Genomic DNA, 56,476 nt, shown 5'->3' on the forward strand with positions numbered 1-56,476 from the left:
GAGTCTGAGTTCGGCTGGATATTTCAGGTCGATGTATTTCGACCAAGCAACTCGGTCAGTCCCCTCTCCCACTGGGCGGTCCGACGTTTCGGGAGGGCTAGGGTGAGGGTGCTTTTGCTTTTAGGCGGCCTGAGAATAGAAGTCGAGCACGCTGACCCCCGTCAGCAAATCGGTCTCGGGCAAATCCGCATGCTGGTGCCCGCCCAGCGCGCAATACACCAGCCAATGGCGATCCTGAACATTGAAGGCGAGGCTGCCGACGAGGCTTTGCTGTTCGTCGTAAGGGGCGATGAGGTACAGGCGATCCTGGTTTTCAGCGTGAAGCATGTCGCGTTCCGTGTCGGTTTCGAGGCGCGCATGGTGGTGCATCTACATGACGAAGCCGTGACACAGGACAGCCATCGGTCGATTGTTGGGTTATTTGTCGTAAAGGGCAGGCGTCGGGGGCAGGTTTCGGTAGAATCCCGCCGCGGTCGTCGGTCTGGCGTCCGCCACACCGATTACGTTTGAGGTCTGTGATGTCGCTGCATTTGATGACGCTGTTTACCGCCCATCCCGCCAAATTGATCAACCTGCTCGCGCTGTTACTGGCGTTCCCGGGCAGTTGGCTGCTGCACGCGACCCGCCGCCGTGAACAGCGCGCGATGGCCAGCATTGCTGCTCAGCGTCAGGCGCAACCGAACGCCGAGCCGATCCTCGATTGGGCAACGCTGCGCATGAACCGGTTTTTCTACCGTTTCGGGTTTGCCTGCCTCGGCCTGGCCCTGATCATCTCGTGGATCAGCACCCGCTTCTGAAGCGAATGCAAAACCTTGTGGTGAGGGGATTTATCCCCGATGGCCTGCGCAGCAGGCCCATGATTTCTCAGGCAGAAACCTGAGGCCGCTTCTCGCCCCATCGGGGATAAATCCCCTCGCCACAGGTGCGCAGCGCTGTTGATTACAGCGGCAACCCAGCCTTGACCCGGTACTGATTACGCACCGGCGTCGCATATTGCAGCACCAGATACGGTCGATGCTCCTCAGGGCAGGCATCCAGTCGGCTCAGCCATTCTTCCTGCGCCTTGGCCAGTTCATCCGCCGGGAACACCTCGGCAGCCTTGGGCACATTCAGTGCCGGATCAGCTTCCGCCCACTGCGCATACGCCAGGTAATGCACCGGGAACAGGCGATAGCCGCCGAGAATCTGCTTGTCCATTTCGACTGCCAATTGCTTGGTGTCTTCGAACAGTTCTTTGATCGGCGCTGCGAAGTTCACGTGCACGCGGCCCTTGTAGCCGGTGATGCCCTTGGCGATGCTCACGTCGTCCTCGCCCGGTGCCTTCGCGTAAGTGCCAGTGGTGGCGCGGATGTACAGCTCGCGGGCCTTGGCCTGGTCGCACGGGTCGTATTCGTAACTGATCGACACCGGGGTGACGTTCAGCGACTGGATCACTTCGCCGAACGGCTCGTCCTTGCGGCTCATGTGGAACATCTTGAGGATCGCCGACTCGGTACGGTCGTCGCCATCCTTCGCCCGGCCTTCAGCCTGAGCAATCCAGATCGACGCGCAATCGTTGCGGATCGAGTGGTTGATGTAGGCCGAGAGCAATTGATAGGCGGCCATTTTCTCGCGGCGCCCGGTGATCGAGCGGTGCACGATAAAACTTTTGTTCAAGCGCATCAGGTCGCTGACAAACGGCTTTTGCAGCAGGTTGTCGCCAATCGCGATGCGCGGCGTCGGCAGGCCGGCGTGGTACACGGCGTAGTTGACGAAGGCTGGGTCCATCACGATGTCGCGGTGGTTGGCGATGAACAGATAAGCGCTGCCGGACTTGAATTGCTCGACACCGGTGTAGGTCACGCCGTCGGTGGCGCGCTCGATGGTGTGGTCGACGTAAGACTCGACCTTGTCCTGCAAACTCGCCACCGAGGTGACGTCGGCAAACTCACGACGCAGCCGATGGGCTATAAGTGGTTTGAGCATCCAGCCGAAGGCACCGGCAAAACGCGGGAAGCGGAAGTGGGTGAGGATATCTAGAAACGCCTTGTCGCCGAGCAGCCTTGCCAGTACCACAGGTACTTCGCTGTCGTCGTAAGGTCGGATGGCATCGAATTCGCCCATCATGCTCTCTTGTTGGAAACGGCTAGGGTAAGTAAAGGTGTTGATCAAACACCACGGGGCACGGTCTGAAAAAGTAGCCAGACAAAAATAGCCCTGCAAATAGACCGGCGATTATACGCACAAGTCACTTGGGAGACCGCGATGCTGGAAACCGCACTGTATGAATGTCCGTATTGTGGTGAAGAGGTCGAGACGACGGTGGACCTGTCCGCTGGCGATCAGACCTACATCGAGGACTGTCAGGTGTGTTGTCGGCCGATCACGTTCGTATTGCAGGTACATGAAGAGGATTGGTTTCTGGAAGTCTTCAGCGAAAACGAGTGAGGGGCGCCCATGCAGCGAATCTACGAGCCGGAAAACCTCATGGAAGGCGAAATGCTCAAGGGCATGCTCGCCAGCGAAGGCATCGAGGCGCACCTGGTGGGGCGCGATCTGCTCGGCGGTACGGGTGAACTGCCAATTTTTGGCCTGTTGGGACTGTCGGTCGACAACGATCAGGCCGAGTACGCCCGCGAGCTGATCACCGCGTACAATGCCGCGCTGCCGCTGCCCGGCGATGAACCGGAGAGCTTCCCCGGTACGCTGGTCTGTTAGGCTGACGTTCGTTTTACTTCTGAGTCGTGTTGCCCCATGTGTGGACGTTATGCCCTGTTTCGCTGGAACCGTGATTTCGCGGCCCTGCCAGGTTTTCCTGCCGATCAACTGGCGCAGTGGAACATTTCCCCCTGTGACTCGGTGTTGATGCTGCGTGCCGCTGAAGACGGCCAGCGCACATTGGCCCGTGCGCGCTGGGGGCTGACGCCACCGTGGCTGACCGATCTGTCGCGCACGCCAGCGCATGCCCGGGCGGAAACCGTGGCCGAGCAACCGATGTTTCGTGAAGCCTTGCGTCTGCGTCGTTGCCTGCTGCCGGCCAACGGTTTTTACGAATGGCGTGGCACCCAGCGCAAACGCCCGTACTGGCTGACGCCGGGGGAGGGCTCCTCGCTGTTTTTTGCGGCGATCTGGGAAGCGTATCCGGTGCAGGAACAGGTGTGGCTGAGCACGGCGGTGATCACGCAAGCGGCGGCCAGTCAGCGCCGGCCGTTGATTCTCGATGAGGCCGGGCAGGCGGCGTGGCTCGATCCCGAGACGCCGTTGCATGTCTTGCAGGGTCTGCTCGCCAGTGAACCTGCCGCGCTGCGTGAGCGGGTGTTGGCGAATATGGTCAATGATCCGAAGCTCAATGGGCCGGAGTGTCTGACGCCGGGTTAAAGCCTGTAGATCAAAAGCCCCTCACCCTAACCCTCTCCCGGAGGGAGAGGGGACTGATTGGGGGATATTGACGAAATACACCGACTTGAAAGGTCTGTACTGAATCCATAATCGACTCAGTTTCTCAGGTCGATGTGTCGTGCAAGACACCTCGGTCGGCCCCCTCTCCCTCCGGGAGAGGGCTGGGGTGAGGGGCTTTTGGCTTTTCAGACCTTGAACTGATTGATCAACCGCCGCTGCTGCTCCGCCAGTTTGGTCAAATCAGCACTCGCCGAACTCGACTCATCCGCGCCGCCCGCCACTTCATTGGCTACCTGACCGATATTGATCACGTTGCGATTGATGTCATCGGCCACCGCGCTCTGCTCCTCGGCCGCACTGGCAATCTGCGTGTTCATGTCGTTGATCACCGACACCGCCCGGGTAATCGTCTCCAGCGCCTCAGCCGCTTTCGCCGCGTGCTGCACGCTTTCGTCGGTGCGGTTCTGGCTGTCTTCCATGACCCGCACCACATCGCGCGTGCCCTGTTGCAGTTGCTGGATCATGGACTGGATTTCTTCGGTGGCTTTCTGGGTTTTCTGCGCCAGATTGCGCACTTCATCCGCCACCACCGCAAACCCGCGACCCTGTTCACCGGCTCGCGCAGCCTCAATCGCCGCGTTCAGCGCCAGCAGATTGGTCTGCTCGGCGATCCCGCGAATCGCGGTCAGAATCGCATTGATGTTTTCGCTGTCCTTGGCCAGCGTCTGCACCACTTCCACAGCCTTGCCGATTTCCACGGCCAGCACGCCAATCGAGTTCGACGTGTCGCGAACAATCTGCATGCCTTGACCGGCGGCCTGGTCGGCGTGGCTGGCGGCTTGCGCGGCCTGGGTGGCGTTGCGCGCCACGTCCTGCGCGGTGGCGGTCATTTCCTGCACCGCCGTCGCAACCTGATCAATCTCGGCCATCTGTTTCTGGATGCCGATGTTGGTGCGAATCGCAATGTCGGCCGTGTGTTCCGACGAATCGCTGACGCTCTGCACCGACGTCACCACTTGGGTGATCATCGCCTGCAACTTGCTCAGGAAAGTGTTGAAGCCCTTGGCGATCGAGCCCAGTTCATCGCTGCGGTCACTGCTCAAGCGCCGGGTCAGATCGCCCTCGCCCTGAGCGATGTCATCGAGCATGGCGACCATTTGCTTCAGTGGTCGGGCGATGCCGTGGCCGACCAGCCAGATCACCAACAGGCCGACGCCGGCGATGATCAGACCGACCATGGCCATGCCGAAGGTGTCGGATTTGCGTTGGGCGTCGAGGTCGGCCTGAAGTTTCTGCAAGTCAGCCATCACCGCGTTCAACGGCAATTGCAGCATCAGTGTCCAGCGTGCGTCGGTCTGGCTGATGCCGAACGGCAGGTACAACTCGATGCGGCCCTTGTCCTTGTTGACTGAATAAGTGACTTCGCCGCGCTTGAGATTGGCCATGTTGGCAATCTGCTCGGCGTCGAGAATGTCGCTGACCTTCTCGCCGAATTTGCTCGTGTCCTTGGTGTAGGCAACGATCCGCCCGTTGCCGCCGACCAGCGCCATCTGCCCGGCGCCGCTATAAAGTTTCTGGTTGGCGCCCAGAAGCATTTCCTGGATGAAGTTCACCGACAGGTCGGCGCCGACGATGCCTTGGAACGCGCCATTGAGCATGATCGGCTCAATGAATGAAGCGAGCATGACGATTTTGTCGCCGACCTTGTACGGCGCCGGATCGATCACGCAGGATTTCTTGCTCTCTTTCGAGCACAGGTAGTACTCGCTGGCGCGCACGCCGGTGGAGAGGACTTTCTGATCGTCGACGTCCACCAGTTTATCGAGGCCGAGCGTGCCGTCGTCATTACGGAACCACCACGGCAGGAAGCGCCCGTTGGCCGCATCGATACCCACCACGCTGGTGCCGATGTAGGCCGCGTCGTTGTGATCGAGGGCGTTTTTTTCCCAGCCGATGTAGGTGCCGAGAATCTTCGGGTTCTTCTCGACGTTCTCTTTGATCAGGCTGATCAGTTGCTCACGGCTGACGTTCAAGCGCGGCTGGCCATCGGCGCCCGGCGTGCCGAGCAGGGCGTTGACCCGTACGAGTCCGCCGGCAATCAGCAGCGGCGCTTCGAGTTCGCGCTGGATCTGGCTGACCTGGGTTTGTGCCAGCGAGGTCAGGCGCTGTTCGATGACTTGCTCGAACTGGGCCTGGGTGCGCTGTTGCACCATGTCCTGAGTGCGGGCGCCGGAAAACAGCGCATACAGCACCAGCGCGGCGACCACGCTGAGAACGATGGCGCCGGCCAGGGCGGCGACGGAAAACTGGATCGACTTGAACTTCATGGGAGCTCCGCACGCAAGAGGACGTCTGCGCTGTTGTATCGGCAGCAGGCATTGCGCCATGAGTCGCGGCGAAGGGATTTGCCCAGGGATGTCGCAAATGGATCAGTGGGCGACGCCGTGGCAGAGGCTTGTCGGGCGCTGTGAATTTTTTACGACAGGGGTGCGGGAAATTTCTGAAAGTCGCTGCAATACGTCCGTTGTATCTGGCGTCGATACAATTACCCGCCTAGGATACGCGCAGGTTTTCAGGGAGCTTTTGAATGAACAAGACATTGGTTGTAAGTGCACTGAGCGCAGCGCTGTTGCTGGCCGGTTGTCAGTCGGTCAACACCACCAGCGGCGGCGCCGTGGGTGTGGAGCGCAAGCAGTACATGTTCAGCATGCTGTCCTCGCAAGAGGTCGACCAGATGTATGCCCAGTCGTATCAGAAGACCGTCGGCGAAGCATCGAGCAAAGGCGTGCTGGACAAGACCAGCCCAGAGGCCAAGCGGGTTCAGGCGATTGCCAACCGTTTGATCGCCCAGGCGCCGAACTTCCGTCCGGATGCGGCGCAGTGGCAGTGGGAAGTCAATCTGATCAAGAGCGATGAACTCAACGCCAACTGTGGTCCTGGCGGCAAGATCATTTTCTATACCGGGTTGATCGACAGCCTGAAACTCACCGACGATGAAATCGCTGCGGTGATGGGCCATGAAATCGCCCACGCCTTGCGCGAGCACGGTCGTGAAGCGATGTCGAAAGCCTATGGCGTTGAAATGGCCAAGCAGGGCGCGGGCGCGTTGCTCGGTCTGGGTCAGGACAGTCTGGCGCTGGCCGACACCGTGGCCAACTACGGCATGACCTTGCCCAACAGCCGTGCCAACGAAAACGAAGCCGACCTGATTGGTCTGGAGCTGGCCGCACGCGCGGGGTACAACCCGAACGCGGCGATCACGCTGTGGAACAAGATGAGCAAGGCGTCGGAAGGTTCGCCGCCGGAGTTCATGAGCACTCACCCGGCATCGACCAGCCGGATTGCCTCGTTGCAAGCGGCGATCCCTAAGGTTATGCCGCTGTACGAACAGGCCCCGAAATCCTGAGTCGGTGATCGTTCCCACGCTCTGCGTGGGAATGTCTCAAGGGACGCTCCGCGTTCCAAAAGGGATGCAGAGCGTCCCCGGCTGCATTCCCACGCAGAGCGTGGGAACGATCCTTCTCTCAGGGTTAAACCCAGCCACTGCTCTGCATCGCCTTGTACACCGCGACGATCGCCAGAATCAGGAATGCCGAAGCCGCCAGGCGACGGATCAAGGTCAACGGCAATTTATCCGCCGCAAAATTACCCGCCAATACCACCGGCACGTTGGCAATCAACATGCCCGCCGTGGTGCCGATAATCACCAGCCAGAGTTCCGGGTATTGCGCGGCGAGCATCACTGTCGCGACCTGTGTCTTGTCACCCATTTCGGCCAGGAAGAACGCAATCAGCGTGGTCAGGAAAGGCCCGAACTTGCGTGCGGTGCTGGTTTCATCGTCGTCCATTTTGTCTGGCACCAGCGTCCACAACGCAGTGGCGGCGAAGCTTGCGGCGAGAATCCAGTGCAGAACAGAGTCTGAGAAAAAGCTGCCGAACCAGGCGCCGACCGCACCGGCTGCTGCGTGGTTGGCCAGGGTCGCGGCAACAATACCGGCAATGATTGGCCAGGGTTTGCGGAAGCGAGCGGCGAGAATCAGCGCGAGCAGTTGCGTCTTGTCGCCGATTTCGGCCAAGGCAACGATTGCGGTGGGAACGAGTAATGAGTCCAGCATCAGGATTTTCCTAAGGGGCGGGTCGACACGGCTATGACACGTACAGCCTTCCCGCCCCGGGTAAGGTGTGCGTGTCATAGGTCTTGTCAAACCCTGCGATCCGTCTGGTGCGGACGCTTGGGTCGCATACGCCATGATCTGAGGATCAAGTATGTTGACGTATGCCGGACGAGCTTGGCGCTCGTGGGAGACTACTCCCCTAGGACGGAGCGGATTCTGCCTAGGCAAATCCGATTGAGCAAGCCTCTTTTTGAAAAGAAATTTCAGCCGCGTTTGGCGCGGTAAATCCGGAAACCATTGCCCTCGGCCTTGATCGCACAGATCCCAAGATGCTCTTCGATCAACGGTTGATACTTCAGGAAGCTGTTCGCCACCAAGCGCAGTTCGCCGCCGTTTTTCAGATGTTTGGCCGCTTTTCGCAGCAAGTTCTCGGTGGCGAAATAATCGGTGTGCACGCCGACATGGAACGGCGGGTTGCTCAGGATGGCGCTCAAGCCCATCGGCGCGGCGTCGATTCCGTCACCGGTCAGCACCTCGGCTTCCAGACCGTTGGCGGCCAATGTCAGACGGCTGCTGGCGGCGGCAAACGCATCAACATCAAGCAACGTGACTTGATTGTGCGGGTAGCGACGTTTGACCGCAGCGCCCAACACGCCCGCGCCACAACCGAAGTCGAGCAGATGACCGCTCGGCAGTTTGTCCAGATGCTCCAGCAGCAGCGCGCTGCCGCGATCCAGCCGGCCATGGCTGAACACGCCCGGCAGGCTGATGACTTTCAGCGGGCCTTCGGCCAGTGGCAGCTCATAAGTCTGCGCCAGACTGTCCAGCGATTTCGCTTCAGGCGCATTGGCGACCGTGACTTGCCACAGTTGGCAGTGACGCGCGCTATCGAGCTTGCGTGGCTTACCGAACGGGTTGAGCTGCTTGGACGCGCCTTCGATACCGCTGCGTTTTTCGCCGACCAGAAACACTTCGCGCCCAGCCAGACGCGCTGCCACCGCGTTGAGGATGTAATCGGTCAGGTCCTTGGACTTGGGCAAAAACACCACGGCGCTGTCGAACTCGCGCTCTGGAATGTTCACGCCAAAATGACTGCGACCTTCGAAACGCGCCTCGAGGGCGGCTTGATCGCCGGCATGCCAGCACCAGCCAAACGCATTGGGCAGGCGCCCGAGCAAATCGTCGGCAGGCAAACCGGCCAGCAACAGCGAACCCTGGAATAACTCGGCCTGACGAAGCAGTACTTCACTGCGCGGATCCATAACTGCTCCTCAAAAAAAAGTGCCGCAGTTTATCAACTGACGACCCGCAGCGCCTTACCGCTGAAGAACGCCTCTGCGTTTTCAGTCAATTGACCGACGATGCGCTGCCGGGCTTCGCGGCTGCCCCAGGCGTTATGCGGGGTGACAATCAGGCGCGGAATGTCGGCGGCCAGCAGCGGATTACCCTGGGTGGGTGGTTCGACGCTGAGCACATCAGTGGCAGCGCCGCCGAGATGGCCGGCGCGCAAGGCATCGGCCAGCGCCTGTTCGTCGATCAGTCCACCGCGGGCGGTGTTGACCACGAACGCCCCGGGTTTCATCAACGCCAATTGGTGGGCGCCGATGAAGTGACGAGTGTGTTCGTTGAGCGGGCAGTGCAGGGTCAGGGCGTCGATCTGCGGCAGCAATTCATCCAGTGGCAGGCGATCCGGCCGGGCCGGACGCCCCGGAATCTGCCCGAGCAATACGCGCATGCCGAAAGCCTCAGCCAGACGCGCGACGGCGCCGCCGAGTTCGCCATGGCCGAGCAGGCCAAGGGTTTTGCCTTCTAGTTCGACAATCGGGTAGTCGAGCAGGCAGAACTGTTTGGCCTGCTGCCAGCGACCTTCGCTGACGGCTTTCTGATAATCGGCCAGGCGGGTGGCGAGGTTGAGCAGCAACATGATCGTGTGTTGCGCCACCGATGGCGTGCCGTAACCCTGGCAGTTGCACACGGTGATGCCCTGAGCGCGGGCGGCGGCGAGGTCGACGTTGTTGGTGCCGGTGGCGGTAATCAGGATCAGCTTTAGATCCGGGTTGGCGGCCATGGCGGCGGCGTCGATCAGGATCTTGTTGGAGATCGCTACTGTTGCACCTTGCAGGCGTTCGGTGACTTGTTCCGGCAAGGTCTGGGCAAACAGTTGCAGGTCGCTGAAGCAGGCGCGCAACGGGCTGAGGTCGAGATCGCCCAGGTCCAGCGAAGGGTGATCGAGGAATACGGCGCGGCGCGGGTTCGTCATCAACTGTACCTTTTGTGCTTTGAACGGAAGGCGTAATCTGCCGAGCCTACCAGATGAAACAAATCGTTACGTGCTGGTCGAACTCCACCGATATGTTGCAGGTGAGTGCAGACTCTGTGGCGAGGGAGCTTGCTCCCGCTGGAGGGCGAAGCCGTCCCAATCAGGACGCTCAAGTTTTTTCAGAAGTACCGCAACATCCGGTTTTACGACTGCTGCGCAGCCGAGCGGGACGTTGCGACGATTCGACAAGCTCCCTCGCCACAAATGGGGGGTGGACGCAGATTCAATGTTTATCCCTAAATTGTAGGAGCCCCCATGTACTGGACCGAGTTCTTGACCGTTGCACTGATCCATCTGCTGGCCGTCGCCAGCCCCGGCCCGGACTTTGCCGTGGTGGTGCGCGAGAGCGTGACCCACGGTCGGCGCGCCGGCACCTGGACGGCGTTGGGTGTCGGCACGGCGATTTTCCTACACGTGGGGTATTCGCTGCTGGGCATCGGCCTGATCGTGTCGCAGTCGATCGTGCTGTTCAACGCCTTGAAATGGGCCGCCGCGGCTTACCTGCTGTACATCGGTTTCAAGGCCTTGCGCGCTCAGCCGGCAAAAACCGTCACCGATGACCTGCACAAGGAAGCGGGTGTGCGCACTGCCCGTGGCGCTTTCACCTCGGGTTTCGTCACCAACGGTCTGAACCCGAAAGCCACGCTGTTCTTCCTGTCGCTGTTCACTGTGGTCATCAACCCACACACGCCGCTGGCGATTCAGGCGGGTTACGGGGTTTATCTGGCGGTCGCGACCGCGTTCTGGTTCTGCCTGGTGGCGATGCTGTTCAGCCAGCAACGGGTCCGCGCCGGTTTTGCCCGCATGGGCCACTGGTTTGATCGCACTATGGGCGCGGTGCTGATCGCGCTCGGCGTGAAAATCGCGTTTACCGAGATGCATTGAGAAAACACCGCAAACAACCTGTGGGAGCGAGCCGGCTCGCTCCCACAAGGTATTGGGGTGATTCCTAAAGGAGTTCGCTGAGCTTGCTGAGGGTATTGAGATACTCGCGGGGATTCTCCCCGAGCAGGCGTCGAAACATCGCGCTGAACGCCCGCGCGCTGCCGTAACCCAAGTCCCGCGCCACGCTTTGTATGCTGTCTCCGGCGAGCAGGCGCGGCATGGCTTCCATCAGGCGCAGTTGCTGGCGCCAGGCATTGAAATTCATCTGCAGTTGTTGCTGAAACAGCCGCGTCAGTGTGCGCGAACTGGCGCCGACCTGCTGCGCCCAGTCTTCCAGCGTGTTGGGATGATCCGGGGTTTGCAGCAGCGCCAGACAAATGTTTTGCAGACGCCGGTCGCTGGGCATCGGGATGTGCAGCGGCAGGTTTTCCAGGCTGGCGAGTTCTTCCAGCATCAGTTGCTGAATCAGCGGATTGTCGGCATGCGGCGGACCTTGCACGGCACGCAGGATCAGCTCGCGCAACAACGGCGTGATCGCCAATACGCAACACTGATGCAAGCTGGCCGGCGACAGCTCAGGGGCGATGAACAGCGAGCGCATCTGCACATCGCCGGACATGAAAATCTCGTGCGCCACTTCCGGTGGAATCCACACCGCGCGGCTGGGCGGAATCACCCACGCGCCCGATTCCGTGACCACGCGCATGACGCCGCAGACGGCATACAGCAACTGTGCCTCGCGATGCAGGTGCAGCGGCTGGTGCGCGCCGTCCAGATAATCCCGGGGATAGGCGCTCACCGGGCCGTGTTCGAAGTGGCTGATCAACATGGCGGTTTTGATGACTTGTTTGGCAGGAATGCGCTTTTTCGCCAACTTAGCATAGGCGCATCACAACAACGAAAAGCGTGCCGCAATGAATCAATCCAGCCAAGTCATCCGCTACATCAACGCTGCCCATGTGATCGATCACATGTTCATGCTGATATTTCCCGCTGCCGTGCTCGGCATGACCCAGGCCTTCGGCCTTGATTACGCCGCGCTGATCGGCCTGTCGCTCGGCGGCTTCATCGCTTTCGGCGCCTGTTCGCTACCCGCCGGTTGGCTGGGCGATCACTGGAGTCGGCGGCAGATGATGCTGGTATTTTTCTTCGGCATCGGCACTTCCGCGATCTTCACCGGCCTGAGTAACAGCCCGGCCATGCTGGTGATCGGCCTGACCCTGATCGGCATTTTTGCCGCGATCTATCACCCGGTGGGCACGGCAATGTTGGTCGCGTACGCGCAGAACCGAGGCCGGGAAATCGGCATCAACGGTATGTGGGGCAACCTCGGCGTGGCGTTTTCGGCGCTGATCACCGGTTTGCTGGTGGCGCAATTCGGCTGGCGCTCGGCGTTTCTGTTACCGGGGGCGGTGGCGATTGTGTTGGGTATCGGCTTTGCCTTGCAGGTACGTGAGGAGCCGATTCCGCAACGCCCGCACACCGCCCTCAAAGGCGCCGGCGGCCAGCGCATTTCGATGGTTATGGTGTTCGGCGTGCTGGCGCTGGCCACGGCCACCGGTGGCGTGGTGTTCAACGCCACCACCATGACCTATCCGAAATTGTTTCAGGAGCGCTTGCATGAGTTGTTCGCCTCGCCGCAAACCCTTGGCGTGGTGGTCAGTCTGGCCTACGCGTTTGGTGCGGTCGCGCAGTTGAGCATTGGTCGGGTGTTGCACCGGATCAGTCTGAAATGGCCGTTCATTGTGTTGACGATGTGCCAGGCACCGCTGCTGTTTGCGCTGGCCTATGCCGACGGCTGGGTGGTGATCGCTCTCGGTGCAGCGTTCATGTTTGTAGTGTTCGGTCAGGTCACGGTGAACGATGCCATGGTCGCCAACTTCGTCGCACCGCAGTGGCAATCCCGGGTCTTTGCCCTGCGTTACTGTTTATCGTTCGGTGCCAGTGCGACGGCGATTCCGCTGATTTCCTATGTCGAACCGCGCCAGGGTTTTGTGGGGCTTTATCTGATTCTGGCGGGTTTCGGTGCTTTGACCTTTCTGGCCGCAGTGGTTTTCCCACGCACACCTTCCGAAGAGGCGGCAGGACAAACCGCCTGAGCGGTGGCGAATTCCGGCAAATGCTGGCGCAAAGCTAGCATTTGTACGGCTGTGCAAATCATTCCTTCGGCTGATTTGGCTGGCGTATAAGGGTTCTAGAGTACAAATCTCTACGCCAACACCGTGCAGTCAGAAAAGGGATTCTTATGTTGCAGACTCGCGTCATTCCCCCGGCCGATGGGGCCTACCAGTATCCATTGCTGATTAAACGGCTGCTGATGTCCGGCGCCCGCTACGAGAAAACCCGCGAGATCATCTACCGTGACCAGTTGCGCTACAGCTATCCGACCCTGATCGAGCGCGTCGCGAGGCTGGCCAACGTGCTCACGGCGGCCGGTGTGAAGGCCGGTGATACCGTGGCGGTGATGGACTGGGACAGCCATCGTTACCTGGAATGCATGTTTGCCATTCCGATGATCGGCGCGGTGATCCACACCATCAACGTGCGCCTTTCGCCGGAGCAGATCCTCTACACCATGAACCATGCCGAGGACCGCTTCGTGCTGGTCAACAGCGAGTTCGTCGGCCTGTATCAAGCGATCGCGCCGCACCTGACCACAGTGAAGAAAACCCTGCTGCTGACCGATCTGCCGGAAAAAAACGCCGAGCTGCCGAACCTGGTTGGCGAGTATGAGCAACTGCTGGCAGCCGCCAGCCCGCAATACGACTTCCAGGATTTCGACGAAAATTCGGTCGCCACCACGTTCTACACCACAGGCACCACCGGCAACCCGAAAGGCGTGTATTTCACCCATCGACAACTGGTGCTGCACACCATGGGCGTGTCGACCATCATGGGCTCGATCGACAGCGTGCGTCTGCTCGGCACCAACGACGTGTACATGCCGATCACCCCGATGTTTCACGTTCACGCCTGGGGCCTGCCTTACGTGGCGACCATGCTTGGACTCAAACAGGTTTATCCGGGGCGTTACGATCCGGAGTTTCTGGTCGAGCTGTGGCGCAAGGAGAAGGTCACGTTCTCCCACTGCGTGCCGACCATCCTGCAAATGTTGCTGAATGCCAAAGGCGCGCAGGGCACCGATTTCGGCGGCTGGAAAATCGTCATTGGCGGCAGCGCACTCAATCGCACCTTGTATGAAACCGCCAAGGCTCGTGGCATTCAGCTCACCGCTGCGTACGGCATGTCCGAGACCGGTCCGCTGGTTTCCTGTGCGCATCTCAATGATGAGCTGATGGCCGGCACTGAAGACGAGCGCACCACCTACCGGATCAAGGCCGGTGTGCCGGGGCCGTTGGTGGAGGCAGCAATCGTCGACGCCGAGGGCAACTTCCTCCCGGCCGATGGCGAAACCCAGGGCGAACTGGTGCTGCGCGCACCATGGCTGACCGAAGGCTATTTCAACGAACCGCAGAAGGGCGCCGAACTCTGGGCCGGTGGCTGGCTGCATACCGGTGATGTGGCGACGCTCGACAGCATGGGCGTGATCGACATCCGCGACCGCATCAAGGACGTGATCAAGACCGGCGGCGAGTGGATCTCTTCGCTGGACCTCGAAGACCTGATCAGTCGTCATGTCGCGGTACGCGAAGTAGCAGTGGTGGGCATCGCCGATCCACAGTGGGGCGAGCGTCCGTTTGCCCTGCTGGTGATTCGTGAAGGTCATGAAATCGGGGCGCGCGAGCTCAAGGAACACCTCAAGCCGTTCGTGGAGTTAGGGCACTTGAGCAAGTGGGCGATTCCAAGTCAGATCGCCCTTGTTACCGAAATTCCCAAGACCAGCGTCGGCAAGCTCGACAAGAAGCGCATCCGCCTCGACATCACGGAATGGCAGACCAACAACAGCACCTTCCTTTCGACACTTTGAGTGTCTGCTGGCGCCCCAAACCCGCCCCCCCAGACCCACCAAGCAAGCGCTTGCCTTGTGAAATCGAAAAATTCAGCCATCCTTGCCGTGCCGACATGCGTCGGACTGGCGAAAGGACTGTTCCAGAGTGGTTGGCGACTGCAAATCACACTTTAGAGGGATCAAGCAGTACCACCTGCTGGCTATAGTCCGCTCAAGGATTTTTAAGAACGGGGCACACGCACACATCGGGGCGATGCATCTTTGGAGTGATTTCGGGTCGCCGCTGGCACCCGGTCATCCACAACGTTTTTAAAAGTACTCACTGCCATAACAATAATGCACATGGAGTAGCGTCGATGACCTCAGTAAACCAGTTCTGGCGCCGGGCGAAACTGCCTCTGGCGGTCAGTCTTGCTTCTTCGCTCGCCGGGCCCGCATTCGGCGTCAGTTTCAACGTCGGTGAAATCGAAGGTCAGTTCGATTCATCCCTGTCGATCGGCGCCAGTTGGTCTACCCAGAGCCCGAACAAGAACCTCATCGGCGTCAACAATGGTGGTCACGGTCTGTCGCAGACTTCCGACGACGGCCACGCCAACTTCAAGAGCGGCGAAACCTTTTCGAAGATCTTCAAGGGCATCCATGACCTTGAATTGAAATACGGCGACACCGGCGTGTTCGTCCGTGGCAAATACTGGTACGACTTCGAACTCAAGGACGAAAGCCGCGAGTTCAAGGACATCAGCGATTCGGGCCGCAAAGAGGGCGCCAAGTCGTCCGGCGGGCAGATCCTCGACGCCTTCGTCTACCACAACTACTCGATCGCCGATCAGCCGGGCTCCGTGCGTCTGGGCAAGCAGGTGGTGAGCTGGGGTGAAAGTACCTTCATCGGTGGCGGCATCAACTCGATCAACCCGATCGATGTGTCGGCGTTCCGCCGTCCAGGTGCCGAGATCAAGGAAGGCCTGATTCCGGTCAACATGTTCTACGTGTCCCAGAGCCTGACCGAAAACCTTTCGGCCGAAGCGTTCTATCAGCTGGAATGGGACCAGACCGTTGTCGATAACTGCGGCACGTTCTTCTCGCAGCCGGACATCGTTGCCGACGGTTGCAACGACAACCTGCGCGTGCTGAACAAGCGTTCGCAAATCCCGGCCATTGCCTTGGGGCCGTTGGGCGCCAACGGCGTCAACGTCAACGAGGAAGGCGTGCTGGTACGTCGTGGCCCGGATCGCGATGCCCGTGACAGCGGGCAGTGGGGCGCCTCCTTCAAGTACATGTATGAACCGCTGGACACCGAGTTCGGCGCCTACTTCATGAACTACCACAGCCGTGCGCCGATCTTCAGCGCCACCGGTGCGCCACAATCGGTCTACAACACGGCGCGCGCGCTGCCGGGGCCTTTTGCGGCACTCGCACCACTGCTGGTCGCGGGCAACTCGAATTACTTCATTGAATATCCTGAAGACATTCGTCTCTACGGCCTGAGCTTCTCCACCACCCTGCCTACCGGTACGGCGTGGAGCGGCGAGATCAGCTACCGTCCGAACGCACCGGTGCAACTGAACTCCACCGATATCCTGTTCGCCGGTGTGCGTCCGATCGGCGGCGCACTGACCAACGCTTCGATACTCAATGGCGTGCCGGGTCAGGATCTGCACGGTTACGAGCGCAAGGAAATCACCCAGCTGCAGACAACGTTCACGCACTTCTTCGATCAGGTCATGGGCGCCAGCCGTCTGACCCTTGTTGGTGAAGTCGGCGCGACCTACGTCGGCGGCCTGGAAAGCCGTTCCGACAAACGTTATGGCCGCGATCCGGTATATGGCCCGGGTGAGTTGCCGGCCACTGGCGGCGTCAATACCTGCGCCAATATTCTCAACGCCAGCACCATCAATGGCGCCGGGCCTGGCTCGCCGCAGAACAACCGCAGCCGCAATTGCGACAACGACGGTTTCACCACGTCGATGTCCTGGGGCTACCGCGGTCGGGCGATCTGGGAATACAACGACGTGTTTGCGGGTGTGAACCTCAAGCCGAACGTGGCCTGGTCCCACGACGTCAGCGGTTACTCGCCAGGCCCTGGCGGCAACTTCGAGGAAGGGCGCAAGGCTGTCAGCCTCGGCGTTGATGCCGAGTACCAGAACACCTACACCGCGAGCCTGGCCTACACCAACTTCTTCGACGGCAAGTACACCACCGTGGATGATCGCGACTTCGTTGCGCTCAGCTTCGGCGTGAACTTCTAAGCACTGCATTTCAGGACGAACGAATTTATGAAAATAACAAAGAGTCTGTTCCACGCCGGTGTTCTGGGCCTGTCGCTGCTGGCGACCGGTGTCATGGCCGCAGTGCCTGCTGCCGAAGCCGACAAACTGGGCAAGAGCCTGACCCCGATGGGCGCCGAAATGGCCGGCAATGCCGACGGTTCGATCCCGGCCTGGAAGCCGCTGCCGAAGAATGCGGGCAGCGTCGACAGCAAAGGTTTCCTGTCCAACCCGTACGCCAGTGAGCAACCGCTGTTCACCATCACTGCGAAGGACGCCGACAAATACAAGGACAAGCTTGCGCCGGGCCAGTACGCGATGTTCAAGCGTTACCCGGACACCTTCAAGATGCCAGTGTATCCGTCGCATCGCGGCGCCACCGTGCCGGATGAAGTGTTCGCCTCGATCAAGAAAAACGCCACCACCACCAATCTGGTGTCCGGTGGCAACGGTCTGGAAAACTTTGAAACCGCTGTACCGTTCCCGATTCCGAAAAGCGGTGTGGAAGTCATCTGGAACCACATCACCCGCTATCGCGGCGGCAGCGTGACCCGTCTGGTGACCCAGGCGACGCCACAGCCGAACGGCTCGTTCAGTCTGGTGTACTTCCAGGACCAGTTCGTGTTCCGCGACAAGATGAAGGACTACGACCCGAAAAACCCGGGCAACATCCTGTTCTACTTCAAGCAGAAAGTGACGGCGCCGGCACGTCTGGCCGGTGGTGTGTTGCTGGTGCACGAAACCCTCGACCAAGTGAAGGAGCCACGTTCGGCGTGGGTCTACAACGCCGGTCAGCGTCGTGTGCGCCGGGCGCCACAAGTGTCCTATGACGGTCCGGGTACTGCGGCGGACGGTCTGCGTACCTCCGACAACCTCGATATGTACAACGGTGCGCCGGATCGCTACGACTGGAAGCTCGAAGGCAAGAAAGAGATGTACATCGCCTCCGACAGCTACAAGCTCGACGATCCGAAGCTCAAGTACACCGACATCATCAAGGCCGGCCACATCAATCAGGATCTGGCGCGTTACGAGCTGCGCCGCGTCTGGCACGTGGTTGCAACCCTGAAAGAAGGTCAGCGCCACATCTACGCCAAACGTGACTTCTACATCGACGAAGACACCTGGCAAGCTGCGGTGATCGACCACTACGACGGTCGTGGTCAACTGTGGCGTGTGGCCGAGGCGCATGCCGAGAACTACTACGACAAGCAAGTGCCGTGGTATGCCCTGGAAACCCTCTACGACCTGCAGTCCGGCCGCTACCTGGCACTGGGCATGAAGAACGAAGAGAAGCAGGCGTATGACTTCGGCTTCACCGCCACCACCAGCGACTTCACCCCGGCGGCACTGCGTCAGGATGGTGTTCGCTAAACCGCTGTAAACGCGAGGCCGCATCCTCGTGAAAACGCCCCGACTGGTTCGGGGCGTTTTTTTGCGTGTAGTCTTTTTGTAGCCATTTGTAGCAGCAACCTTCATAACCGGTTCGTTTAAGGCTAGTCTGCGGACATCTGCAACGCCGCCAACAGCAATTCGAACAAGAGCCGGCCATGACTGATCTGTCCCCACTCCCGGGTCCCGCAAGCGTTGCCGTCGTGGCATTGGACGGGCGTTTTTTTCGCCCGCCGCTGCCCGATGGCTACGTCTTGCGACCACGCCTTTGCGAGCGCCTGCAAGCCGGGCTCGGTGGGCGCCTGTTGCTGGTCAGCGCCCCCGCCGGGTTTGGCAAGAGCTCGCTGGCGGTGGAATTCTGCCAAAGTCTGCCGGCGCACTGGCAGAGCCTCTGGCTGGGGTTGAGCCCGCGCGACAGCGACCCCGGGCGGTTTCTCGAACGTCTGCTCGAAGGCTTGCAAGACTACTTTCCGCAACTGGGCAGCCGCGCACTGGGCCTGCTGAAAATGCGGCAGCGCCACCAGCCGTTTGCCTTCGAAGAATGGCTCGACGGTTTGCTCGATGAGCTGACGCTGCACCTCGATCCGGCCAAGCCGCTGTTGCTGGTTCTCGACGATTACCATCTCGCCCAAGGGCCAGTGCTCGACCGTTGCCTGCAATTTTTCCTCAATCATTTGCCCGATGGCTTGCTGGTCATGGTCACCAGTCGGCAGCGTCCGGACTGGCATCTGGCGCGCCTGCGGCTGTCGCGGCAGTTGCTGGAGTTGCACGAGGCGGATCTGCGCCTGACCCACGACGAAGCCCTGACCCTGCTTGATCGCCACAGCACATCACTGCGTGGCGAAGCCCTGGAAAACCTCATCCAGCGCAGCGAAGGCTGGGTCGCCGGGCTGCGCTTCTGGTTGCTTGCGGTGTCCGAGGCCGGCAGCGATGCTGCGTTACCGCAAGCGCTGAACGGCGGGGAAGGGCTGATCCGCGACTATCTGCTGGAAGAAGTCATCGATTGCCTGCCCGCCGAAGTCCAGGCGTTTCTCTACGACACTGCCCCGCAGGAGCGCTTTTGCAGCGAGTTGTGCGACGCCGTTCGCGAGGCCCACGACAGCGCCGAGATCCTGCGTTTCCTGCTTGCGCATCAGGTCTTTCTGGTGCCGCTGGATGAACATGGGCACTGGTATCGTTATCACCATCTGTTTTCTGATTTGTTGCGCAGTCGGCCGATTGCTCAAGCCATGGTGCCCACCGCGACCCTGCATTTGCGCGCCTGTCGCTGGTTCAACGCTCAAGGTTTGCTCGACGAAGCGGTGGAGCAGGCCTTGCGTGCCGGCCACCTCGACGTGGCAGCGAATCTGGTACAGAACCTCTCCGAGGAGCAACTGCTCGCCGAGCAGAACGTCGGCATGCTGCTGCGCTGGAAAATGGACTTGCCGGACAGCCTGCTGATCAGTACGCCGCGGCTGATCGTCCTCTACAGCTGGGCGCTGGGGCTGGCCTGTCAGCTCGATGCGGCCGAAGAACTCTCCAGCCACTTGAGCCGTTTCCTTCCGGCGCCGTCCGCCACGGCACAAAGGTCGATGCTGGCGCAATGGCTGGCGCTGAGCGGGATCATCGCTCGTGGTCGCGGCCATCGTGAATTGACCCTCAGGTATTGCAGCGAAGCCCTGGAGAGCCTTCCGGCCAAACGCTACGGTCAACGGCTGATGTGTTTGTCGACGCTGTCCAATCTGGCGATTGCCGACGGTGATCTCTGGCGCGCTCGTGGTCTGAACCGCGAATCCCTTGAGCTGGCGCAACGCGTTGGTAACCCGTTGTTCGAAGCGCTGGCGCATTACGACCGTGCCCGCGTCTTGCAGGCACGCGGCGAAATCCTCCGCGCGCTGGATGAAGTCCATCAAGGACTGGAACGCCTGCGCGGATTGTCCCCACAACGGTTATACGCGGTGCGCGCACGGCTGACGTTGTATGAAGGTTTTCTGCTGGCGATGCGCTTGCAGCCGCAAGCCGCCCGCGTGCGTCTGCTGGCCGGGATCGGCGAAGCGCGGGCCTGCCGCGATATCAGCGTGTTGATCGGACACTGCGTGATTGCTCGCCTGGACGGCGCCACCGGCGAATTCGCCAAAGCCTTCGCCGAACTCGCCGAAGCCGAACGGCTGATGCACATCTGGGACGTGCCGCCGATCTACTATCTGGCGATGATCACCCTGGTCAAATGCGAGCTGTGGCTGGCGCAGGGCCGCACCGATCTGGCCGAGGCCTGGCTGGCGCGTCTGGGCCAGACTTACACCGGCGAACGCGCCGCCGCACCACCTGAATTTCATCCACAGCTGCCGCTGCACGTTGAGTTGCAACAGGCATTGCTCGATATGATCCAGGGGCAACCGATGCTCGCCGAAGGGCGGCTGAACGTGCTGCATGAGAACGGTCAGCAAACCGGGCGACAGTTGCTCAGTGTGATGGCGTTGACCCAAAAGGTTGCGTTGCTGCTGGCAGGTGGGCGCGAGCCGGAAGCGCGCAAGGCGTTGGGCCAGGCGCTGGAAGCCGCGGCTGGGGGTGTGCTGCAACCGTTCGATGCTTTGGTGAAAAGACATGCCGACTGGTTACGCGGACATTTACAGGCTTCACCAGCGCTGGCGGGGCAGCAGTTGCTCGAATATTTTCCACCTGCCACACCCCGTCCAGCCGCCGAGTCAGCGACCACCGAACAACTCAGCAGTCGGGAGCTGGCAGTGTTACGTCTGATCGCGCAGGGTTGTTCGAATCAGGAAATCAGCGAGCAGTTGTTCATTTCGCTGCATACCGTGAAAACCCACGCTAGCCATATCAACAGTAAATTGGGGGTTGAGCGGCGGACGCAAGCAGTGGCGCGGGCCAAAGAATTGGGGTTAATGGTCTAGCGGCGGTAAAATCCGGAATCTTCCGTTTTCGACGTTGTTGAACAATGCTCAGGATTCCCCATGACCGTTCCAGGCCCAGCACTTATCCGCGAAACCTTCCCCGTCGGCCCGCTACAGTGCAACTGCACCATCATCGGTGACCCGATCACCAAAAAGGCCATCGTCGTTGACCCGGGCGGCAATCCGGACCTGATTATGGCGCGCCTCGACGCGCTGGGTCTGAAAGTGGTCAGCATCATCCACACCCACGCGCATCTCGATCATTTTCTCGCCTCTGGCCAGATGAAAGAGAAAACCGGCGCGACCCTGCATTTGCACAAGGATGACCAGTTTTTGTGGGACAACCTTGAGATGCAGTGCCAGATGTTCGGTGTGCCCTATACCCCGGTGCCGTCGCCGGATCGCTGGCTCAGCGATGACGAAGAACTGGCCTGTGGTTGCGGCGTGGCGCTGCATACGCCGGGTCATACGCCAGGTTCCATGAGCTTTTGGTTTTCCGAGGCTAAGCTGTTGATTGCCGGCGACACGCTGTTTCGTCGCGGCGTAGGGCGCACGGATTTGTGGGGCGGCGATCAGGCGACCATCGTGCGTTCGATCAAGCAGCGGCTGTACACCCTGGACGAAGACGCAATCGTCGTTGCCGGGCATGGTCCGGACACGCGTCTGGGCGATGAGATGCGCGAAAACCCGTTTGTGCGGGCCTAAATATTTTGTCACGAGTGTGCGGCGGAATTTTTGTGCATTGTCATGATCCAACGCCCGCAGAGGTCCATTGCCAGACGGCCGCTGCATCACAGAATGCAAAAGTAGGAGCTCTCAATGTTCACCAAGCGTCGTTTGATTATTGTCGCTACTGCCGTGGCCTTGCTGTCCGGCTGCGCCTCGCCCAACCCGTATGACAATCAGGGCCAGGCCGACGGTGGCTCCCAAGGCATGAGCAAAACCGCCAAGTACGGTGGCCTGGGTGCGCTGGCTGGTGCCCTGGCGGGTGCTGCCATCGACCATAACAACCGTGGCAAGGGCGCCTTGATCGGTGCGGCCGTGGTGGGTGCTTCGGCAGCCGGTTACGGTTACTACGCTGACAAGCAGGAAGCCAAGCTGCGTGCGAGCATGGCCAACACCGGGGTTGAAGTGCAGCGTCAGGGCGATCAGATCAAGCTGATCATGCCGGGCAACATCACGTTCGCTACCGATTCGGCGAACATCGCTTCGAGCTTCTATCAGCCGCTGAACAATCTGGCCAACTCGCTGAAAGAGTTCAACCAGAACCAGATCGAAATCGTCGGCTACACCGACAGCACCGGCAGCCGCCAGCACAACATGGATTTGTCCCAGCGTCGTGCGCAGAGCGTGGCAACCTACCTGACCTCGCAAGGCGTCAGCGGTGCCAATCTGTCGGCCCGTGGTGCCGGTCCGGATAATCCGATTGCCAGCAACGGCGACGTCAATGGCCGTGCGCAGAACCGTCGGGTTGAAGTCAACCTGAAAGCGATTCCTGGCCAGCAGTATGGTGGCCAGCAGCAACAGCCGGGCACCGTTCAGCAGTATCCGTAAGCGATTGCCTGAATGAAGAAATGCCCGGTCCTGTGATCGGGCATTTTTTTGTCTGGCCTGTTATAGCCTCATCGCGGGCAAGCCCGCTCCCACAGGTATTGGTGGTGTACACAAAACCTGTGTTCCACACATCACCCTGTGGGAGCGGGCTTGCCCGCGATGAGGCCATCACTGGCGACACAAATCGGCGGATACAAAAAAGCCCCCGGACAACAACATTGTCCGGGGGCTTTTTCTTTGGTGCGAAGACTGATTACTTCTTCAAACCATAATGCTCATCGAGCATGCCCGGCGAGTTCGGGGCTTTCGGTGCGTAATCACGCGGTGGTTCCTGATCGCGCGGTGGCGTCAGGCGTTCGCGTGGTGCCTGCGCCGCGTCGGCGTGCAAGGCAGCGATCAGGCGTTGGCGGGTTTGCTCGTCCAGGGCCAGACGATTGGCGCCCTCGGCGAGGTGATCCTGCACTTCCTGATAGCTCTGGGTCAGTTTCTTGACCAGCATCGCGGTGCTGTTGAAGTGGGTGACCACCTCGTTTTGATAACTGTCGAAACGCTCCTGGATATCATCCAGTTGACGCTGCGTACGGCTCGGCGCGGCGTTTGGTGCAACGCGCGCGATCAGGAATCCAATGGCGACACCCACAACCAGGGCAAGAGTCGGTAACAACCAAACTAAGAGCGAGTGTTCCACGAGTCCTTCCTCTATAAACGGCTTTGCTTTACGTTAACGGCTCGAACCTGCGCTGTATACCGCGATTCACTCGCAATAGATTGGCACAGACAATTTGCTAGACGAGTCGACCCGATTCGAGGTCACGGAGTTCCTTCCTTGCTGATGCGTGAAACCCCTGTAGTGATTGACGGCCCGGTGGGTCAACTTGAGTCCCTGTACCTGGATAACGAGCAGCCGCGAGGCATTGCGCTGATCTGCCATCCGAACCCGGTGCAGGGCGGCACCATGCTCAACAAGGTCGTCTCGACCCTGCAGCGCACCGCGCGCGACGCGGGTCTGATCACCTTGCGCTTCAACTATCGCGGCGTCGGCGCCAGCGAAGGGACGCACGACATGGGCACCGGCGAAGTCGATGACGCCCAGGCTGCCGCCGCATGGCTGCGGGAAAAACACCCGGATCTGCCGCTGACCCTGTTCGGTTTTTCCTTCGGCGGATTTGTTGCAGCAAGTCTCGGCGGGCGCCTCGAAGCACAAGGCGTGCCGCTCAAGCACCTGTTCATGGTTGCCCCGGCGGTGATGCGTCTTGGCGAACAGGATCAACTGCCACAACACGGCGAAATCACCGTGATCCAGCCAGAAACCGACGAAGTCATCGATCCGCAACTGGTTTACGACTGGTCGGAACAACTCCTGCGCCCCCATGAGCTGCTGAAAGTGGCAGAATGCGGACACTTTTTTCATGGCAAGCTGACCGATCTCAAGGATCTGATCCTGCCGCGTCTTTCGAATTGATTGCAGTCTGACAAGCGATTACCCATGACGAACCGTACCCGCATCCTCACCGGCATCACCACCACCGGCACGCCGCACCTGGGCAACTACGCCGGCGCCATCCGCCCGGCGATTCTCGCCAGCCGCGACAGCAATGCCGATTCGTTCTACTTCCTGGCCGACTACCACGCCCTGATCAAATGCGATGACCCGCTGCGCATTCAGCGCTCGCGTCTGGAAATCGCCGCGACCTGGCTGGCCGGTGGCCTCGACGTTGATCGCGTGACCTTCTACCGTCAGTCCGACATTCCGGAAATCCCTGAACTGACCTGGCTGCTGACCTGCGTCGCCGCCAAGGGCCTGCTCAACCGCGCCCACGCCTACAAGGCTTCGGTGGACAAGAATGTCGAGACCGGCGAAGACCCGGATGCCGGCATCACCATGGGCCTCTACAGCTATCCGGTGCTGATGGCGGCGGACATTCTGATGTTCAACGCGCACAAGGTGCCGGTCGGTCGCGACCAGATCCAGCACGTGGAAATGGCCCGGGATATCGGCCAGCGCTTCAACCACTTGTTCGGTCAGGGCAAAGAATTTTTCACCATGCCCGAAGCGCTGATCGAAGAAAGCGTGGCGACATTGCCGGGCCTCGACGGTCGCAAGATGTCGAAGAGCTACGACAACACCATCCCGTTGTTCTCCAGCGCCAAAGAAATGAAGGACGCGATTTCGCGGATCGTCACCGACTCCAAAGCTCCAGGCGAAGCCAAGGATCCGGACAACTCGCACCTGTTCACTCTGTTCCAGGCCTTCGCCACGCCGGCGCAATCCGACGAATTCCGCAGCGAACTGTTGGGCGGTCTGGGTTGGGGCGAGGCGAAGAACCGTCTGTTCCAGTTGCTCGACAACCAACTCGGCGAGGCTCGCGACAAGTATCACCAGTTGATCGAGCGTCCGGCTGATCTGGAAGACATCCTGCAGATCGGCGCGAAAAAGGCCCGTGCCGTGGCGACGCCGTTCCTCAACGAACTGCGCGAAGCCGTTGGCCTGCGCTCCTTCGTCAATCAGGTGCAGGTCGCCGCGACCACCAAGAAGAAAGCCGCGAAAGCCGCACGCTTCGTCAGTTTCCGTGAAGACGACGGCAGCTTCCGTTTCCGTCTGCTGGCGGCCGATGGCGAGCAACTGCTGCTGTCGCGCAACTTCGCCGACGGCAAAACCGCCGGCCAGGTGACCAAGCAACTGCAATCCGGCCAGCCTTTGGACGTGCGCAGCGAAGACCTGAGCTTCAGCGTGTGGCTGGAAGGCGAGTGCGTCGGCGACAGCCCGGCGTTCGCCGATGTTGCTGCGCGGGATGCGGCCGTCGAGGCCTTGCGGATCGCTCTGACACCGGTTCAGGAATAATCAACGGGCCGGCCCGACCAAGGGCTGATTGCCATTCCCACGGGCCGTCGCTACAGTGACGGCCCGTTTTTGTTGCCTTGCTAACGAATTATGACGCCCCTAGAACGATACCAAGCTGATCTGAAACGCCCGGACTTCTTCCATGATGCCGCGCAGGAAACTGCTGTGCGTCATTTGCAGCGCCTGTACGAGGATCTGATCGCCGCCGATCAGAACAAGCCGGGCCTGCTGAGCAAACTGTTTGGCAAAAAGGATCAGACCCCGGTCAAGGGCCTGTATTTCTGGGGCGGCGTGGGTCGCGGCAAAACTTACCTGGTCGACACCTTCTTCGAAGCGCTGCCGTTCAAGGAAAAGACCCGCACCCACTTCCACCGCTTCATGAAGCGTGTGCACGAAGAGATGAAAACCCTCGGCGGCGAGAAAAACCCGCTGACCATCATCGCCAAGCGTTTTGCGACTGAGTCGCGGGTCATCTGCTTCGATGAGTTCTTCGTTTCCGACATCACCGACGCGATGATCCTCGGCACGCTGATGGAAGAGCTGTTCAAAAACGGCGTGACCCTGGTCGCGACCTCGAACATCGTTCCGGATGGTCTGTACAAGGATGGCCTGCAGCGTGCGCGCTTCCTGCCAGCCATCGCGCTGATCAAGCAGAACACCGATATCGTCAACGTCGACAGCGGCGTCGACTACCGTCTGCGTCACCTCGAACAAGCGGAACTGTTCCACTATCCGCTCGACGAAGCCGCGCACGAAAGTCTGCGCAAGAGCTTCAAGGCGCTGACACCGGAATGCACTGCGGCCGTGGAAAACGATGTGTTGATCATCGAAAACCGCGAAATCCGTGCCCTGCGTACCTGCGATGACGTGGCCTGGTTCGACTTCCGCGAACTGTGCGACGGCCCGCGCAGCCAGAACGATTACATCGAACTGGGAAAAATCTTCCACGCCGTGCTGCTCAGCGGTGTCGAGCAGATGAGCGTCACCACCGACGACATCGCCCGACGCTTCATCAACATGGTCGACGAGTTCTACGACCGTAACGTCAAGCTGATCATTTCTGCTGAAGTCGAGCTGAAGGATCTGTACACCGGTGGACGTTTGAACTTCGAGTTCCAGCGCACGCTGAGCCGTCTGCTGGAGATGCAATCGCACGAATTCCTGTCGCGGGCGCACAAGCCTTAAGCGGATTCGCCAAAAAAAGGGCCTGCAATTGCAGGCCTTTTTTATGCGCTGAAGAACAGCTCGAATGCACCGCAATCCCTGTGGGAGCCGGCTTGCCAGCGATGGCGTCGTGTCAGGTGATATTTATGTCTCTGACAAACCGCTATCGCTGGCAAGCCAGCTCCCACAGGTTTTGTATTTGCTTCGGGGGGTTAAGCAGCCTGCTGAAACTGCTGCCGATACTGGTTCGGCGACAGTTCGGTGTGCTGGCGGAACAATCGCGCAAAGAAGCTCGCATCGTCGTAACCGACTTCATAGCTGATGGTCTTGATGCTCTTGCGACTGCCGGACAGCAAGCCTTTGGCCGTCTCGATGCGCAGACGTTGCAGGTAGTGCAGCGGCTTGTCGCCCGTCGCGGTCTGGAAGCGGCGCATGAAATTGCGGATGCTCATGCCGTGCTCGCGGGCCACGTCTTCGAAGCGGAACTTGTCGGCGAAGTGCTCTTCGAGCCAGTGCTGAATCTGAAGGATGATCACGTCCTGATGCAGCTTCTGGCCGCCGAAACCGATACGTCCCGGTGAATAGCTGCGCTGCACTTCATAGAGGATGTCGCGGGCCACGGCTTGCGCCACGTTGGCCCCGCAGAAACGTTCGATCAGGTAGATGTAGAGGTCACACGCCGAAGTAGTGCCGCCGGCGCAATACAGGTTGTCGGCGTCCGTCAGGTGTTTGTCCTGATTGAGGTAAACCTTCGGGAAGCGCTCGGCGAAGGCATTGAAGAAGCGCCAGTAGGTGGTCGCTTCCTTGCCGTTGAGCAGCCCGGCCTCGGCCAGCCAGAACACCCCGGTGGCCTCGCCGCACAGCACCGCGCCGCGCGCATGCTGCTCGCGCAACCATGGCAGGACTTGTGGATAACGGCTGCATAGCGTGTCGAAATCGTCCCAGAACGCTGGAAGGATAATCACGTCGGCGTTTTCCAGGCCGCCGTCCACCGGCATCACGACGTCACTGAAACTGTTCACCGGTTTGCCGTCAGGGCTGACGAGGCGGGTTTCGAACGCCGGTGTCAGGCCGTGGCCCAGTTGTTTGCCGTAACGCAGGCTGGCCAGATGGAAGAAATCCTTGGCTTGCATGAGAGTGGAGGCGAAAACCCGGTCGATAGCCAGGATGCTGACGCGCCGCAAGGGCGTGGAGACTTGCTTAGACATAATTCAACTTTTGTTTTGTTTTTATAAGGGAAAGTGGTCACCAGACGGCTGGATCGTCTTATTTTTTGTCGGATGTGTCCAGTGTCCTGTATCGGAGGCGAGGCTTAGTCTCTGAAGGTCATAACCCTCCAACAAGAAAGAAAGGTGCCGCATGATCCCCAGAACCTTGTTCAGCTCCGAGCACGAATTGTTCCGCGACAGCGTACGAACCTTCCTCGAAAAAGAGGCCGTGCCGTTCCATGCTCAGTGGGAAAAACAAGGCCATATCGACCGCAAGCTGTGGAACAAGGCAGGGGAGGCGGGGATGCTCTGCTCGCATCTGCCGGAAGAATACGGCGGGCTGGGGGCGGATTTTCTTTACAGCGCGGTGGTGATCGAGGAGGTCGGTCGATTGGGCCTGACCGGGATCGGTTTCTCGCTTCATTCGGACATCGTTGCACCGTACATCCTGCATTACGGCAGTGAAACGCTGAAGCACAAATACCTGCCGAAACTGGTCTCGGGCGAAATGGTCACGGCCATTGCCATGACCGAGCCGGGTGCCGGCTCCGACCTGCAGGGCGTGAAGACCACCGCCGTGCTGGACGGCGATGAATATGTGATCAACGGTTCGAAAACCTTCATCACCAACGGCTTTCTCGCCGATCTGGTCATCGTCGTCGCCAAGACCGATCCGAAGGCCGGCGCCAAGGGCACCAGCCTGTTTCTGGTCGAGGCGAATACGCCGGGCTTCGAGAAGGGCAAGCGCTTGGAGAAGGTCGGTATGAAGGCCCAGGACACGTCGGAATTGTTCTTCCAGGATGTGCGCGTACCGAAAGAAAACCTGCTGGGGCAGGCCGGGGCGGGGTTTGCCTATTTGATGCAGGAGTTGCCGCAGGAACGTTTGACCGTGGCGATCGGCGGTCTGGCCTCAGCCGAGGCTGCGCTGAAGTGGACGCTGGATTACACCCGTGATCGCAAGGCGTTCGGCAAGGCGATTGCCGATTTCCAGAACACGCGCTTCAAGCTGGCGGAGATGGCAACTGAAATCCAGATCGGTCGAGTGTTCGTCGATAAATGTCTGGAACTGCACCTGCAAGGCAAGCTCGACGTGCCGACGGCGGCGATGGCGAAATACTGGGGCACCGACCTGCAATGCAAGGTGCTCGACGAGTGCGTGCAGTTGCACGGCGGTTACGGCTTCATGTGGGAATACCCGGTAGCCCGGGCGTGGGCGGATGCGCGGGTGCAGCGGATTTATGCCGGCACCAATGAAATCATGAAGGAGATTATTGCGCGGTCGCTGTAATGCAGCGTGATCGTTCCCACGCTCTGCGTGGGAATGCCGCCATGGACGTTCTGCGTCCGCTTTGGGAGTGACGCGGAGCGTCATGGTATGCGTTCCCACGCAGAGCGTGGGAACGATCATCTTCCTGGATTACGGCGCCGGATTCGGATGATCCTTGTGAATCGCCTCGATCCCCGCCAGCACTTCATCGGAAAGCTTGAGGTCAAAACTGGCAATGTTGCTGTCCAGTTGCTCAAGCGTCGTCGCGCCAATGATGTTGCTGGTGACGAACGGTTGCTGAGTGACGAACGCCAACGCCATTTGCGCCGGATCCAGACCGTGCTCTCGGGCCAGCGCGACATAACGGCTGCACGCTGCTTCCGATTGCGCATTGAAATAGCGGCTGAAGCGGCTGTAGAGGCTCAGGCGGCCTTTTGGCGGACGCGCACCACCTTCGTACTTGCCCGACAGGAAGCCGAACGCCAGCGGCGAATAAGCGAGCAATCCGCACTGTTCGCGAATGGCGATTTCCGCCAGGCCTACTTCAAAGCTGCGGTTTAGCAGGTTGTACGGGTTCTGGATCGACACCGCACGCGGCCAGCCACGAGCTTCGGCCAAGGCGAGAAAACGCATGGTGCCCCATGGTGTTTCGTTGGACAGGCCGATGTGGCGGATCTTGCCGGCCTTAACCTGCTCGTCGAGTGCTTCGAGGGTGTCTTCGAGCGGGGTGAGGTTGGCTTCGATCTTGTGTTTGTAGCCCAACTGCCCGAAAAAGTTGGTGCTGCGCTCAGGCCAGTGCAATTGGTACAGGTCGATGTAGTCGGTCTGCAGGCGCTTGAGGCTGGCATCCACCGCTGCGGTGATGTGCTGGCGGTTGTGGCGCAGGTTTTTGTCGCGAATGTAGTCGATGGTGTTGCCGGGACCGGCAATCTTGCTGGCGAGGATCCAGTCGGCGCGGTCGCCACGACTTTTGAAGTAATTGCCGATGTAGCGCTCGGTCGTGGCGTAGGTTTCGGCTTTTGGCGGCACCGGATACATTTCGGCGGTGTCGATGAAATTGATCCCGGCCTCTTTGGCCCGTTCGATCTGCGCGAAGGCTTCAGCTTCAGTGTTTTGCTCGCCCCAAGTCATGGTGCCGAGGCAGATTGCACTCACGTTCAGGTCGGTACGGCCTAGCTGGCGATAGTCCATCGGGTGCTCCTTGGGCAAAACAATCATAAAAGCAGGTTGAAATATTTTTCGCAATCTGCATAATTGCCGACCTCTTTCTGCAGTGGAAGTGATGCGCCGCCGCCGAAGAATCTTGCCGTTGAACGGACGCGCCGACCCGAGCCCCCGAAAGCGTCTGTATCCGGCTGCCTTTGACTTGTCAAAGTACGCACTATTCAGTAAGATCCGCCGTCTAATTTACAGGGCGGCCCCTGAGGCTATAAAGAATGAAAACTTTTACTGCTAAACCGGAAACAGTAAAGCGCGACTGGTTTGTCGTCGACGCTGCTGGTCAGACCCTGGGTCGTCTGGCCACCGAAATCGCGAGCCGTCTGCGTGGCAAGCACAAGCCTGAGTACACTCCTCACGTTGACACCGGCGACTACATCGTCGTAATCAACGCTGAGCAGATCCGTGTTACCGGTGCTAAAACCACTGACAAAATGTACTACTCCCACTCCGGTTTCCCGGGCGGCATCAAGTCGATCAACTTTGAAAAGCTGATCGCCAAAGCCCCTGAGCGCGTGATCGAGACCGCGGTTAAAGGCATGCTGCCTAAAAACCCACTGGGTCGCGACATGTACCGTAAGCTGAAAGTCTATGCGGGCGCTGCACACCCACATACTGCTCAGCAGCCCCAAGAACTGAAGTTTTAACGGAATAGTACATTATGTCGGCGACTCAAAATTACGGCACTGGCCGTCGCAAGACCGCAACCGCACGCGTTTTCCTGCGTCCAGGTACTGGTAACATCTCCATCAACAACCGTTCGCTGGATAACTTCTTCGGCCGCGAAACTGCCCGCATGGTAGTTCGTCAGCCGCTGGAGCTGACCGAGACTGTCGAGAAGTTCGACATCTACGTCACCGTGATCGGCGGTGGTGTAAGTGGTCAAGCTGGCGCAATCCGCCACGGCATCACTCGCGCTCTGATGGACTACGACGAAACCCTGCGTGGCGCTCTGCGCAAAGCTGGCTTCGTTACTCGCGACGCCCGTGAAGTTGAACGTAAGAAAGTTGGTCTGCGTAAAGCGCGTAAGCGTCCGCAGTACTCGAAGCGTTAATTTCGCTTCCACGTTCAAAAAGAACGCCCGATTCCTCACGGAACCGGGCGTTTTTTTATGCCTGCGATTTATCAAAAGAATTGCGCTGTGACAACTTGCCACATTCGTAGACCCCCTATACTGCAAGGCTTGAGGGTGAGAGCTCCGGGTAATTCCCTTGTCAGAATTGGGGCTTTTCATTACCATCTCGGCAAAATTTTTATAAGTAACATTGATTTATTTAGTAGATGCCTGATTTAACAGGCCACAAAGCTGATGGGAGAGGACTGAATGAGCAATGACGGCGTGAATGCAGGCCGGCGTCGCTTCTTGGTAGCAGCCACATCCGTGGTGGGTGCTGCAGGAGCGGTGGGGGCTGCGGTCCCGTTCGTGGGGTCATGGTTTCCCAGTGCCAAGGCGAAAGCCGCCGGTGCACCGGTGAAAGTGAATGTCAGCAAAATCGAGCCAGGGCAGCAGATGATTGCTGAGTGGCGCGGCCAGCCGGTGTTCATTGTTCGTCGTACTGCGGAAATCCTGGGGAATCTCAAGAAGATCGAGGGCCAGCTCTCCGATCCAACCTCCAAAAACTCCACGCAACCTACCTATGTCGACCCTGAAGTGCGATCGATCAAGCCGGAAATTCTCCTGCTGATCGGGATCTGCACGCACCTGGGTTGCTCACCGACCTTCCGTCCCGAAGTGGCACCTGCGGATCTGGGTAAAGACTGGGTGGGCGGTTATTTCTGCCCGTGCCACGGTTCCCACTACGATCTGGCTGGCCGCGTCTACAAGTCGCAACCTGCGCCTTTGAACCTGCCAGTTCCCCCGCATTCCTATGAGACCGATGACCTGATTGTCATTGGCGTCGATACGGAGAAAGCGTGATGAGCAAGTTCATGGATTGGGTTGATGCGCGCTTCCCTGCGACCAAGATGTGGGAAGACCATCTCAGCAAGTATTACGCTCCAAAAAACTTCAACTTCTTCTATTTCTTCGGCTCGCTGGCGCTGCTGGTGCTGGTCAACCAGATTGTCACCGGTGTCTGGTTGACGATGAGCTACACGCCATCGGCAGAAGAAGCGTTCGCTTCCGTTGAATACATCATGCGCGACGTCGAGTACGGCTCGATCCTGCGTCTCTTGCACTCGACCGGCGCCTCGGCGTTCTTCATCGTGGTTTATCTGCACATGTTCCGTGGCTTGCTCTACGGTTCGTACCAGAAGCCGCGTGAACTGGTCTGGGTGTTCGGCATGCTGATCTACCTGGCGCTGATGGCTGAAGCCTTCATGGGTTATCTGTTGCCTTGGGGGCAGATGTCCTACTGGGGTGCCCAGGTGATCATCTCGCTGTTTGGTGCGATTCCGGTCATCGGTAACGACCTGACTCAGTGGATTCGCGGTGACTACCTGATCTCCGGGATCACCCTGAACCGCTTCTTCGCCTTGCACGTTGTCGCTCTGCCGATCGTGATTCTCGGTCTGGTGGTGCTGCACATCCTGGCGCTGCACGAAGTCGGCTCGAACAACCCGGATGGCGTCGATATCAAGAAACACAAAGACGAAAACGGCATCCCGCTGGACGGCATTGCGTTCCACCCGTACTACACCGTGAAAGACATTGTCGGTGTCGTAGTGTTCCTGTTCATCTTCTGCTTTATCGTGTTCTTCTTCCCGGAAATGGGCGGCTACTTCCTCGAAAAACCAAACTTCGAGCAGGCTAACCCATTCAAGACGCCAGAGCACATTGCGCCGGTTTGGTACTTCACGCCGTTCTACGCGATCCTGCGGGCAATCCCGGACAAGCTCATGGGTGTTATCGCCATGGGTGCGGCAATCGCAGTGCTATTTGTCTTGCCTTGGCTCGACCGCAGTCCGGTCAAGTCGATGCGCTACAAAGGCTGGATGAGCAAAATCTGGCTGGTGGTGTTCTGCATTTCGTTCGTGATTCTCGGCATTCTGGGCGTTCTCGCTCCGACACCTGAGCGCACGCTGGTATCGCAGATCTGCACGTTCCTGTACTTCGCCTACTTCATTCTGATGCCGTTCTACACCAGGCTCGAGAAGACCAAAAAGGTTCCGGAAAGGGTGACTGGCTGATGAAAAAGTTATTTTTTGCTCTGATTTTTGCTGCTCTGCCAGTGCTGTCCTTCGCCGCTGAACATGGTGGTCCGGAGCTGGAAAAAGTCGACATCGACGTTTCCGACAAGGCTGCGCTGCAGGATGGCGCGCGTACCTTTGCCAACTATTGCATGGGTTGCCACAGTGCCAAGTTCCAGCGTTACGAGCGAGTTGCCGATGATCTCGGCGTACCTCATGAGCTGATGCTGGAGAAGCTGGTGTTCACCGGTGCCAAGATCGGTGATCACATGAGCATCGGCATGCAGCCGGCCGACGCCAAGACCTGGTTCGGCGCTGCGCCACCGGATCTGACGCTGGTCGCTCGTGTGCGTGGCACTGACTGGCTCTACGGTTACCTGAAGTCGTTCTACGAAGATCCGGCACGTCCATGGGGCGTGAACAACAAGGTTTTCCCGAACGTCGGCATGCCCAACGTACTGGTCGGCCTGCAAGGTCGTCAGGTCGTGGGCTGCAAACAGGTGCAGATCGTCGAAGGTGGCAAGAAGCAATATGATCCGCTGACCGGTACGCCGCTGACTCATGAAGCGTGCGATCAGCTGACCATCGTGCCGAAGTCCGGTGCTCTGAACGAAGAGCAGTTCGATGAGAAGGTCAAGAATCTGGTAACCTTCCTGGCTTACTCGGCTAACCCGGTTAAGCTGCAACATCAGCGCATCGGTACTTACGTCTTGCTGTACCTGGCGTTCTTCTTTGTGTTCGCCTATCTGCTCAAGCGTGAATACTGGAAAGACGTGCACTGATACGCTTCAAAAGCATTGCTGTTAATCGCGCGCGCCCAAGGGCGTCTCCGATAGCGCAACGTCTGGCCAGCCAGGTGTTGCGGGAGGCGCCCTCTGGGCGCGCGCGTTTTTCCGGTTCCGATAATTTCAACAAGCGAGGAGGATCGCCATGGGCGTGACCAATCGGTTGGCCTGTTACTCCGACCCCGCCGACCACTATTCCCACCGAGTGCGCATTGTGCTCGCAGAGAAGGGTGTCAGCGCCGAGATCATTTATGTGGAAGCTGGTCGCCAGCCGCCTAAACTGATTGAGGTGAACCCTTACGGAAGCCTGCCCACGCTGGTCGATCGCGACCTGGCGTTGTGGGAGTCGACCGTGGTGATGGAATATCTGGATGAGCGTTACCCGCACCCGCCGTTGATGCCGGTTTATCCGGTGGCGCGTGCCAACAGTCGTCTGCTGATTCACCGCATTCAGCGTGACTGGTGTGGTCTGGTGGATCTGATTCTTGATCCCAAGTCCAAGGAGGCCGCGCGTGTCGTGGCGCGCAAGGAATTGCGTGAAAGCCTGACGGGCGTGTCGCCGCTGTTTGCCGACAAGCCGTTTTTCCTCAGTGAGGAACAAAGTCTGGTGGATTGCTGCCTATTGCCAATACTCTGGCGTTTGCCGATTCTGGGTATTGAACTGCCGCGGCCAGCCAAGCCGCTGCTTGATTATATGGAGCGCTCGTTTGCGCGTGAGGCTTTCCAGGCGAGTCTGTCTGGTGTCGAACGCGATATGCGCTAAGGCTTAAGGAGCCGCTATGAACTCCAGTCGACCTTATCTGGTCCGCGCGCTCTACGAGTGGATTGTGGATAACGATTGCACCCCGCACATGCTGGTCAATTCCGAGTACCCGGCCGTGCAGGTGCCGCAGGGTTTCGCCAGTGACGGGCAGATTGTCCTGAACATCTCACCCAGTGCCGTGCGTCATCTGCACATGGACAACGACGTGGTGACCTTCGAGGGTCGCTTCGGCGGCGTCCCGCACAGTCTGTACGTGCCGATCAGCGCCATCCTGGGTATCTATGCCCGGGAAAACGGTCAGGGCATGGTGTTCGATATCGAGTCGCCGATGGATGACGAAGATGATATCGAGCAGGACGATGACTTGCCGCCACCGGACAGCGAGCCGCCGCGCCCAAGCGGTCGGCCGAGTTTGAAAGTGGTGAAATAAAAAAAGGCGATCCGGATGGATCGCCTTTTTTATGATCTGCAGGGTGCGTATCAGTCGATGTACTCAAACAGTTTTACAATCTTCTGTACGCCGGAAACGCCCTGTACCAGGTTGGTCGCCTGCGCCGCTTCCTGTTTGGTCAGCAGGCCCAGCAGATAAACGATACCGTTCTCGGTCACGACCTTGATGCGCGAGCCGGGAATGCTGGCGTCGGTGAGCATCTGGGTCTTGATCTTGGTGGTTAGCCACGCGTCGTTCTGACGAGCCAGCAGGGAGGAGGGCTGCAGCACTTGCAGCTCGTTGTGGACCTTCTTCACACGCTGCACGTTGGCGGCAGCCTGTTCGGCTTTGGCTTTGAGGTCTTCGCGGGGCGTCTGACCGGCCAGCAGCACGACGCCGTTGAAGCTGGTGACGACGATGTGTGAGTCGTTGTCCAGGGCCGGGTCGGCCTTGGCCACGTTCACGCCCACTTTGGTTTCGATCAGCGAGTCGTCGATCTTGCTGCCGAAGGTGCGGGTGCCACGGTCGTCTTCAATCGGCGCTTCGCGGCTGGCATTCACCACCGAGGTGCAGCCGCTGATGCCGAGGCACAGGGTCAAGGCCAGAAGGCCAAGGCGATTAGGGGTCATTCTTCACTCCCGAACAGTTGGCTGTCGATCAGATCGCAGAGGCAATGGATCGCCAGCAAGTGGACTTCTTGAATACGTGCAGTGACGTTGGCCGGTACGCGAATCTCGACGTCCTCGGGCAACAGCAGCGACGCCATGCCGCCGCCATCGCGTCCGGTCAAAGCTACGACAATCATTTCGCGATCATGTGCGGCCTGGATCGCTTGAATAATGTTCGCCGAGTTACCGCTGGTCGAAATCGCCAGTAATACGTCGCCTGGCTGACCGAGTGCGCGGATCTGCTTGGAGAACACTTCGTTGTAGCTGTAGTCGTTGGCGATCGAGGTGATCGTCGACGTATCAGTGGTCAGGGCGATGGCCGGCAGGCTTGGACGCTCGCGCTCGAAGCGATTGAGCAGCTCCGAAGAAAAATGCTGGGCGTCGCCGGCAGAGCCGCCGTTGCCGCAGGAGAGCATTTTGCCTTCGTTGAGCAGGGCGTTGACCATGATCTGGCTGGCTTGCTCGATGTGCGGTGCAAGTACGTCCATCGCCTGTTGCTTGGTGTCGATACTGGCCTGGAAAAGCTGGCGAATTCGGGATTGCATGTCCATCTGTGTGACCTTAAGTAGCGCGGCTGTCCGGCACATGAATGTGCAGCCCGCAAAGCAAAGAGCAAAATTTGTCGGATGAAAAAGTCCGGGTTGGCTGCAGGTCAACTGTCGAAAGCATTCTGCAACCAGTTCAGCTGACTCGGATGGCTGTCGATGGCCACCACGTCGAAGCGGCAGGGGGAATTGGCCCAGCGCGACTCGCGCTGAAGAAAATATTGCGCAGCGAAAATCAGTTTCTGCTGCTTGCGCGCATCGATGCTAGCGAGCGCGCCACCCCATTGAGTGTTTTTTCTGTAGCGAACTTCAACGAATACTACTGTATCGCCATCAAGCATGACCAGATCAAGCTCGCCGCGTTTGCATAACCAGTTCTGCGCCAATAGGCGCAGACCTTGATCCTGCAGATGCTCGAGCGCCTGGCGCTCGGCATCTTTACCGCTTTGCGAGCGTGACCTGTCAGGCATCAGCGTGGCGTATCCGGCAGGCGTTGTACCTGACCGCTGACGAACTGCGCCCAAGGCAACTGACGCACAACGCGCTGGGTCTGGGTCATGCCGAGGCTGCCCGACTCACCATCGATGCGGCTGTCCGGCAAGGCTTTGAGTTGGCCCAGGCGTGGCGCCAGGCGGTAGGCGTCCACGCCCATCGCGTACAGACGACCGAGGCTGCCTGCCGCTTGCGGCCACTGTGCAACCACTTGCTGGCGCAGTGGATCGCTGGTTTCCAACAGCCATGGGGTTTCGCAGAAGCGAATGCCGTTCATGTCGTTGTATTGGTTGACGTCACCGCTGGCGCTGTACACGTGCGAGGTTGCATACACAGGAACGTCACCGGCGTACTGGAAGTTCAGGGTCGGCTTGATCTGCTGCGCTTGCTGCGGGGTTGCAGCGAGGAAGATGAACTCGATGTCCTGACGGCGCGAAGGCTGTGCGGCGACGTTGGTGCCGGCAGCATTTTGCAGGCTCTTGGCGCGGGCTTCACTCTGGCGCAGCTGGAACATGTCGGCGATCTGCTGGGCCAGTTGCACTGGCTGATCAACACGTTCGGTGGCAACGATGCTGCCACCATTCGCCTGCCAGTCCTGGCTGAACGCACGCAATACGCGGTCGCCCCATTCGCCTTTCGGCACCATGATTGCGGCGCGGTGCAGGCCATCGGCGCGAGCGCGACGGGACACTTCACGGGCTTCGTCTTCAGCCGCCAGACCAAACTGGAACAGTTGCGCCGGACCTTGATCGCCTTCGCTGTAGTTCAGCGCGAGGGTGGTGATCGGCAGTTGCGGACGGGTGCTCAGTTGTTTGACCAGTGGTTTTTCCAGCGGGCCGACGACCAGTTGCACGCCGTCAGCCTGAGCCTTGCGGTAGAACTCGTCCATCGAAGTCAGCTTGGAGCTGTCGTAGAACTCGATCGCTGGCGGCTTTTGCCCGGCCTGTTGAGCCTGGTAGTGCGCAGCCATGAAGCCTTCACGCAGAGCCTTGCCGACTGCGGCCAGTTGGCCGTCCTGCGGCAACAGCAGGGCGATCTTGCTCAGTGGCTGGCTGGCCAGTTCCTTGAGCTTGGTCAATGGCAGCGGCAGGTTGATGGCGGCCGGGTGCTTTGGATTCTGCGCACGCCAGGCGTCGATCGCTGCTTGCTGCTGTTCCAGGGTGCCGGCGGATTTCACTGCCATGGCCAGGCCCATCCAGCCGCCGAGATCGTCGGTGGTGTTCGGTTGCAGTTGGTCGGTTGGCAGCGAGCCAATCAGGGTCCAGATCGCTTCGTGGTTTTTGCTGGCGGCTTCGCCTTGCAGCATCGGTGCGATGAACACACGTTCACGAGCGGCAGCCAGTGTCTGGCCATCGGCTTCAAGGGCGCGGGCATGTACGGTGCCGGTGCGCACTTGTTGCTCTTCTGGCATCTCGCCCAGGTGTTGCAGGCTTGGATGGCTCAGTGCAGTCAGCGCGGCTTTCGGCTGATTGCGGGTCATGGCCAGCTCAGCATTCAAGGTGCTGGCGAAAATCTGCTGGCCTGGCTTCAGTTGCTCCATCGGCACTTGTTGCAGGATTTGCGCGGACTGTCCGGCATTGCCCTGGCGATAAGCCAGGTCCGCAGCGCTCAGGCGCAACAGGGCGGCTTTTTCCGGGGTTTTCGCCTGACTAGCCTGTTCGAGCAGTTGCTCGATGCTGGCATCCGGGGTCCGTGGAAGTTCGCCAAGGCTGGAGGAAGGGGAGCTGGCGCAAGCCGCCAACAAGGCAGCGAGGCAGAGGGCAGTGAACAGCCGCAGGCAAGCGATCATGTAAGTGTTCCTGATACTCGATCAAATTAGCGTCGAATTGTACCCAAGCACTGGCCGGGGCGCGATGTTACTGGTGTGAATCAGGCAATTTAGCTGGAGTAAATGTTGCGTCAGTGCACAACGACACGCAAAACCGAGCATGGGCGGTGCACGTCGCAAGCCTCGTGACGCGTTACAATGCCGCCTTTTACCGATCACGAGGTGTGCGCTTTGACTGCTCCAGGTCCTTTGAATTCCGCTGCTGGCTCGCTTTATGTGGTGGCGACGCCCATCGGCAACCTGGACGACATCAGCGCCCGGGCCCTGAAAATTCTCCGCGAAGTGTCGTTGATCGCTGCCGAAGACACGCGTCATTCGCAGCGACTGATGCAGCACTTCGGGATTTCCACGCCGTTGGCTGCCTGTCACGAACATAACGAACGAGATGAAGGTAGTCGCTTTATTACCCGCTTGCTGGCAGGTGACAACGTCGCGCTGATTTCGGATGCCGGTACGCCGCTGATTTCTGATCCGGGTTACCACCTGGTGCGTCAGGCCCGTGCTGCCGGGATCAATGTAGTGCCGGTTCCTGGCGCGTGTGCGTTGATCGCCGCGCTGTCGGCCGCAGGTCTGCCATCCGACCGTTTCATCTTCGAAGGTTTTCTCCCAGCCAAGTCGGTCGGCCGCAAGGCGCGCCTGGAAGCTGTCAAGGAAGAGCCGCGCACGTTGATCTTCTACGAAGCTCCGCACCGTATTCTTGAATGTCTGCAGGATATGGAGGCGGTGTTCGGTGGTGAGCGTCAGGCCTTGCTCGCCCGTGAAATAACCAAAACCTTCGAAACGCTTAAAGGTTTGCCGCTGGCTGAGCTGCGCGCGTTCGTTGAATCCGACAGCAATCAGCAGCGCGGCGAATGCGTCGTGCTGGTGGCCGGCTGGAGCGCGCCAGAGTCCGAAGATGCCGTCAGCAGCGAGGCGATGCGCATCCTCAATCTGTTGCTTGAGGAGATGCCGCTCAAGCGTGCCGCCGCGCTGGCAGCGCAGATTACCGGCGAGCGTAAAAACGTGCTGTATCAGGTCGCGCTCGACAAACAAAAAGACGTGTAAGCCGTCGCCCATAACGCTCTTGGGGCTTTTAGCGCTTGTTCTTCGGCCGCTCTGCCGTTAACCTTCGCGGCGGAGAGTCGATCGGACAGTCGCTGCCCTCTATGAAAATTAGGGGGGGGAGGAAAGTCCGGGCTCCATAGGGCGAAGTGCCAGGTAATGCCTGGGAGGCGTGAGCCTACGGAAAGTGCCACAGAAAATAACCGCCTAAGCGCGCAAGCGCCGGTAAGGGTGAAAAGGTGCGGTAAGAGCGCACCGCACGTCTGGCAACAGTTCGTGGCTAGGTAAACCCCACTTGGAGCAAGACCAAATAGGGTCCCAAGGCGTGGCCCGCGCTGGGACCGGGTAGGTTGCTAAAGATGTCCAGTGATGGCCATCGTAGACGAATGACTGTTCAAGACAGAACCCGGCTTACAGATCGACTCTCCACCTTTTTCTTTCCCTGCTTGAATCAATGGCATCAGGGCTGTGTATTATCAGCAGGCCTGCGCTGAAAGTTCGGCAGCGGCAAATGCAGTAATAGCCATTTCCCACCTTGCTTCAATCAACAGCAGAAGCGCTTTTGTAATACCGAAAAAATCTTACTCTTAACAAATTACTTTAACTTTCGAGCGCAGCTTTCAGTGCTGCATCAAGTTATAGGTCAAAAGTATCCGCCAGATTCTCGTTGCTCCTCCTTTTATGCTCCTAAATCTCCGTTCTGTAAGGGTTTTCCTTTAATCCGCGCCTTGACGGTGTGGTGGGCGCATTCCTATAGTGTGCGCAAGTGGCGGAAAGTGGCATGAAGTGGGTTTTTTGAGCTCAAAACGATAAAAATTGGAGAAACGCAGACGTGTTTCGCGGAGCTAACGCTATCAGTCTCGATGCAAAGGGCCGTCTCGCCATGCCGAGCCGGTACCGTGACGAGCTCGATTCGCGCAGTTCCGGCCAGTTGATCGTGACCATTGATGCCGTTGATCCGTGCCTGTGTGTCTATCCGCTCGACGAGTGGGAAATTATTGAAACCAAGTTGCGTGCGCTTCCTTCGCTTCGCGAAGAGAACCGTCGGCTGCAACGTTTGCTGATTGGTAATGCCGTCGACCTCGAACTCGATGGCAGTGGTCGTTTCCTGGTTCCACCGCGTCTGCGCGAGTACGCCAGGCTTGATAAGAAAGCGATGCTGGTGGGCCAACTGAACAAGTTCCAATTGTGGGACGAGGATGCCTGGAATGCGGTTTCTGCCGCTGACCTGGCTGCTATTCAACAACCGGGCGCGATGCCTGATGAACTGCGTGATTTGATCCTGTGACTATTGATAGCGGCTTTAACCACATCACCGTACTGCTTGACGAAGCCGTCGAGGCTCTCGCCGTACGTCCTGATGGCTGCTATCTGGACGGAACGTTCGGGCGCGGCGGACACAGCCGGCTGATCCTCAGCCAGCTCGGCACGGACGGTCGGCTCATCGGGTTCGACAAAGATCCACAAGCGATTGCCACCGGGCAAACGCTAGCGGCCGAAGACGGCCGCTTTGTCGTTGTGCAGCGCAGCTTTGCCGAGCTGGGTTCGGTAGTTGCCGAGCAGGGGCTGAGTGGCAAGGTCAGCGGCATTCTGCTCGACCTCGGCGTGTCTTCACCGCAGCTCGACGACGCTGAGCGCGGCTTCAGTTTCCTCAACGATGGCCCGCTGGACATGCGCATGGATCCGTCCCGTGGCATCAGTGCTGCCGAATTCGTCAACACCGCGCCGGCTGAGGAAATCGCCCGGGTGTTCAAGGAATACGGCGAAGAACGTTTCTCCGGTCGTATGGCTCGCGCCGTCGTCGAGCGTCGCGATATCAAACCGTTCGAGCGCACCGCCGATCTGGCTGAAGTGCTGAAAGTCGCCAACCCGGCGTGGGAAAAGGGCAAGAACCCGGCCACCCGTGCATTCCAGGGTTTGCGCATTCACGTCAACAACGAACTGGGCGATCTGGAAGCCGGCCTCGAAGCCGCACTCGAAGCCCTTGAAGTCGGCGGCCGTCTGGTGGTCATCAGCTTCCACTCGCTGGAAGACCGCATCGTCAAACTGTTCATGCGCAAGCTGGTGAAAGGCGAAGCCGACAACCTGCCGCGCAACCTGCCGGTTCGTCACGTAGCGTTCGAACCGAAAATCAAAGTCCATGGCAAAGCGCAGACGGCCTCCGACGCCGAACTCAAAGCCAACCCACGTTCCCGTAGCGCCGTCATGCGCGTCGCGGAGAAGCTGCGGTGAGCAAGCTTTTCGCCAAGCCACTGCCCGGCGGCAGCTTTCTGATGCTGCTGCTGTTCATCGGCGTGCTCGTGTCGGCCATCGCCGTGTCCTACAGCGCGCACTGGAACCGGCAGTTGCTCAACACCCTGTACAACGAACTCAGCGTGCGCGACAAGGCGCAGGCCGAGTGGGGCCGTTTGATTCTCGAACAAAGCACCTGGACCGCGCACAGCCGGATCGAAGTGCTGGCCACCGAACAACTGAAGATGCACATTCCCGGCGCGGCTGACGTGAAGATGGTGGCGCCATGATGAAACTCGAAGGCGCACTGTTCCCATGGCGCTTCCGCCTGATGGTGGCGCTGCTCGGCGTGATGGTTGCGGCGATCTGCTGGCGCATCATCGACCTGCAGGTGGTTGACCGTGACTTCCTCAAAGGTCAGGGCGATGCACGCAGCCTGCGCCATATCCCGATTCCTGCTCACCGTGGTCTGATCACCGACCGTAACGGCGAGCCTTTGGCCGTGAGTACCCCGGTGACCACGCTGTGGGCCAACGCCAAGGAAATGCAGACCGCCAAAGAGAAGTGGCCGGCACTCGCCGCCGCCCTGGGTCAGGACCCGAAAGCCCTGACCGAACGCCTCGAAGCGCAAGCCAACAAGGAATTCATTTATCTGGTGCGCGGGCTGACCCCTGAGCAGGGCCAGGCTGTACTCGATTTGAAAGTGCCGGGCGTCTACGGCATCGAAGAATTCCGCCGGTTCTACCCGGCCGGTGAAGTCACCGCGCACATGGTCGGGTTTACCGACATCGATGACCACGGTCGCGAAGGTGTCGAACTCGCTTATGACGAATGGCTCGCCGGAGTGCCGGGCAAACGACAGGTCATCAAGGATCGGCGCGGTCGGCTGATCAAGGATGTCCAGGTCACCAAAAACGCCAAGGCCGGCAAGCCCTTGGCGTTGTCCATTGACCTGCGTCTGCAATATCTGGCCAACCGCGAGCTGCGTAATGCGATCATCGAGAACGGCGCCAAGGCCGGCAGTCTGGTGATCATGGACGTGAAGACCGGCGAAATTCTCGCCATGGTCAACCAGCCGACCTACAACCCGAACAACCGTCGCAACCTGCAACCGGCGATGATGCGTAACCGCGCAATGATCGACGTGTTTGAACCGGGTTCGACCATGAAAGCCATCTCCATGAGCGCCGCGATCGAAACCGGCCGCTGGAAACCGAGCGATACCGTCGAGGTGTACCCGGGCTCCCTGCAGATCGGCAAGTACACGATCAAGGACGTTTCCAAGACCGAAGGTCCGGTACTCGACCTGACCGGCATCCTGATCAATTCCAGTAACGTCGGCATGAGTAAGGTCGCCTTCGATATCGGCGGCGAAACCATTTTCCGTCTCGCGCAGAAAGTCGGCCTTGGCCAGGACACCGGCCTCGGCTTCCCGGGTGAACGTGTCGGCAACCTGCCGAACTACCGCGAATGGCGCAAGGCTGAAACTGCCACGCTGTCTTACGGCTACGGTATTTCCGTGACCGCGATTCAGCTCGTTCACGCGTTCTCGGCGCTGGCCAACAATGGTCGTCTGGCGCCGTTGACCCTGATCAAAACCGACAAGCCGCCGCAAACCACGCAAGTGCTGCCGGAAGCGGTCGCGAAAACCATGCAAGGCATGCTGACGCAAGTGATCGAAGCCCCGCGCGGCGTGTTTCGTGCACAGGTGCCGGCGTACCACGTGGCCGGCAAATCGGGTACTGCGCGCAAGACTTCGGTGGGTACCAAGGGCTACGCCGAAAACTCTTACCGTTCGCTGTTCGCCGGTTTCGGGCCGATGAGCGATCCGCGTTACGCCATCGTTGTGGTGATCGATGAACCGTCCAAGGCCGGTTACTTCGGTGGTCTGGTTTCCGCACCGGTGTTCAGCCGTGTGATGTCCGGCACCCTGCGCCTGATGAACGTGACCCCGGACAACCTGCCGACGACACAACAGGCCAACGCCACCCCGGTCGTTCCGCTGAAAGCCAATGGAGGGCGCGGCTGATGTCATTAAGTCTGAACAAGATATTCCCCCACGCCGGCCACGATCTGTTGATCCGTGAATTGGCGCTGGATAGTCGCAACGTACGCGCGGGCGACCTGTTCCTCGCGGTGCCTGGCGGCAAATTCGATGGCCGTGCGCACATTGCCGATGCTCTGGCGCGCGGCGCGGCGGCCGTGGCCTATGAAGTGGAAGGCGCCACTGTGCTGCCGATCACCGATGTGCCGCTGATTCCGGTCAAAGGTCTGGCGGCGCAGCTGTCGGATATCGCCGGGCGTTTTTACGGCGAGCCAAGCCATCACCTGAACCTGATCGGCGTGACCGGCACCAACGGCAAGACCAGCGTGACCCAATTGGTCGCGCAGGCACTGGATCTGCTTGGCCAGCATTGCGGCATCGTTGGAACCCTCGGTTCCGGCTTCTATGGCGCACTGGAAAGCGGTCTGCACACCACGCCGAATCCGATCGCCGTACAAGCGACCCTGGGCGACCTGAAAAAGGCCGGCGCCAAAGCCGTGGCCATGGAGGTCTCGTCCCACGGTCTGGATCAGGGCCGGGTGACTGCGCTGGCTTTCGACGTGGCGGTGATGACCAACCTGTCCCGCGATCATCTGGATTATCACGGCACCATGGAGGCGTACGCCGAGGCCAAGGCCAAGCTGTTCGCCTGGAATGATCTGAAGTGCCGCGTGGTCAACCTCGACGACGATTTCGGCCGGCAACTGGCTGCCGAAAAACGCGAGTCGCGTTTGATCACCTACAGCCTGCTCGACAGCAGCGCCTACCTGTTTTGCCGCGAAGCGCAGTTCGACGACCACGGCGTGCGCGCCACGCTGGTAACGCCGCAGGGCGAACATCATCTGCGCAGCACCTTGCTCGGTCGCTTCAACCTGAGCAACGTATTGGCGGCGGTCGGTGCCTTGCTCGGTCTGGATTACGCGCTCGACGAAATTCTCAAAGTGCTGCCGAAACTCGAAGGTCCGGCCGGTCGCATGCAGCGTCTGGGCGGCGGCACTCAGCCGTTGGTGGTGGTCGATTACGCCCACACTCCGGATGCATTGGAAAAAGTTCTGACCGCTTTGCGCCCGCACGTCAAAGGCCAACTGCTGTGCCTGTTCGGCTGTGGCGGTGATCGCGATCGCGGCAAGCGTCCGTTGATGGCCGAAGTGGTCGAGCGTCTGGCCGATCAAGTGCTGGTCACCGACGACAACCCGCGCACTGAAGACCCGGCAGTAATTTTCGATGACATCCGCGCCGGTTTCACGGCTGTGGATAAAGTCACCTTCGTCGCCGGCCGTGGCCAGGCGATTGCGCAACTGATTGCCGGCGCTTCGGCGGATGACGTGATTGTGCTGGCGGGTAAAGGTCACGAGGACTATCAGGAAATCAACGGCGAGCGCCATGCCTTCTCTGATCTGGTCGAGGCCGATCACGCCCTGACCGCTTGGGAGGTGGCCCATGCTTAAGGCCCTGAAACTCAGCGAGTTGACCAACGCGCTCGACGCACGCCTGATCAGCGCCGATGCCAGTTTCGACGGCGTCAGCATTGACAGCCGTGCGATCAAATCCGGCCAACTGTTTATTGCCCTGACCGGCCCGCGTTTTGACGGTCATGACTATTTGAACGACGTCGCCGCCAAAGGCGCGGTGGCTGCGCTAGTCGAGCGTGAAGTCGCCGACAGCACGTTGCCGCAGTTGCTGGTCAAGGACACCCGTCAGGCCCTCGGCCAATTGGGCGCCTTGAACCGTGCCGCATTCACTCAGCCAGTCGCGGCCATCACCGGCTCCAGCGGCAAGACCACGGTCAAGGAAATGCTCGCGAGCATCCTGCGCACGCGCGGTCCGGTACTGGCGACCCGTGGCAATCTGAACAACGACCTCGGCGCGCCGCTGACCCTGCTCGAACTGGCCCCGGAACATACGGCGGCCGTGATCGAACTGGGTGCCTCGCGTCTGGGCGAAATCGCCTACACCGTCGGGCTGACCAAGCCGCATGTGGCGATCCTGAACAATGCCGGCACCGCGCACGTCGGTGAGTTCGGCGGCCCGGAAAAAATCGTCGAAGCCAAGGGCGAAATCATCGACGGGCTGGCGGCCGATGGCGTCGCCGTGCTTAACCTCGATGACAAGGCCTTCGGTATCTGGAAGATCCGTGCGGGCGCTCGCAAAGTGTTGACCTTCGCTTTGAGCAATTCGCAAGCTGACTTCTACGCCAGCGACTTGAGCACCGATGCCCGTGGTTGCCCAGCCTTCAATTTGCACACACCTGAAGGTGTCGAGCGCGTTCAACTGAACCTGCTCGGCACCCACAACGTTGCCAATGCCATGGCTGCCGCCGCCGCTGCGCACGCCCTGGGTGTGTCGCTGTTCGGCATCGCCACAGGGCTGGGCGCCGTGCAACCGGTCAAGGGTCGTACCGTTGCGCAACTGGCGAAAAACGGCATGCGCGTGATTGATGACACTTACAACGCAAACCCCACCTCGATGTGCGCGGCCGTTGATATACTCGCCGGCTTTTCCGGCCGCACCGTCCTGGTGCTCGGGGATATCGGCGAGTTGGGCGATTGGGCGGAGCAGGGGCACCGCGACGTGGGCGAGTACGCCCGGGGCAAGGTTTCCGCGCTTTATGCAGTCGGGCCAAACATGGTTCACGCCGTAAACGCTTTCGGTGAGCAGGCGCATCACTTCGGCACGCAAGCCGAACTGATCCAGGCCCTCGACGCCGAGCAGGACACAAACACCACTATTTTGATCAAGGGTTCGCGCAGTGCAGCGATGGAAAACATCGTTGCGGCTCTGTGCGGGTCCAGTCTGGAGAAACATTAATGCTGCTGCTGCTAGCGGAGTATCTGCAACAGTTCTACAAAGGCTTCGCGGTCTTCCAGTACCTGACCCTGCGCGGGATCCTCGGTGTGCTGACCGCGCTGGTTTTGTCGCTGTGCTATGGCCCGTGGATGATCCGCACTTTGCAGAACCGTCAGATCGGTCAATCCGTTCGTAACGATGGTCCGCAATCGCACTTGTCGAAATCCGGTACGCCGACCATGGGTGGCGCGCTGATTCTCTCTTCGATCGGCGTCAGCACTCTGCTCTGGGCTGACCTGAGCAACCGTTACGTCTGGACTGTTTTGCTGGTGACCCTGCTGTTCGGTGCCATCGGCTGGGTCGACGATTACCGCAAAGTCATCGAGAAGAATTCGCGTGGCCTGCCGAGCCGCTGGAAGTATTTCTGGCAATCGGTGTTCGGCCTCGGCGCGGCGATCTTCCTTTATATGACCGCTTCCACCCCAGTGGAAACGACACTGATCCTGCCGATGCTCAAGGACTACAGCATTCCGCTGGGCGCCGGCTTCATCGTGCTGACCTACTTTGTGATCGTCGGTTCGAGCAACGCGGTCAACCTCACCGACGGCCTCGACGGTCTGGCAATCATGCCAACCGTGATGGTCGGCGGTGGTCTGGGCATCTTCTGCTACTTGTCGGGTAACGTGAAATTCGCTGAATACCTGCTGATCCCGTATGTGCCGGGCGCGGGTGAGCTGATCGTGTTCTGCGGTGCGCTGATCGGTGCCGGTCTGGGCTTCCTGTGGTTCAACACCTATCCGGCGCAAGTGTTCATGGGCGACGTCGGTGCACTGGCACTCGGCGCAGCGTTGGGCACCATCGCGGTGATCGTCCGTCAGGAAATCGTCCTGTTCATCATGGGCGGCGTGTTCGTGATGGAAACCCTGTCAGTCGTCATTCAGGTTGCGTCCTTTAAGCTGACCGGTCGCCGTGTGTTCCGCATGGCGCCGATACACCACCACTTTGAACTCAAGGGCTGGCCCGAGCCGCGCGTGATCGTCCGTTTCTGGATCATCACCGTGATTCTCGTGCTGATCGGCCTTGCCACCCTGAAGCTGAGGTAGAACGAGTGTCTCTGATCGCTTCTGACCACTTCCGCATCGTTGTCGGCCTCGGCAAGAGCGGCATGTCCCTGGTTCGCTTCCTGGCGAACCGGGGCACGTCGTTTGCCGTGGCCGACACGCGGGAAAATCCACCGGAACTGGCCACGCTCAAGCGTGACTATCCGCACGTGGAAGTGCGTTGTGGCGAGCTGGACGTCGAATTCCTGTGCCGTGCCGACGAGCTCTACGTGAGTCCCGGCCTGGCGCTGGCGACCCCGGCCCTGCAAGCCGCCGCGGCCCGTGGCGTGAAACTGTCCGGCGACATCGAGCTGTTCGCGCGTAACGCGCAGGCGCCGATCGTAGCCATCAGCGGCTCCAACGCGAAAAGCACCGTCACCACCCTGGTCGGCGAGATGGCGGCTGCGGCCGGCAAACGCGTCGCTGTTGGCGGTAACCTCGGCACCCCGGCGCTGGACCTGCTCAGCGACGACGTCGAGCTGTACGTGATGGAGCTGTCGAGCTTCCAGCTGGAAACCACCGACCAGCTCAACGCTGAAGTGGCGACCGTGCTGAACATCAGCGAAGACCACATGGATCGCTACAGCGGTCTGCCGGCCTACCACCTCGCCAAGCACCGGATTTTCCGTGGCGCCAGGCAGTTCGTGGTCAACCGTCAGGATGCGCTGACCCGTCCGCTGATCGGCGAGGGCCAGCCATGCTGGACCTTCGGCCTGACCAAACCGGATTTCAAGGCATTCGGTATCCGCGAAGAAGATGGCGAGAAATATCTGGCCTTCGAATTCCAGAACCTGATGCCGGTGCGTGAGCTGAAGATTCGCGGCGCGCATAACCAGTCCAACGCCCTCGCGGCGCTGGCGCTCGGTCATGCGGTTGGCCTGCCGTTCGACGCCATGCTCTCGGCCTTGCGTACCTTTGCCGGCCTCGAACATCGCTGCCAGTGGGTGCGTGATCTCGACGGCGTCGCTTACTACAACGATTCCAAAGCCACCAACGTTGGCGCTGCACTGGCAGCCATCGAAGGCCTGGGCGCGGACATCGACGGCAAGGTGATTCTGATCGCCGGCGGCGATGGCAAGGGTGCCGAATTCAATGATCTGCGTGCTCCGGTGGCGGCCAACTGCCGCGCCGTGATCCTGATGGGCCGCGACTCCGACAAGATCGGCGAAGCCATCGGTGATGCCGTGCCATTGATTCGTGCGACCTCGCTGGTCGACGCCGTTGCGCAATGCCGCGCCGCCGCCCAGCCGGGTGATGTGGTGCTGTTGTCGCCGGCCTGCGCCAGTTTCGACATGTTCAAGAATTACGAAGACCGTGGTCACCAGTTCGTCCGCGCCGTGGAGGATCTGGCATGAGCCTGCGCAATATCATCAAGCCGTATCCGTCGCCGATCATCACCGGGCGCGGCATCGACCTCGACTTCCCGATGCTCGCCGGTTGTCTGGCGCTGCTCGGTCTCGGCCTGATCATGATTGCTTCGGCGTCCACCGAAGTGGGGGCGGCGCAGTCGGGCAGTGCCCTGTATTACATGACTCGCCACCTTATTTATGTGGTGTTGGGTCTGGGCGCGTGCATCGTCACCATGATGATTCCGATCGCCACTTGGCAGCGTCTGGGTTGGTTGATGCTGATCGGTGCATTCGGACTGTTGGTGATGGTGATCATCCCGGGCATCGGCCGCGAAGTGAACGGTTCGATGCGCTGGATCGGTTTCAGCTTCTTCAACGTGCAGCCGTCCGAGATCGCCAAAGTATTCGTGGTGATCTACCTCGCCGGTTATCTGGTGCGGCGTCAGAAAGAAGTGCGCGAGAGCTGGATGGGCTTCTTCAAGCCGTTCATCGTGCTGCTGCCAATGGCCGGTCTGTTGCTGATGGAGCCGGACTTCGGTGCCACCGTCGTGATGATGGGCGCAGCAGCGGCGATGCTGTTCCTCGGCGGGGTCGGCTTGTTCCGCTTTTCGCTGATGGTGGTGTTGGCGGTCGGCGCCGTGGTCTTGCTGATTCAGATGCAGCCGTACCGGATGGCGCGTCTGACCAACTTCGCCGACCCGTGGGCCGACCAGTTCGGCGCCGGTTATCAGTTGTCGCAAGCGTTGATTGCGTTCGGTCGCGGTGAGTGGCTCGGCGTCGGTCTGGGCAACAGCGTGCAGAAGCAGTTCTACCTGCCGGAAGCGCACACCGACTTCGTGTTCTCGGTTCTGGCCGAAGAACTGGGTGCGGTCGGTTCGTTGTGCACCGTGGCGCTGTTCGTGTTCGTGTGTATTCGCGGCATGTACATCGGCTTGTGGGCCGAAAAAGCCAAGCAGTTCTTCGCCGCGTATGTGGCTTACGGTCTGTCGTTCCTGTGGATCGGTCAGTTCCTGATCAACATCGGTGTGAACGTCGGTCTGCTGCCAACCAAGGGTCTGACCTTGCCGTTCCTCAGTTACGGCGGCAGCTCGCTGGTGATCTGCTGCGCCTGTCTTGGCTTGTTGCTGAGGATCGAGTGGGAGAGCCGAACCCACCTGGGCAGTGAAGAAATGGAATTCCATGAGAGCGACTTCGCCGAGGAGCCGAATCATGGGCGCTAACGTATTGATCATGGCCGGCGGAACCGGCGGCCACGTGTTCCCGGCGCTGGCTTGTGCCCGCGAGTTTCAGGCGCGCGGCTACACCGTGCACTGGCTCGGCACGCCACGCGGGATCGAAAACGAACTGGTGCCGGCCGCAGGGCTGGAACTGCACCGGATCAACGCCACTGGCCTGCGCGGCAAGGGCAAGCTGTCGCTGCTCAAGGCGCCCTTCATGCTGCTGAAATCGGTGTGGCAGGCGCGGGCGATCATTCGTCGCTTGAAGCCGGTTTGTGTGGTCGGCTTCGGTGGTTATGTGACTGGCCCCGGCGGTCTCGCCGCGAAACTGGCCGGTGTGCCGGTGATCGTTCACGAGCAGAACGCTGTGGCCGGCACCGCCAATCGGTTGCTGGTGCCGTTCGCCGCCCGGGTGTGTGAAGCGTTCCCCGACACCTTTACTCTGTCGGACACCCGCCGTACCACCGGAAACCCGGTGCGCAGCGAGCTGTTCCTCGACACATCGCGACCTGCTCTGGCGGGCCGCAAAGCGCGTTTGCTGATCCTCGGCGGAAGCCTGGGCGCAGAACCGTTGAACAAGTTGCTGCCTGAAGCCCTGGCCCAAGTCGCTGCCGATTTGCGCCCGGAAGTGTTTCATCAGGCCGGCAAAAACCACGATGAAGTGACTGCAGAGCGCTACCGCGCCGCCGGCGTGGAAGCGCAGGTGCAGCCGTTCATCAAAGACATGGCCCAGGCCTATGGCTGGGCTGACCTGGTGGTGTGCCGTGCAGGCGCGTTGACCATCAGTGAGCTGGCTGCCGCCGGTCTGCCCTCGATGCTGGTGCCTTTGCCCCACGCGATCGACGATCACCAGACCCGCAACGCCGATTATTTGGCCCGCGAAGGCGCTGCCTTCCTGATGCCGCAAAGAACGACTGGTGCCGCGGACCTTGCCGCGCGCCTGACAGAGGTCTTGATGCAACCGCAACGACTCGAAGATATGGCCCAAGCGGCCCGCCGTCTGGCGAAACCCGATGCCACCCGTAGCGTGGTCGATACCTGCCTGGAGGTGGCCCATGGTTGAGAATCAGAAAGCCATGCCGCAACCGGAAATGCGCCGCATCCGTCGCATCCACTTCGTCGGTATCGGCGGCGTGGGCATGTGCGGGATTGCCGAAGTGTTGTTGAACCTGGGCTATGAAGTGTCCGGTTCCGACCTGAAAGCGTCGCCGGTCACCGAGCGTCTGGAGTCGTTCGGCGCACACATCTACATCGGCCACCGTGCCGAAAACGCTGCGACCGCCGATGTGCTGGTGGTGTCGAGCGCTGTGAACACCTCCAACCCGGAAGTCGCGACTGCGCTTGAGCGTCGTATCCCGGTGGTGCCGCGTGCCGAAATGCTCGCCGAGCTGATGCGCTATCGCCACGGCATCGCCGTCGCCGGTACTCACGGCAAAACCACCACCACCAGCCTGATCGCTTCGGTGTTCGCCGCCGGTGGTCTGGATCCGACCTTCGTGATCGGTGGCCGTTTGAATGCGGCGGGCACCAATGCCCAGCTCGGCACCAGCCGTTACCTGATCGCCGAAGCCGACGAAAGCGATGCGAGCTTCCTGCACCTGCAACCGCTGGTGGCCGTGGTCACCAACATCGACGCCGACCACATGGCGACCTACGACGGTGACTTCAACAAACTGAAGAAAACCTTCGTCGAGTTCCTGCACAACCTGCCGTTCTACGGTTTGGCGGTGATGTGCCTGGACGATCCGGTGGTGCGCGAAATCCTCCCGTTGGTCAAACGTCCGACCGTGACCTATGGCTTCAGCGAAGACGCCGACGTGCGCGCGATCAACGTGCGCCAGCAAGGCATGCAGACCTTCTTCACCGTGCTGCGTCCTGACCGCGAGCCGCTGGATGTTTCCGTGAACATGCCGGGCAACCACAACGTGCTCAACTCGCTGGCGACCATTTGCATCGCCACTGACGAAGGCGTCAGTGACGAAGCCATCGTCCAGGGCCTGTCGGGCTTCCAGGGTGTTGGTCGACGTTTCCAGGTCTATGGCGAATTGCCGGTGGACGGCGGCAACGTGATGCTGGTCGACGACTACGGTCATCACCCGACCGAAGTCGCCGCCGTGATCAAAGCCGTGCGCGGTGGCTGGCCGGAGCGCCGTCTGGTGATGGTTTACCAGCCGCACCGTTACAGCCGCACCCGCGATCTGTACGACGACTTCGTCAATGTACTGGCCGATGCCAACGTGCTGCTGCTGATGGAAGTCTATCCGGCGGGCGAAGAGCCGATCCCGGGTGCCGACAGCCGGAAACTGTGCAACAGCATCCGCCAGCGCGGTCAGCTCGACCCGATCTACATCGAGCGTGGCGTCGATCTGGCGCCGCTGGTCAAGCCGCTGCTGCGTGCCGGCGACATTCTGCTGTGCCAGGGCGCCGGTGATATCGGCGGCCTCGCGCCGAAGCTGCTGAAAAGTGAATTGTTCGCTGGCGCCGTGGCGGCGTCGGTCGAGGGGAAGTTGAAATGACTGCTGCCTACGCCAAGCTGTTTTCCACTGTCGCGCCGAAAGACTTCGGCCGCGTCGCCGTGCTCTTCGGCGGTCTGAGTGCCGAGCGTGAGGTGTCGCTGAAATCCGGTAACGCCGTGCTCGACGCGCTGCAAAGCGCTGGCGTGGACGCGTTCGGCATCGACGTTGGCACCGATATTCTGCAGCGTCTGCTGAGTGAAAAAATCGACCGCGCGTTCATCATTCTTCACGGCCGTGGCGGTGAAGACGGCAGCATGCAGGGCTTGCTCGAAGTCGCCGGGATTCCCTACACCGGCAGCGGCATTCTGGCCTCGGCGCTGGCGATGGACAAACTGCGCACCAAGCAGGTCTGGCACAGCCTCGGGATTCCGACGCCGCGTCACGCCGTGCTGTGCAGCGAAGCCGATTGTATTTCCGCGGCGACGGAACTGGGCTTCCCTTTGATCGTCAAACCGGCGCATGAAGGTTCAAGTATCGGGATGGCCAAAGTGAGTTCTGCGTCCGAGTTGATCGACGCATGGAAAGCGGCCAGTACCTACGATTCGCAAGTTTTGGTTGAGCAATGGATTCAAGGTCCGGAGTTCACCATCGCCACCCTGCGTGACCAGGTGTTGCCTCCGATTGCCCTGGGTACACCGCACACGTTCTACGACTACGACGCCAAGTACATCGCCAACGATACCCAGTACCGCATTCCGTGCGGGCTGGACGCGGACAAAGAACAGGAACTCATGGATCTCACGGCCAAGGCCTGTGAGGCGCTGGGTATTGCCGGTTGGGGCAGGGCGGACGTGATGCAGGACGCCGACGGGCAGTTCTGGTTCCTCGAAGTGAATACCGCCCCGGGCATGACCGATCACAGCCTGGTGCCGATGGCGGCCCGTGCGGCCGGTCTGGATTTCCAGCAACTGGTTCTGGCCATTCTGGCCGCCAGTGTTGAAGACGCTAGAGGTTAAGACGATGCAAGGCGCTCAGCTCAGACATCAGCCACCCGCACCCGGCCGCAAGCCGGTGCCGCGGGGTGCCAGCCGAATGGTGGCGAAAGAGCCGATGTCCGCGCGCCTGCCGAAAGCCAACTTCGGTTTTCTCAAAAGCCTGTTCTGGCCAGTGCTGCTGGTGGCACTCGGGTTCGGTACTTACGAAGGCGCACAGCGTTTGCTGCCGTATGCCGACCGGCCGATCACCAAGATCGCCGTGCAGGGCGACCTGAGCTACATCAGCCAGCAAGCGGTGCAACAGCGAATCGCCCCGTACGTGGCGTCTAGCTTCTTCACCATCGACCTGGCGGGCATGCGCACCGAGCTTGAGCAAATGCCCTGGATCGCCCACGCCGAAGTGCGCCGGGTGTGGCCGGATCAAGTGGTGATCCGCCTCGAAGAGCAACTGCCGGTGGCCCGTTGGGGCGACGAGTCGTTGCTGAACAACCAGGGCCAGGCGTTTACGCCAAAGGAGCTGGCGAACTACGAACACCTGCCACAGCTGTTCGGCCCTCAACGGGCTCAGCAGCAAGTGATGCAGCAGTATCAGGTCTTGAGCCAGATGCTGCGGCCGTTGGGCTTCTCGATCGCACGCCTGGAATTGCGTGAACGCGGAAGCTGGTTCCTGACCACCGGTGCCGGCAGCTCCGGCCCCGGCATCGAGTTGCTGCTGGGACGCGGCAACCTGGTGGAAAAGATGCGCCGCTTCATCGCCATCTATGACAAGACGCTCAAAGAACAGATTACGAACATTGCGCGCATCGATCTGCGCTACGCCAACGGCCTCGCTGTTGGCTGGCGGGAACCAGTAGCGCCGACGACAGCCCAACCCGCTGTCGCAAAGAATTAAGAAGAGGCAGGACCCATGGCAAACGTGCAAAGCGGCAAAATGATCGTCGGTCTCGATATCGGCACCTCCAAGGTGGTGGCGCTGGTCGGCGAGGTTTCCGACGACGGCTCGCTGGAAATCGTCGGGATCGGTACCCATCCGTCCCGTGGCCTGAAGAAGGGCGTGGTGGTCAACATCGAGTCCACCGTGCAATCGATCCAGCGCGCGATCGAAGAAGCCCAACTGATGGCGGGCTGCCGCATTCACTCGGCGTTCGTCGGCGTGGCGGGTAATCACATCCGCAGCCTGAACTCCCACGGCATCGTCGCGATCCGTGATCGCGAAGTCAGCTCGGCTGACCTTGAGCGAGTTCTCGACGCCGCCCAGGCCGTGGCGATCCCGGCTGACCAGCGCGTGCTGCACACCCTGCCGCAGGATTACGTGATCGATAACCAGGAAGGCGTTCGCGAGCCACTGGGCATGTCCGGCGTGCGCCTTGAAGCCAAGGTTCACGTAGTGACTTGCGCCGTCAACGCCGCGCAGAACATTGAAAAATGCGTGCGTCGCTGCGGCCTGGAAATCGACGACATCATTCTCGAGCAACTGGCCTCGGCCTACTCGGTACTGACCGATGACGAGAAAGAACTGGGCGTGTGCCTGGTCGACATCGGCGGCGGCACCACCGACATCGCGATCTTCACCGAAGGCGCGATCCGCCACACCGCGGTGATCCCGATTGCCGGTGATCAAGTGACCAACGACATCGCCATGGCGTTGCGCACCCCGACCCAGTACGCCGAAGAGATCAAGATCCGTTACGCCTGCGCCTTGGCCAAACTGGCCGGTGCCGGCGAAACCATCAAGGTGCCAAGCGTTGGCGACCGCCCACCGCGCGAACTGTCGCGTCAGGCTTTGGCCGAAGTGGTCGAGCCGCGTTATGACGAACTGTTCACCCTGATTCAGGCTGAACTGCGTCGCAGCGGCTACGAAGACCTGATCCCGGCCGGCATCGTCCTGACCGGCGGCACTTCGAAGATGGAAGGTGCCACCGAGTTGGCCGAAGAGATCTTCCACATGCCGGTACGCCTTGGCGTCCCGCATGGCGTGAAAGGTCTGGATGACGTGGTACGCAACCCGATTTATTCCACTGGCGTTGGCTTGTTGATGTACGGCCTGCAAAAGCAGTCCGACGGGGTTTCGTTCTCCGGCATCGGCAGCCGCGACAGCTACAGCAGCGAAGAGCCACAGGCGCCGCTGCTCGACCGACTGAAAAAGTGGGTCCAGGGCAATTTCTAAAGATTTACCGCAGCACCGCAACAAAAAGCAGTAGGCGAAA

General features: G+C 60.0%; 53 protein-coding genes, 1 other RNA gene, 1 pseudogene and 1 riboswitch. Of the genes and pseudogenes, 40 read left to right on the top strand and 15 right to left on the bottom strand.

The features are described from left to right. Positions 1-120: 120 nt before the first annotated feature. Positions 121-327: a hypothetical protein gene (locus tag AC3WMT_RS26625; RefSeq protein WP_103306252.1), complete on the bottom strand. Its 207-nt coding sequence runs from the start codon at positions 325-327 to the stop codon at positions 121-123. Between the two features lie 191 nt (positions 328-518). Between AC3WMT_RS26625 and AC3WMT_RS26630 the strand changes: the two genes are divergently transcribed. Further along, positions 519-797: a hypothetical protein gene (locus tag AC3WMT_RS26630; RefSeq protein WP_103306248.1), complete on the top strand. Its 279-nt coding sequence runs from the start codon at positions 519-521 to the stop codon at positions 795-797. 142 nt (positions 798-939) lie between these two features. On the opposite strand, the gene AC3WMT_RS26635 is transcribed toward AC3WMT_RS26630, so the two are convergent. Beyond that, complete coding sequence (locus tag AC3WMT_RS26635; RefSeq protein WP_177431448.1) at positions 940-2,103, bottom strand: 1-acyl-sn-glycerol-3-phosphate acyltransferase; 1,164 nt, start codon at positions 2,101-2,103, stop codon at positions 940-942. Positions 2,104-2,244: 141 nt separating this feature from the next. On the opposite strand from AC3WMT_RS26635, the gene AC3WMT_RS26640 reads away from it, so the two are divergent. The 3 genes from AC3WMT_RS26640 to AC3WMT_RS26650 are packed head-to-tail and all read left to right on the top strand — an operon-like array spanning position 2,245 to position 3,357. Further along, the gene (locus tag AC3WMT_RS26640) at positions 2,245-2,427 is read left to right on the top strand and encodes a CPXCG motif-containing cysteine-rich protein (protein ID WP_103306246.1); all 183 of its coding nucleotides are present in this window, start codon (positions 2,245-2,247) and stop codon (positions 2,425-2,427) included. A 9-nt stretch (positions 2,428-2,436) separates the two neighbouring features. After that, positions 2,437-2,697 (top strand): putative signal transducing protein, encoded by a 261-nt coding sequence (locus AC3WMT_RS26645; protein WP_025109321.1) that lies wholly within the window; start codon positions 2,437-2,439, stop codon positions 2,695-2,697. A gap of 36 nt (positions 2,698-2,733) precedes the next feature. Continuing rightward, on the top strand, positions 2,734-3,357 hold the full coding sequence (locus tag AC3WMT_RS26650) for an SOS response-associated peptidase (RefSeq protein WP_103306245.1): 624 nt from the start codon (positions 2,734-2,736) through the stop codon (positions 3,355-3,357). Positions 3,358-3,563: 206 nt separating this feature from the next. On the opposite strand, the gene AC3WMT_RS26655 is transcribed toward AC3WMT_RS26650, so the two are convergent. Together AC3WMT_RS26655 and AC3WMT_RS26660 are read right to left on the bottom strand one after the other, a co-directional pair. Continuing rightward, a complete protein-coding gene (locus AC3WMT_RS26655) occupies positions 3,564-4,406 on the bottom strand; it encodes a methyl-accepting chemotaxis protein (protein WP_492578019.1) in 843 nt (280 codons plus the stop codon). 12 nt (positions 4,407-4,418) lie between these two features. Then, positions 4,419-5,765 (bottom strand): annotated as a pseudogene (locus tag AC3WMT_RS26660) (methyl-accepting chemotaxis protein); the annotation flags it as partial. Between the two features lie 200 nt (positions 5,766-5,965). Here AC3WMT_RS26660 and AC3WMT_RS26665 point away from each other — a divergent pair. Next, positions 5,966-6,784, top strand: a complete 819-nt coding sequence (locus AC3WMT_RS26665; RefSeq protein WP_103306243.1) for a M48 family metallopeptidase — start codon at positions 5,966-5,968, stop codon at positions 6,782-6,784. A 124-nt stretch (positions 6,785-6,908) separates the two neighbouring features. On the opposite strand, the gene AC3WMT_RS26670 is transcribed toward AC3WMT_RS26665, so the two are convergent. The 3 genes from AC3WMT_RS26670 to AC3WMT_RS26680 all read right to left on the bottom strand — a co-directional run bounded on the left by AC3WMT_RS26670 (position 6,909) and on the right by AC3WMT_RS26680 (position 9,753). Beyond that, positions 6,909-7,493 (bottom strand): TMEM165/GDT1 family protein, encoded by a 585-nt coding sequence (locus AC3WMT_RS26670; RefSeq protein WP_103306242.1) that lies wholly within the window; start codon positions 7,491-7,493, stop codon positions 6,909-6,911. 88 nt (positions 7,494-7,581) lie between these two features. Continuing rightward, positions 7,582-7,706: riboswitch (yybP-ykoY riboswitch) on the bottom strand. 50 nt (positions 7,707-7,756) lie between these two features. After that, positions 7,757-8,755, bottom strand: coding sequence for a methyltransferase (locus tag AC3WMT_RS26675; RefSeq protein WP_103306241.1), 999 nt, complete (start codon positions 8,753-8,755; stop codon positions 7,757-7,759). Positions 8,756-8,787: 32 nt separating this feature from the next. Then, positions 8,788-9,753, bottom strand: a complete 966-nt coding sequence (locus AC3WMT_RS26680) for a 2-hydroxyacid dehydrogenase (protein ID WP_103306240.1) — start codon at positions 9,751-9,753, stop codon at positions 8,788-8,790. Between the two features lie 315 nt (positions 9,754-10,068). Between AC3WMT_RS26680 and AC3WMT_RS26685 the strand changes: the two genes are divergently transcribed. Further along, positions 10,069-10,698, top strand: coding sequence for a LysE family translocator (locus AC3WMT_RS26685; protein ID WP_103306239.1), 630 nt, complete (start codon positions 10,069-10,071; stop codon positions 10,696-10,698). Between the two features lie 64 nt (positions 10,699-10,762). On the opposite strand, the gene AC3WMT_RS26690 is transcribed toward AC3WMT_RS26685, so the two are convergent. Continuing rightward, positions 10,763-11,527 (bottom strand): AraC family transcriptional regulator, encoded by a 765-nt coding sequence (locus AC3WMT_RS26690; protein WP_103306251.1) that lies wholly within the window; start codon positions 11,525-11,527, stop codon positions 10,763-10,765. Between the two features lie 85 nt (positions 11,528-11,612). Between AC3WMT_RS26690 and AC3WMT_RS26695 the strand changes: the two genes are divergently transcribed. The 7 genes from AC3WMT_RS26695 to AC3WMT_RS26725 all read left to right on the top strand — a co-directional run bounded on the left by AC3WMT_RS26695 (position 11,613) and on the right by AC3WMT_RS26725 (position 22,709). Continuing rightward, positions 11,613-12,797, top strand: a complete 1,185-nt coding sequence (locus AC3WMT_RS26695; protein ID WP_103306238.1) for an MFS transporter — start codon at positions 11,613-11,615, stop codon at positions 12,795-12,797. Positions 12,798-12,943: 146 nt separating this feature from the next. Beyond that, positions 12,944-14,626, top strand: coding sequence for a fatty acid--CoA ligase (locus AC3WMT_RS26700; RefSeq protein ID WP_103306237.1), 1,683 nt, complete (start codon positions 12,944-12,946; stop codon positions 14,624-14,626). A gap of 338 nt (positions 14,627-14,964) precedes the next feature. Continuing rightward, a complete protein-coding gene (locus AC3WMT_RS26705; protein ID WP_103306236.1) occupies positions 14,965-16,854 on the top strand; it encodes a DUF1302 domain-containing protein in 1,890 nt (629 codons plus the stop codon). Between the two features lie 27 nt (positions 16,855-16,881). Continuing rightward, positions 16,882-18,246: a DUF1329 domain-containing protein gene (locus AC3WMT_RS26710; protein WP_103306235.1), complete on the top strand. Its 1,365-nt coding sequence runs from the start codon at positions 16,882-16,884 to the stop codon at positions 18,244-18,246. Positions 18,247-18,422: 176 nt separating this feature from the next. Beyond that, positions 18,423-21,155 (top strand): winged helix-turn-helix domain-containing protein, encoded by a 2,733-nt coding sequence (locus AC3WMT_RS26715; protein ID WP_103306234.1) that lies wholly within the window; start codon positions 18,423-18,425, stop codon positions 21,153-21,155. Positions 21,156-21,215: 60 nt separating this feature from the next. Further along, the gene (locus AC3WMT_RS26720) at positions 21,216-21,860 is read left to right on the top strand and encodes an MBL fold metallo-hydrolase (RefSeq protein WP_103306233.1); all 645 of its coding nucleotides are present in this window, start codon (positions 21,216-21,218) and stop codon (positions 21,858-21,860) included. A 114-nt stretch (positions 21,861-21,974) separates the two neighbouring features. After that, positions 21,975-22,709 (top strand): YiaD family glycine zipper/OmpA-like lipoprotein, encoded by a 735-nt coding sequence (locus AC3WMT_RS26725; protein ID WP_103306232.1) that lies wholly within the window; start codon positions 21,975-21,977, stop codon positions 22,707-22,709. A 253-nt stretch (positions 22,710-22,962) separates the two neighbouring features. Here AC3WMT_RS26725 and AC3WMT_RS26730 read toward each other — a convergent pair whose 3' ends face one another. Further along, on the bottom strand, positions 22,963-23,397 hold the full coding sequence (locus AC3WMT_RS26730) for a Z-ring associated ZapG family protein (RefSeq protein ID WP_007961596.1): 435 nt from the start codon (positions 23,395-23,397) through the stop codon (positions 22,963-22,965). A 144-nt stretch (positions 23,398-23,541) separates the two neighbouring features. Between AC3WMT_RS26730 and AC3WMT_RS26735 the strand changes: the two genes are divergently transcribed. From AC3WMT_RS26735 to zapE, 3 genes are all read left to right on the top strand, one after another. Continuing rightward, complete coding sequence (locus AC3WMT_RS26735) at positions 23,542-24,171, top strand: alpha/beta hydrolase (protein WP_103306250.1); 630 nt, start codon at positions 23,542-23,544, stop codon at positions 24,169-24,171. A 24-nt stretch (positions 24,172-24,195) separates the two neighbouring features. Continuing rightward, entirely contained in the window at positions 24,196-25,551 is a 1,356-nt protein-coding gene (locus AC3WMT_RS26740; RefSeq protein ID WP_103306231.1) for a tryptophan--tRNA ligase, read from the top strand. A gap of 90 nt (positions 25,552-25,641) precedes the next feature. Next, positions 25,642-26,736: a cell division protein ZapE gene (gene zapE, locus AC3WMT_RS26745; RefSeq protein WP_103306230.1), complete on the top strand. Its 1,095-nt coding sequence runs from the start codon at positions 25,642-25,644 to the stop codon at positions 26,734-26,736. Positions 26,737-26,927: 191 nt separating this feature from the next. Here the strand turns inward: zapE and AC3WMT_RS26750 are convergent, their stop codons facing one another. Beyond that, positions 26,928-27,824: a GlxA family transcriptional regulator gene (locus tag AC3WMT_RS26750; RefSeq protein WP_169842445.1), complete on the bottom strand. Its 897-nt coding sequence runs from the start codon at positions 27,822-27,824 to the stop codon at positions 26,928-26,930. Between the two features lie 250 nt (positions 27,825-28,074). Between AC3WMT_RS26750 and AC3WMT_RS26755 the strand changes: the two genes are divergently transcribed. Beyond that, positions 28,075-29,211, top strand: a complete 1,137-nt coding sequence (locus AC3WMT_RS26755) for an acyl-CoA dehydrogenase family protein (RefSeq protein ID WP_103306228.1) — start codon at positions 28,075-28,077, stop codon at positions 29,209-29,211. 129 nt (positions 29,212-29,340) lie between these two features. Here the strand turns inward: AC3WMT_RS26755 and AC3WMT_RS26760 are convergent, their stop codons facing one another. Next, entirely contained in the window at positions 29,341-30,381 is a 1,041-nt protein-coding gene (locus AC3WMT_RS26760) for an NADP(H)-dependent aldo-keto reductase (protein WP_103306227.1), read from the bottom strand. Positions 30,382-30,626: 245 nt separating this feature from the next. Between AC3WMT_RS26760 and rplM the strand changes: the two genes are divergently transcribed. The 7 genes from rplM (at position 30,627) to AC3WMT_RS26795 (ending at position 35,515) form a co-directional block, all read left to right on the top strand. Continuing rightward, positions 30,627-31,055 (top strand): 50S ribosomal protein L13, encoded by a 429-nt coding sequence (gene rplM, locus AC3WMT_RS26765; RefSeq protein WP_007917032.1) that lies wholly within the window; start codon positions 30,627-30,629, stop codon positions 31,053-31,055. 14 nt (positions 31,056-31,069) lie between these two features. Then, positions 31,070-31,462: a 30S ribosomal protein S9 gene (rpsI, locus tag AC3WMT_RS26770; RefSeq protein ID WP_003205364.1), complete on the top strand. Its 393-nt coding sequence runs from the start codon at positions 31,070-31,072 to the stop codon at positions 31,460-31,462. A gap of 270 nt (positions 31,463-31,732) precedes the next feature. Continuing rightward, a complete protein-coding gene (petA, locus tag AC3WMT_RS26775; RefSeq protein WP_003228055.1) occupies positions 31,733-32,326 on the top strand; it encodes a ubiquinol-cytochrome c reductase iron-sulfur subunit in 594 nt (197 codons plus the stop codon). Then, positions 32,326-33,537, top strand: a complete 1,212-nt coding sequence (locus AC3WMT_RS26780; protein WP_103306226.1) for a cytochrome b — start codon at positions 32,326-32,328, stop codon at positions 33,535-33,537. Before petA ends, AC3WMT_RS26780 begins: the two co-directional genes overlap by 1 nt. After that, positions 33,537-34,319 carry a cytochrome c1 gene (locus AC3WMT_RS26785; protein ID WP_103306225.1) on the top strand — a complete coding sequence of 261 codons (783 nt, stop codon included), beginning with the start codon at positions 33,537-33,539 and terminating at the stop codon, positions 34,317-34,319. Before AC3WMT_RS26780 ends, AC3WMT_RS26785 begins: the two co-directional genes overlap by 1 nt. A gap of 148 nt (positions 34,320-34,467) precedes the next feature. Beyond that, a complete protein-coding gene (locus tag AC3WMT_RS26790) occupies positions 34,468-35,085 on the top strand; it encodes a glutathione S-transferase N-terminal domain-containing protein (protein ID WP_007917025.1) in 618 nt (205 codons plus the stop codon). Positions 35,086-35,101: 16 nt separating this feature from the next. Next, positions 35,102-35,515, top strand: a complete 414-nt coding sequence (locus AC3WMT_RS26795) for a ClpXP protease specificity-enhancing factor (RefSeq protein ID WP_103306224.1) — start codon at positions 35,102-35,104, stop codon at positions 35,513-35,515. Between the two features lie 50 nt (positions 35,516-35,565). Here the strand turns inward: AC3WMT_RS26795 and AC3WMT_RS26800 are convergent, their stop codons facing one another. The 4 genes from AC3WMT_RS26800 to AC3WMT_RS26815 form a co-directional block, all read right to left on the bottom strand. Further along, positions 35,566-36,144 carry a BON domain-containing protein gene (locus AC3WMT_RS26800; RefSeq protein WP_103306223.1) on the bottom strand — a complete coding sequence of 193 codons (579 nt, stop codon included), beginning with the start codon at positions 36,142-36,144 and terminating at the stop codon, positions 35,566-35,568. Next, positions 36,141-36,734, bottom strand: a complete 594-nt coding sequence (locus AC3WMT_RS26805; RefSeq protein WP_008082788.1) for a phosphoheptose isomerase — start codon at positions 36,732-36,734, stop codon at positions 36,141-36,143. The genes AC3WMT_RS26800 and AC3WMT_RS26805 overlap by 4 nt, the downstream gene beginning before the upstream one ends. A gap of 101 nt (positions 36,735-36,835) precedes the next feature. Beyond that, positions 36,836-37,198, bottom strand: a complete 363-nt coding sequence (locus AC3WMT_RS26810; protein WP_103306222.1) for a YraN family protein — start codon at positions 37,196-37,198, stop codon at positions 36,836-36,838. Then, positions 37,198-39,009: a penicillin-binding protein activator gene (locus AC3WMT_RS26815; RefSeq protein ID WP_103306221.1), complete on the bottom strand. Its 1,812-nt coding sequence runs from the start codon at positions 39,007-39,009 to the stop codon at positions 37,198-37,200. The genes AC3WMT_RS26810 and AC3WMT_RS26815 overlap by 1 nt, the downstream gene beginning before the upstream one ends. Before the next feature lie 177 nt (positions 39,010-39,186). On the opposite strand from AC3WMT_RS26815, the gene rsmI reads away from it, so the two are divergent. The 16 genes from rsmI (at position 39,187) to ftsA (ending at position 56,436) form a co-directional block, all read left to right on the top strand. Next, positions 39,187-40,092, top strand: coding sequence for a 16S rRNA (cytidine(1402)-2'-O)-methyltransferase (gene rsmI, locus AC3WMT_RS26820; RefSeq protein ID WP_103306220.1), 906 nt, complete (start codon positions 39,187-39,189; stop codon positions 40,090-40,092). A gap of 73 nt (positions 40,093-40,165) precedes the next feature. Further along, an RNA gene (gene rnpB / locus AC3WMT_RS26825) (RNase P RNA component class A) lies at positions 40,166-40,519 on the top strand. Between the two features lie 402 nt (positions 40,520-40,921). After that, complete coding sequence (gene mraZ / locus AC3WMT_RS26830) at positions 40,922-41,377, top strand: division/cell wall cluster transcriptional repressor MraZ (protein WP_103306219.1); 456 nt, start codon at positions 40,922-40,924, stop codon at positions 41,375-41,377. After that, entirely contained in the window at positions 41,374-42,321 is a 948-nt protein-coding gene (rsmH, locus tag AC3WMT_RS26835) for a 16S rRNA (cytosine(1402)-N(4))-methyltransferase RsmH (RefSeq protein ID WP_371919332.1), read from the top strand. The genes mraZ and rsmH overlap by 4 nt, the downstream gene beginning before the upstream one ends. Continuing rightward, entirely contained in the window at positions 42,318-42,611 is a 294-nt protein-coding gene (gene ftsL / locus AC3WMT_RS26840) for a cell division protein FtsL (protein WP_007917008.1), read from the top strand. The genes rsmH and ftsL overlap by 4 nt, the downstream gene beginning before the upstream one ends. After that, a complete protein-coding gene (locus tag AC3WMT_RS26845) occupies positions 42,611-44,350 on the top strand; it encodes a peptidoglycan D,D-transpeptidase FtsI family protein (protein WP_177431450.1) in 1,740 nt (579 codons plus the stop codon). The genes ftsL and AC3WMT_RS26845 overlap by 1 nt, the downstream gene beginning before the upstream one ends. Then, positions 44,350-45,813, top strand: a complete 1,464-nt coding sequence (locus AC3WMT_RS26850) for a UDP-N-acetylmuramoyl-L-alanyl-D-glutamate--2,6-diaminopimelate ligase (RefSeq protein WP_103306217.1) — start codon at positions 44,350-44,352, stop codon at positions 45,811-45,813. Before AC3WMT_RS26845 ends, AC3WMT_RS26850 begins: the two co-directional genes overlap by 1 nt. Continuing rightward, positions 45,806-47,173 (top strand): UDP-N-acetylmuramoyl-tripeptide--D-alanyl-D-alanine ligase, encoded by a 1,368-nt coding sequence (locus tag AC3WMT_RS26855; protein ID WP_103306216.1) that lies wholly within the window; start codon positions 45,806-45,808, stop codon positions 47,171-47,173. The genes AC3WMT_RS26850 and AC3WMT_RS26855 overlap by 8 nt, the downstream gene beginning before the upstream one ends. After that, positions 47,173-48,255: a phospho-N-acetylmuramoyl-pentapeptide-transferase gene (mraY, locus tag AC3WMT_RS26860; RefSeq protein WP_103306215.1), complete on the top strand. Its 1,083-nt coding sequence runs from the start codon at positions 47,173-47,175 to the stop codon at positions 48,253-48,255. Before AC3WMT_RS26855 ends, mraY begins: the two co-directional genes overlap by 1 nt. A gap of 5 nt (positions 48,256-48,260) precedes the next feature. Then, positions 48,261-49,607, top strand: a complete 1,347-nt coding sequence (gene murD, locus AC3WMT_RS26865) for a UDP-N-acetylmuramoyl-L-alanine--D-glutamate ligase (RefSeq protein ID WP_103306214.1) — start codon at positions 48,261-48,263, stop codon at positions 49,605-49,607. Continuing rightward, entirely contained in the window at positions 49,604-50,821 is a 1,218-nt protein-coding gene (gene ftsW / locus AC3WMT_RS26870; protein ID WP_103306213.1) for a putative lipid II flippase FtsW, read from the top strand. The genes murD and ftsW overlap by 4 nt, the downstream gene beginning before the upstream one ends. Then, positions 50,811-51,881, top strand: a complete 1,071-nt coding sequence (gene murG, locus AC3WMT_RS26875) for an undecaprenyldiphospho-muramoylpentapeptide beta-N-acetylglucosaminyltransferase (protein ID WP_007916994.1) — start codon at positions 50,811-50,813, stop codon at positions 51,879-51,881. The genes ftsW and murG overlap by 11 nt, the downstream gene beginning before the upstream one ends. Further along, positions 51,874-53,334, top strand: coding sequence for a UDP-N-acetylmuramate--L-alanine ligase (murC, locus tag AC3WMT_RS26880; RefSeq protein WP_007961634.1), 1,461 nt, complete (start codon positions 51,874-51,876; stop codon positions 53,332-53,334). The genes murG and murC overlap by 8 nt, the downstream gene beginning before the upstream one ends. Further along, positions 53,331-54,290 (top strand): D-alanine--D-alanine ligase, encoded by a 960-nt coding sequence (locus AC3WMT_RS26885; protein WP_103306212.1) that lies wholly within the window; start codon positions 53,331-53,333, stop codon positions 54,288-54,290. The genes murC and AC3WMT_RS26885 overlap by 4 nt, the downstream gene beginning before the upstream one ends. Positions 54,291-54,294: 4 nt before the next feature. Beyond that, the gene (locus AC3WMT_RS26890) at positions 54,295-55,161 is read left to right on the top strand and encodes a cell division protein FtsQ/DivIB (protein WP_103306211.1); all 867 of its coding nucleotides are present in this window, start codon (positions 54,295-54,297) and stop codon (positions 55,159-55,161) included. Between the two features lie 15 nt (positions 55,162-55,176). Continuing rightward, positions 55,177-56,436, top strand: coding sequence for a cell division protein FtsA (gene ftsA / locus AC3WMT_RS26895; protein ID WP_103306210.1), 1,260 nt, complete (start codon positions 55,177-55,179; stop codon positions 56,434-56,436). Positions 56,437-56,476 lie beyond the last annotated feature (40 nt).

The sequence above is a fragment of the Pseudomonas sp. FW305-7 genome (genome assembly GCF_058786735.1).

Bases quoted from the DNA above. Each gene is read 5' to 3' on its own strand.
- AC3WMT_RS26625 (WP_103306252.1), bottom strand. From the start codon at position 327: ATGCTTCACGCTGAAAACCAGGATCGCCTGTACCTCATCGCCCCTTAC.
- AC3WMT_RS26630 (WP_103306248.1), top strand. From the start codon at position 519: ATGTCGCTGCATTTGATGACGCTGTTTACCGCCCATCCCGCCAAATTG.
- AC3WMT_RS26635 (WP_177431448.1), bottom strand. From the start codon at position 2,103: ATGGGCGAATTCGATGCCATCCGACCTTACGACGACAGCGAAGTACCT.
- AC3WMT_RS26640 (WP_103306246.1), top strand. From the start codon at position 2,245: ATGCTGGAAACCGCACTGTATGAATGTCCGTATTGTGGTGAAGAGGTC.
- AC3WMT_RS26645 (WP_025109321.1), top strand. From the start codon at position 2,437: ATGCAGCGAATCTACGAGCCGGAAAACCTCATGGAAGGCGAAATGCTC.
- AC3WMT_RS26650 (WP_103306245.1), top strand. From the start codon at position 2,734: ATGTGTGGACGTTATGCCCTGTTTCGCTGGAACCGTGATTTCGCGGCC.
- AC3WMT_RS26655 (WP_492578019.1), bottom strand. From the start codon at position 4,406: ATGATCACCCAAGTGGTGACGTCGGTGCAGAGCGTCAGCGATTCGTCG.
- AC3WMT_RS26665 (WP_103306243.1), top strand. From the start codon at position 5,966: ATGAACAAGACATTGGTTGTAAGTGCACTGAGCGCAGCGCTGTTGCTG.
- AC3WMT_RS26670 (WP_103306242.1), bottom strand. From the start codon at position 7,493: ATGCTGGACTCATTACTCGTTCCCACCGCAATCGTTGCCTTGGCCGAA.
- AC3WMT_RS26675 (WP_103306241.1), bottom strand. From the start codon at position 8,755: ATGGATCCGCGCAGTGAAGTACTGCTTCGTCAGGCCGAGTTATTCCAG.
- AC3WMT_RS26680 (WP_103306240.1), bottom strand. From the start codon at position 9,753: ATGACGAACCCGCGCCGCGCCGTATTCCTCGATCACCCTTCGCTGGAC.
- AC3WMT_RS26685 (WP_103306239.1), top strand. From the start codon at position 10,069: ATGTACTGGACCGAGTTCTTGACCGTTGCACTGATCCATCTGCTGGCC.
- AC3WMT_RS26690 (WP_103306251.1), bottom strand. From the start codon at position 11,527: ATGTTGATCAGCCACTTCGAACACGGCCCGGTGAGCGCCTATCCCCGG.
- AC3WMT_RS26695 (WP_103306238.1), top strand. From the start codon at position 11,613: ATGAATCAATCCAGCCAAGTCATCCGCTACATCAACGCTGCCCATGTG.
- AC3WMT_RS26700 (WP_103306237.1), top strand. From the start codon at position 12,944: ATGTTGCAGACTCGCGTCATTCCCCCGGCCGATGGGGCCTACCAGTAT.
- AC3WMT_RS26705 (WP_103306236.1), top strand. From the start codon at position 14,965: ATGACCTCAGTAAACCAGTTCTGGCGCCGGGCGAAACTGCCTCTGGCG.
- AC3WMT_RS26710 (WP_103306235.1), top strand. From the start codon at position 16,882: ATGAAAATAACAAAGAGTCTGTTCCACGCCGGTGTTCTGGGCCTGTCG.
- AC3WMT_RS26715 (WP_103306234.1), top strand. From the start codon at position 18,423: ATGACTGATCTGTCCCCACTCCCGGGTCCCGCAAGCGTTGCCGTCGTG.
- AC3WMT_RS26720 (WP_103306233.1), top strand. From the start codon at position 21,216: ATGACCGTTCCAGGCCCAGCACTTATCCGCGAAACCTTCCCCGTCGGC.
- AC3WMT_RS26725 (WP_103306232.1), top strand. From the start codon at position 21,975: ATGTTCACCAAGCGTCGTTTGATTATTGTCGCTACTGCCGTGGCCTTG.
- AC3WMT_RS26735 (WP_103306250.1), top strand. From the start codon at position 23,542: ATGCGTGAAACCCCTGTAGTGATTGACGGCCCGGTGGGTCAACTTGAG.
- AC3WMT_RS26740 (WP_103306231.1), top strand. From the start codon at position 24,196: ATGACGAACCGTACCCGCATCCTCACCGGCATCACCACCACCGGCACG.
- zapE (WP_103306230.1), top strand. From the start codon at position 25,642: ATGACGCCCCTAGAACGATACCAAGCTGATCTGAAACGCCCGGACTTC.
- AC3WMT_RS26755 (WP_103306228.1), top strand. From the start codon at position 28,075: ATGATCCCCAGAACCTTGTTCAGCTCCGAGCACGAATTGTTCCGCGAC.
- AC3WMT_RS26760 (WP_103306227.1), bottom strand. From the start codon at position 30,381: ATGGACTATCGCCAGCTAGGCCGTACCGACCTGAACGTGAGTGCAATC.
- rplM (WP_007917032.1), top strand. From the start codon at position 30,627: ATGAAAACTTTTACTGCTAAACCGGAAACAGTAAAGCGCGACTGGTTT.
- rpsI (WP_003205364.1), top strand. From the start codon at position 31,070: ATGTCGGCGACTCAAAATTACGGCACTGGCCGTCGCAAGACCGCAACC.
- petA (WP_003228055.1), top strand. From the start codon at position 31,733: ATGAGCAATGACGGCGTGAATGCAGGCCGGCGTCGCTTCTTGGTAGCA.
- AC3WMT_RS26780 (WP_103306226.1), top strand. From the start codon at position 32,326: ATGAGCAAGTTCATGGATTGGGTTGATGCGCGCTTCCCTGCGACCAAG.
- AC3WMT_RS26785 (WP_103306225.1), top strand. From the start codon at position 33,537: ATGAAAAAGTTATTTTTTGCTCTGATTTTTGCTGCTCTGCCAGTGCTG.
- AC3WMT_RS26790 (WP_007917025.1), top strand. From the start codon at position 34,468: ATGGGCGTGACCAATCGGTTGGCCTGTTACTCCGACCCCGCCGACCAC.
- AC3WMT_RS26795 (WP_103306224.1), top strand. From the start codon at position 35,102: ATGAACTCCAGTCGACCTTATCTGGTCCGCGCGCTCTACGAGTGGATT.
- AC3WMT_RS26800 (WP_103306223.1), bottom strand. From the start codon at position 36,144: ATGACCCCTAATCGCCTTGGCCTTCTGGCCTTGACCCTGTGCCTCGGC.
- AC3WMT_RS26805 (WP_008082788.1), bottom strand. From the start codon at position 36,734: ATGGACATGCAATCCCGAATTCGCCAGCTTTTCCAGGCCAGTATCGAC.
- AC3WMT_RS26810 (WP_103306222.1), bottom strand. From the start codon at position 37,198: ATGCCTGACAGGTCACGCTCGCAAAGCGGTAAAGATGCCGAGCGCCAG.
- AC3WMT_RS26815 (WP_103306221.1), bottom strand. From the start codon at position 39,009: ATGATCGCTTGCCTGCGGCTGTTCACTGCCCTCTGCCTCGCTGCCTTG.
- rsmI (WP_103306220.1), top strand. From the start codon at position 39,187: ATGCCGCCTTTTACCGATCACGAGGTGTGCGCTTTGACTGCTCCAGGT.
- AC3WMT_RS26845 (WP_177431450.1), top strand. From the start codon at position 42,611: ATGAAACTCGAAGGCGCACTGTTCCCATGGCGCTTCCGCCTGATGGTG.
- AC3WMT_RS26850 (WP_103306217.1), top strand. From the start codon at position 44,350: ATGTCATTAAGTCTGAACAAGATATTCCCCCACGCCGGCCACGATCTG.
- AC3WMT_RS26855 (WP_103306216.1), top strand. From the start codon at position 45,806: ATGCTTAAGGCCCTGAAACTCAGCGAGTTGACCAACGCGCTCGACGCA.
- mraY (WP_103306215.1), top strand. From the start codon at position 47,173: ATGCTGCTGCTGCTAGCGGAGTATCTGCAACAGTTCTACAAAGGCTTC.
- ftsW (WP_103306213.1), top strand. From the start codon at position 49,604: ATGAGCCTGCGCAATATCATCAAGCCGTATCCGTCGCCGATCATCACC.
- murG (WP_007916994.1), top strand. From the start codon at position 50,811: ATGGGCGCTAACGTATTGATCATGGCCGGCGGAACCGGCGGCCACGTG.
- murC (WP_007961634.1), top strand. From the start codon at position 51,874: ATGGTTGAGAATCAGAAAGCCATGCCGCAACCGGAAATGCGCCGCATC.
- AC3WMT_RS26885 (WP_103306212.1), top strand. From the start codon at position 53,331: ATGACTGCTGCCTACGCCAAGCTGTTTTCCACTGTCGCGCCGAAAGAC.
- AC3WMT_RS26890 (WP_103306211.1), top strand. From the start codon at position 54,295: ATGCAAGGCGCTCAGCTCAGACATCAGCCACCCGCACCCGGCCGCAAG.
- ftsA (WP_103306210.1), top strand. From the start codon at position 55,177: ATGGCAAACGTGCAAAGCGGCAAAATGATCGTCGGTCTCGATATCGGC.